The 57,671-nt window shown below is 41.4% G+C and carries 55 protein-coding genes and 1 pseudogene (2 of these 56 cut by a window edge); 22 read left to right on the top strand and 34 right to left on the bottom strand.

The genetic code is table 11. The annotated features are described in order from the left end of the window. A protein-coding gene (gene cotG / locus MHH26_RS19220; RefSeq protein WP_400559102.1) for a spore coat protein CotG crosses the window boundary here: on the bottom strand, nt 1-532 show its 5' portion. 29 nt of this gene lie to the left of the window's left edge; the window shows 532 of its 561 coding nt (coding positions 1-532); it begins with the start codon at nt 530-532; its stop codon lies off the left edge, out of view. Nucleotides 533-737: 205 nt separating this feature from the next. On the opposite strand from cotG, the gene MHH26_RS03185 reads away from it, so the two are divergent. From MHH26_RS03185 to MHH26_RS03150, 8 genes are all read left to right on the top strand, one after another. Next, the gene (locus MHH26_RS03185; protein ID WP_340972302.1) at nt 738-1,832 is read left to right on the top strand and encodes a CotH kinase family protein; all 1,095 of its coding nucleotides are present in this window, start codon (nt 738-740) and stop codon (nt 1,830-1,832) included. 122 nt (nt 1,833-1,954) lie between these two features. Beyond that, entirely contained in the window at nt 1,955-2,116 is a 162-nt protein-coding gene (locus MHH26_RS03180) for an aspartyl-phosphate phosphatase Spo0E family protein (protein WP_012009503.1), read from the top strand. 127 nt (nt 2,117-2,243) lie between these two features. After that, nucleotides 2,244-2,465 carry a spore germination protein gene (locus tag MHH26_RS03175; protein ID WP_003211745.1) on the top strand — a complete coding sequence of 74 codons (222 nt, stop codon included), beginning with the start codon at nt 2,244-2,246 and terminating at the stop codon, nt 2,463-2,465. Nucleotides 2,466-2,479: 14 nt separating this feature from the next. Continuing rightward, nucleotides 2,480-2,713 (top strand): spore germination protein GerPB, encoded by a 234-nt coding sequence (locus tag MHH26_RS03170; RefSeq protein WP_034663458.1) that lies wholly within the window; start codon nt 2,480-2,482, stop codon nt 2,711-2,713. Nucleotides 2,714-2,744: 31 nt separating this feature from the next. Continuing rightward, nucleotides 2,745-3,359 carry a spore germination protein GerPC gene (locus MHH26_RS03165; protein ID WP_095284995.1) on the top strand — a complete coding sequence of 205 codons (615 nt, stop codon included), beginning with the start codon at nt 2,745-2,747 and terminating at the stop codon, nt 3,357-3,359. Continuing rightward, complete coding sequence (locus MHH26_RS03160; protein ID WP_003210893.1) at nt 3,356-3,532, top strand: germination protein GerPD; 177 nt, start codon at nt 3,356-3,358, stop codon at nt 3,530-3,532. The genes MHH26_RS03165 and MHH26_RS03160 overlap by 4 nt, the downstream gene beginning before the upstream one ends. Next, nucleotides 3,532-3,963, top strand: a complete 432-nt coding sequence (locus MHH26_RS03155; RefSeq protein WP_106041519.1) for a spore germination protein GerPE — start codon at nt 3,532-3,534, stop codon at nt 3,961-3,963. Before MHH26_RS03160 ends, MHH26_RS03155 begins: the two co-directional genes overlap by 1 nt. A 22-nt stretch (nt 3,964-3,985) precedes the next feature. After that, complete coding sequence (locus MHH26_RS03150; protein WP_003211468.1) at nt 3,986-4,204, top strand: spore germination protein; 219 nt, start codon at nt 3,986-3,988, stop codon at nt 4,202-4,204. 46 nt (nt 4,205-4,250) lie between these two features. On the opposite strand, the gene MHH26_RS03145 is transcribed toward MHH26_RS03150, so the two are convergent. The 5 genes from MHH26_RS03145 to addB are packed head-to-tail and all read right to left on the bottom strand — an operon-like array spanning nt 4,251 to nt 16,355. Next, entirely contained in the window at nt 4,251-4,550 is a 300-nt protein-coding gene (locus MHH26_RS03145; RefSeq protein WP_334748553.1) for an HNH endonuclease, read from the bottom strand. 19 nt (nt 4,551-4,569) lie between these two features. After that, nucleotides 4,570-7,965 carry an exonuclease subunit SbcC gene (gene sbcC / locus MHH26_RS03140; RefSeq protein ID WP_340972298.1) on the bottom strand — a complete coding sequence of 1,132 codons (3,396 nt, stop codon included), beginning with the start codon at nt 7,963-7,965 and terminating at the stop codon, nt 4,570-4,572. Beyond that, nucleotides 7,962-9,137 carry an exonuclease subunit SbcD gene (gene sbcD, locus MHH26_RS03135; RefSeq protein ID WP_340972296.1) on the bottom strand — a complete coding sequence of 392 codons (1,176 nt, stop codon included), beginning with the start codon at nt 9,135-9,137 and terminating at the stop codon, nt 7,962-7,964. The genes sbcC and sbcD overlap by 4 nt, the downstream gene beginning before the upstream one ends. Nucleotides 9,138-9,163: 26 nt before the next feature. Continuing rightward, complete coding sequence (addA, locus tag MHH26_RS03130) at nt 9,164-12,868, bottom strand: helicase-exonuclease AddAB subunit AddA (protein WP_340972293.1); 3,705 nt, start codon at nt 12,866-12,868, stop codon at nt 9,164-9,166. Next, entirely contained in the window at nt 12,846-16,355 is a 3,510-nt protein-coding gene (gene addB, locus MHH26_RS03125) for a helicase-exonuclease AddAB subunit AddB (RefSeq protein WP_334748548.1), read from the bottom strand. The genes addA and addB overlap by 23 nt, the downstream gene beginning before the upstream one ends. Nucleotides 16,356-16,522: 167 nt before the next feature. On the opposite strand from addB, the gene MHH26_RS03120 reads away from it, so the two are divergent. Continuing rightward, nucleotides 16,523-16,969: a ferritin-like domain-containing protein gene (locus MHH26_RS03120; RefSeq protein ID WP_034663474.1), complete on the top strand. Its 447-nt coding sequence runs from the start codon at nt 16,523-16,525 to the stop codon at nt 16,967-16,969. A gap of 197 nt (nt 16,970-17,166) precedes the next feature. Here the strand turns inward: MHH26_RS03120 and MHH26_RS03115 are convergent, their stop codons facing one another. From MHH26_RS03115 to MHH26_RS03105, 3 genes are read right to left on the bottom strand one after another with little or no spacing between them, the layout of a single operon-like run. Next, entirely contained in the window at nt 17,167-17,577 is a 411-nt protein-coding gene (locus MHH26_RS03115; protein ID WP_034663477.1) for a DoxX family protein, read from the bottom strand. Nucleotides 17,578-17,634: 57 nt separating this feature from the next. After that, nucleotides 17,635-18,474 carry a M56 family metallopeptidase gene (locus tag MHH26_RS03110; RefSeq protein WP_340972290.1) on the bottom strand — a complete coding sequence of 280 codons (840 nt, stop codon included), beginning with the start codon at nt 18,472-18,474 and terminating at the stop codon, nt 17,635-17,637. Then, the gene (locus MHH26_RS03105) at nt 18,467-18,889 is read right to left on the bottom strand and encodes a BlaI/MecI/CopY family transcriptional regulator (RefSeq protein ID WP_024425495.1); all 423 of its coding nucleotides are present in this window, start codon (nt 18,887-18,889) and stop codon (nt 18,467-18,469) included. The genes MHH26_RS03110 and MHH26_RS03105 overlap by 8 nt, the downstream gene beginning before the upstream one ends. Before the next feature lie 266 nt (nt 18,890-19,155). Between MHH26_RS03105 and MHH26_RS03100 the strand changes: the two genes are divergently transcribed. Beyond that, on the top strand, nt 19,156-20,301 hold the full coding sequence (locus tag MHH26_RS03100) for an AbrB family transcriptional regulator (protein ID WP_334750255.1): 1,146 nt from the start codon (nt 19,156-19,158) through the stop codon (nt 20,299-20,301). 34 nt (nt 20,302-20,335) lie between these two features. Here the strand turns inward: MHH26_RS03100 and lepB are convergent, their stop codons facing one another. Continuing rightward, a complete protein-coding gene (lepB, locus tag MHH26_RS03095) occupies nt 20,336-20,848 on the bottom strand; it encodes a signal peptidase I (protein WP_034663490.1) in 513 nt (170 codons plus the stop codon). After that, nucleotides 20,848-21,465 (bottom strand): TVP38/TMEM64 family protein, encoded by a 618-nt coding sequence (locus MHH26_RS03090; RefSeq protein WP_034663493.1) that lies wholly within the window; start codon nt 21,463-21,465, stop codon nt 20,848-20,850. The genes lepB and MHH26_RS03090 overlap by 1 nt, the downstream gene beginning before the upstream one ends. A gap of 158 nt (nt 21,466-21,623) precedes the next feature. Between MHH26_RS03090 and MHH26_RS03085 the strand changes: the two genes are divergently transcribed. Further along, on the top strand, nt 21,624-21,986 hold the full coding sequence (locus tag MHH26_RS03085) for a hypothetical protein (protein ID WP_060595947.1): 363 nt from the start codon (nt 21,624-21,626) through the stop codon (nt 21,984-21,986). A gap of 68 nt (nt 21,987-22,054) precedes the next feature. On the opposite strand, the gene MHH26_RS03080 is transcribed toward MHH26_RS03085, so the two are convergent. The 7 genes from MHH26_RS03080 to MHH26_RS03050 all read right to left on the bottom strand — a co-directional run bounded on the left by MHH26_RS03080 (nt 22,055) and on the right by MHH26_RS03050 (nt 28,434). Continuing rightward, nucleotides 22,055-23,011, bottom strand: a complete 957-nt coding sequence (locus MHH26_RS03080; protein WP_106031443.1) for an LCP family protein — start codon at nt 23,009-23,011, stop codon at nt 22,055-22,057. Nucleotides 23,012-23,151: 140 nt separating this feature from the next. Beyond that, nucleotides 23,152-24,096: a siderophore ABC transporter substrate-binding protein gene (locus MHH26_RS03075; RefSeq protein ID WP_095284990.1), complete on the bottom strand. Its 945-nt coding sequence runs from the start codon at nt 24,094-24,096 to the stop codon at nt 23,152-23,154. 22 nt (nt 24,097-24,118) lie between these two features. Next, the gene (locus MHH26_RS03070; protein WP_095284989.1) at nt 24,119-24,877 is read right to left on the bottom strand and encodes an iron ABC transporter ATP-binding protein; all 759 of its coding nucleotides are present in this window, start codon (nt 24,875-24,877) and stop codon (nt 24,119-24,121) included. Continuing rightward, on the bottom strand, nt 24,868-25,818 hold the full coding sequence (locus MHH26_RS03065; protein WP_044140714.1) for an iron chelate uptake ABC transporter family permease subunit: 951 nt from the start codon (nt 25,816-25,818) through the stop codon (nt 24,868-24,870). Before MHH26_RS03065 ends, MHH26_RS03070 begins: the two co-directional genes overlap by 10 nt. Continuing rightward, complete coding sequence (locus tag MHH26_RS03060; RefSeq protein ID WP_340972285.1) at nt 25,811-26,761, bottom strand: ABC transporter permease; 951 nt, start codon at nt 26,759-26,761, stop codon at nt 25,811-25,813. Before MHH26_RS03060 ends, MHH26_RS03065 begins: the two co-directional genes overlap by 8 nt. A gap of 163 nt (nt 26,762-26,924) precedes the next feature. After that, complete coding sequence (locus MHH26_RS03055) at nt 26,925-27,200, bottom strand: barstar family protein (RefSeq protein ID WP_060595943.1); 276 nt, start codon at nt 27,198-27,200, stop codon at nt 26,925-26,927. Between the two features lie 64 nt (nt 27,201-27,264). Then, the gene (locus tag MHH26_RS03050) at nt 27,265-28,434 is read right to left on the bottom strand and encodes an MFS transporter (protein ID WP_340972282.1); all 1,170 of its coding nucleotides are present in this window, start codon (nt 28,432-28,434) and stop codon (nt 27,265-27,267) included. A gap of 144 nt (nt 28,435-28,578) precedes the next feature. Between MHH26_RS03050 and pdxR the strand changes: the two genes are divergently transcribed. Next, nucleotides 28,579-30,018, top strand: a complete 1,440-nt coding sequence (gene pdxR / locus MHH26_RS03045; protein WP_340972280.1) for a MocR-like pyridoxine biosynthesis transcription factor PdxR — start codon at nt 28,579-28,581, stop codon at nt 30,016-30,018. Between the two features lie 32 nt (nt 30,019-30,050). Here pdxR and MHH26_RS03040 read toward each other — a convergent pair whose 3' ends face one another. From MHH26_RS03040 to MHH26_RS03030, 3 genes are all read right to left on the bottom strand, one after another. Further along, entirely contained in the window at nt 30,051-30,533 is a 483-nt protein-coding gene (locus MHH26_RS03040; protein WP_060595940.1) for a hypothetical protein, read from the bottom strand. A gap of 354 nt (nt 30,534-30,887) precedes the next feature. Beyond that, on the bottom strand, nt 30,888-31,994 hold the full coding sequence (locus tag MHH26_RS03035) for a D-TA family PLP-dependent enzyme (RefSeq protein WP_334748533.1): 1,107 nt from the start codon (nt 31,992-31,994) through the stop codon (nt 30,888-30,890). Between the two features lie 168 nt (nt 31,995-32,162). After that, complete coding sequence (locus tag MHH26_RS03030; RefSeq protein WP_340972273.1) at nt 32,163-32,741, bottom strand: competence protein ComK; 579 nt, start codon at nt 32,739-32,741, stop codon at nt 32,163-32,165. Nucleotides 32,742-33,030: 289 nt separating this feature from the next. Here MHH26_RS03030 and MHH26_RS03025 point away from each other — a divergent pair, with 289 nt between their 5' ends. Beyond that, nucleotides 33,031-33,267 carry an IDEAL domain-containing protein gene (locus tag MHH26_RS03025; RefSeq protein WP_008348804.1) on the top strand — a complete coding sequence of 79 codons (237 nt, stop codon included), beginning with the start codon at nt 33,031-33,033 and terminating at the stop codon, nt 33,265-33,267. A gap of 56 nt (nt 33,268-33,323) precedes the next feature. On the opposite strand, the gene MHH26_RS03020 is transcribed toward MHH26_RS03025, so the two are convergent. Further along, nucleotides 33,324-34,184: an SDR family oxidoreductase gene (locus tag MHH26_RS03020; RefSeq protein WP_060595936.1), complete on the bottom strand. Its 861-nt coding sequence runs from the start codon at nt 34,182-34,184 to the stop codon at nt 33,324-33,326. A 145-nt stretch (nt 34,185-34,329) separates the two neighbouring features. Between MHH26_RS03020 and MHH26_RS03015 the strand changes: the two genes are divergently transcribed. The 5 genes and pseudogenes from MHH26_RS03015 (at nt 34,330) to MHH26_RS03000 (ending at nt 39,427) form a co-directional block, all read left to right on the top strand. Then, nucleotides 34,330-35,862: an FAD-dependent oxidoreductase gene (locus tag MHH26_RS03015; RefSeq protein WP_340972271.1), complete on the top strand. Its 1,533-nt coding sequence runs from the start codon at nt 34,330-34,332 to the stop codon at nt 35,860-35,862. A 91-nt stretch (nt 35,863-35,953) separates the two neighbouring features. Further along, nucleotides 35,954-36,493 (top strand): annotated as a pseudogene (locus MHH26_RS19215) (protoglobin family protein); the annotation flags it as partial. A gap of 144 nt (nt 36,494-36,637) precedes the next feature. Then, on the top strand, nt 36,638-37,249 hold the full coding sequence (locus tag MHH26_RS19210) for a methyl-accepting chemotaxis protein (RefSeq protein WP_404841025.1): 612 nt from the start codon (nt 36,638-36,640) through the stop codon (nt 37,247-37,249). Between the two features lie 61 nt (nt 37,250-37,310). Beyond that, entirely contained in the window at nt 37,311-37,895 is a 585-nt protein-coding gene (locus MHH26_RS03005) for a histidine phosphatase family protein (protein ID WP_307499411.1), read from the top strand. A 386-nt stretch (nt 37,896-38,281) separates the two neighbouring features. After that, the gene (locus tag MHH26_RS03000; protein WP_060595933.1) at nt 38,282-39,427 is read left to right on the top strand and encodes a serine alkaline protease SapB; all 1,146 of its coding nucleotides are present in this window, start codon (nt 38,282-38,284) and stop codon (nt 39,425-39,427) included. Between the two features lie 45 nt (nt 39,428-39,472). On the opposite strand, the gene MHH26_RS02995 is transcribed toward MHH26_RS03000, so the two are convergent. Next, entirely contained in the window at nt 39,473-40,756 is a 1,284-nt protein-coding gene (locus MHH26_RS02995) for a M48 family metallopeptidase (RefSeq protein WP_340972267.1), read from the bottom strand. Nucleotides 40,757-40,933: 177 nt separating this feature from the next. On the opposite strand from MHH26_RS02995, the gene MHH26_RS02990 reads away from it, so the two are divergent. Further along, nucleotides 40,934-41,341 carry a sporulation protein gene (locus MHH26_RS02990; protein ID WP_340972264.1) on the top strand — a complete coding sequence of 136 codons (408 nt, stop codon included), beginning with the start codon at nt 40,934-40,936 and terminating at the stop codon, nt 41,339-41,341. Nucleotides 41,342-41,459: 118 nt separating this feature from the next. Here the strand turns inward: MHH26_RS02990 and MHH26_RS02985 are convergent, their stop codons facing one another. The 3 genes from MHH26_RS02985 to MHH26_RS02975 form a co-directional block, all read right to left on the bottom strand. Continuing rightward, on the bottom strand, nt 41,460-43,013 hold the full coding sequence (locus MHH26_RS02985) for a fatty acid--CoA ligase family protein (RefSeq protein ID WP_340972263.1): 1,554 nt from the start codon (nt 43,011-43,013) through the stop codon (nt 41,460-41,462). A 171-nt stretch (nt 43,014-43,184) separates the two neighbouring features. Continuing rightward, nucleotides 43,185-44,174, bottom strand: coding sequence for a lipoate--protein ligase (locus MHH26_RS02980; RefSeq protein ID WP_307499408.1), 990 nt, complete (start codon nt 44,172-44,174; stop codon nt 43,185-43,187). Between the two features lie 2 nt (nt 44,175-44,176). After that, entirely contained in the window at nt 44,177-44,920 is a 744-nt protein-coding gene (locus MHH26_RS02975) for an MBL fold metallo-hydrolase (RefSeq protein ID WP_307500655.1), read from the bottom strand. Between the two features lie 156 nt (nt 44,921-45,076). Here MHH26_RS02975 and yhfH point away from each other — a divergent pair, with 156 nt between their 5' ends. Both yhfH and MHH26_RS02965 read left to right on the top strand, forming a co-directional pair. Beyond that, a complete protein-coding gene (yhfH, locus tag MHH26_RS02970) occupies nt 45,077-45,214 on the top strand; it encodes a protein YhfH (protein ID WP_008359029.1) in 138 nt (45 codons plus the stop codon). 339 nt (nt 45,215-45,553) lie between these two features. Next, nucleotides 45,554-46,843: a cation:dicarboxylate symporter family transporter gene (locus MHH26_RS02965; protein ID WP_034663550.1), complete on the top strand. Its 1,290-nt coding sequence runs from the start codon at nt 45,554-45,556 to the stop codon at nt 46,841-46,843. A 33-nt stretch (nt 46,844-46,876) separates the two neighbouring features. Here the strand turns inward: MHH26_RS02965 and MHH26_RS02960 are convergent, their stop codons facing one another. The 7 genes from MHH26_RS02960 to MHH26_RS02930 form a co-directional block, all read right to left on the bottom strand. After that, nucleotides 46,877-47,926, bottom strand: coding sequence for a M42 family metallopeptidase (locus MHH26_RS02960; protein ID WP_034663552.1), 1,050 nt, complete (start codon nt 47,924-47,926; stop codon nt 46,877-46,879). Between the two features lie 143 nt (nt 47,927-48,069). Beyond that, nucleotides 48,070-50,379: a YhgE/Pip domain-containing protein gene (locus MHH26_RS02955; protein ID WP_340972258.1), complete on the bottom strand. Its 2,310-nt coding sequence runs from the start codon at nt 50,377-50,379 to the stop codon at nt 48,070-48,072. 64 nt (nt 50,380-50,443) lie between these two features. Then, complete coding sequence (locus MHH26_RS02950; RefSeq protein WP_034620016.1) at nt 50,444-51,022, bottom strand: TetR/AcrR family transcriptional regulator; 579 nt, start codon at nt 51,020-51,022, stop codon at nt 50,444-50,446. A gap of 174 nt (nt 51,023-51,196) precedes the next feature. Continuing rightward, complete coding sequence (hemY, locus tag MHH26_RS02945) at nt 51,197-52,609, bottom strand: protoporphyrinogen oxidase (protein WP_334748504.1); 1,413 nt, start codon at nt 52,607-52,609, stop codon at nt 51,197-51,199. 22 nt (nt 52,610-52,631) lie between these two features. Beyond that, the gene (hemH, locus tag MHH26_RS02940) at nt 52,632-53,570 is read right to left on the bottom strand and encodes a ferrochelatase (protein WP_340972256.1); all 939 of its coding nucleotides are present in this window, start codon (nt 53,568-53,570) and stop codon (nt 52,632-52,634) included. A 32-nt stretch (nt 53,571-53,602) separates the two neighbouring features. Next, nucleotides 53,603-54,661 (bottom strand): uroporphyrinogen decarboxylase, encoded by a 1,059-nt coding sequence (gene hemE, locus MHH26_RS02935; RefSeq protein WP_340972253.1) that lies wholly within the window; start codon nt 54,659-54,661, stop codon nt 53,603-53,605. Between the two features lie 124 nt (nt 54,662-54,785). Next, nucleotides 54,786-56,921: a transglycosylase domain-containing protein gene (locus MHH26_RS02930; RefSeq protein WP_340972250.1), complete on the bottom strand. Its 2,136-nt coding sequence runs from the start codon at nt 56,919-56,921 to the stop codon at nt 54,786-54,788. 127 nt (nt 56,922-57,048) lie between these two features. Here MHH26_RS02930 and MHH26_RS02925 point away from each other — a divergent pair, with 127 nt between their 5' ends. Next, nucleotides 57,049-57,534, top strand: coding sequence for an antibiotic biosynthesis monooxygenase family protein (locus tag MHH26_RS02925; protein WP_034663569.1), 486 nt, complete (start codon nt 57,049-57,051; stop codon nt 57,532-57,534). Between the two features lie 59 nt (nt 57,535-57,593). Here MHH26_RS02925 and MHH26_RS02920 read toward each other — a convergent pair whose 3' ends face one another. Beyond that, on the bottom strand, nt 57,594-57,671 hold the 3' end of the coding sequence (locus tag MHH26_RS02920; protein WP_334748498.1) for a hypothetical protein. Its footprint extends 78 nt past the window's final position; only the last 78 of its 156 coding nucleotides appear in the window; its start codon lies beyond the right edge, outside the window; it ends in the stop codon at nt 57,594-57,596.

Genomic DNA, 57,671 nt, shown 5'->3' with positions numbered 1-57,671 from the left:
TCCCTTGGTCCCATTTGCGATCAACATTTCCTCTGCTGTGGGAATGATGCTTTTTCTTTCCACATCTTTTGCAAGAGCGGCTGCGTTTATGGTGATGAGAACGTTTAGATCGATGGCAGCTTCTATGGTGATGAGATCGTTTAGATCGATGGCTGCGATGTGACTTGCGGCAGCTTTTCTTATGATGGGATCTGTGTTTGCTGCGGCATGATTTTTTCGGTTCACTCTTTTTACTTCTGCAAGATTTCTTGCTTTTGCACGACTTTTTACTTTTGCATGGTTTCTCACTTTTCACGCTTTTCTTTGAACAGCGACTTTTTTTCGAACGATAGCTCTTGTAGCTTTTTTTACTGCGGTGTGATTTACGGCATCCGCCTCCACCAAAGAACCAATGACGGCGTTTTGAATGGCGAGAACGTGCTGACTTGTGCGATCGTCTCGATTCTGGTTCACGATCTAAGTGATGATCACGTCCTTCACTTCGAAGTGAATCCACTGCATGTTCAATATGTGAATGATCAAATGTGCTCACGAACGATTCCCCTCCCAGTCTATACTTTGACAAAACAAACAGATCAAGCTGTTTATCTTCTCTGCTTTATGTTACGAGACTTGGTAGACAAGTGTTCTTGGCGGATGCCCCTTTCTTTTAAAACTCCATGAATACCTAACAAGCGGGTACAGGACATTCCTTCACTTTCATATCGTAAAGAAGAGCATAGGAGGCTGATGAACGCATGACCACAGAACCTTTAAAGCAAATAGATATTTGGATTCATCCAAAGGACTTGATTGAATTAAGAAAAGACATATGGAACGATGAACCTGTTGAGGCCATTTTGAAAACCGGCCAGACCAAATCACACATTTATGCTTCATACCGCGGGTCTCACATTAGAAAGCTGAAAAAAAAGTCCTATCAAATTGAATATCGAAAGCCAAAGCAAAGACAAGGCGAATCTATCTTTCATTTAAATGCAGAATACAATGACCCCTCGTTTATCCGAAACAGACTGTCCTTTTATTTCTTCGAGCAGATAGGGGTGCTAAGCCCTGCTGCTTCTCATGTGTTTCTCACTATAAACGGAAGAAAAGAAGGCATTTATTTAAAAATAGAATCTGTTGATGAGCACTTTTTTCAGAAAAGGCAGCTTTCAGGAGGCGGCATTTATTATGCAGTCGATGACGATGCCAACTTCTCCCTTTTGAGTTCGTTTGATAAAAAGCCCAAAAAACACCTCCTCCTCGGGTACGAGAAAAAAACGGGGACTTCTCAACACGATCAGCAGCTGAGTGAATTTATTTACTTTCTCAACACAGCAAAAGATGACATATTTGCAGAAAAAATTGAGCAATACCTAGATGTAACACAGTATTTCCGCTGGCTCATTGGTGTAGTGTGCACACAAAACTTTGATGGCTTTGTCCATAACTACGCTCTTTATGTGAATGAACAAGGAAAATTTCAAGTACTTCCTTGGGATTATGATGCGACATGGGGCCGTGACATTCATGGAGAAGAAATGGCATTTGATTATATTCCAGTAAACGGCTTTAATACTTTAACTGCTAGGTTACTAGATATCCCTTCTTTTAAGAGATCCTATTACACGCTTTTTCAGCATGTACTCGATACACATTTTTTAGAAGACCGGCTTTGTCCAATCATCGAGAAATGGCATGCCTCTATCGAGAACCGAATTGGAGATGATCCTTATACAAGAGATCGAAAAGACATCCTACAATCAGAACGAGAGGTCATCCGGCAGTATATCAACAAAAGACGACGTTATTTACAGGCTGAAATAAGAAAAGAGATATATGGCAAGTAAGGACGCTTTCGAATTTTGTCACTTTATTACTCATATTGACGAAACAGCTTTTTTTATAGAAAAATAGGGTATACTAACCATATCCTTCTATTATATAAAAAATGTGAGAGTTGGCGTCCGTTATGATCAATTATGAAATTGAACAAAAAAGATTACATTTAATTGAGACAGCAAAAAAATTCGGGATGAATGCCGAAGAAACCATCAGGTGCAGTCAAGAGCTTGATACACTCTTAAATAAAGGCATCAAATACACCTCGAATGAATGCTCTAAAAAAGGGTAAACCATACACCTAATTCCTCTCATCAAAAGCTTTCAAAAAGACAATCACACATTAAAAGACCCATCATAAGCTATGGTGAAACGCCCAAAAACAAAGTGCCTTATTTTTATAAAGGATGTGCACCGCTATGCCGGCTATTGTTGGAGCCTTTAAAGTAAATGCCGTCGGAACGAGCGGAGTCGTTCATGTTGGAGACTGCATCACCATTTCTCCAAATAGTCAGGTTAAAACGTTTGCTGGCGCAGGCAGTTTTAACACTGGTGATCAATTGCGCATTAGCAACTATAAAAGTGTGACAAATACGTACGACAGTGATGTCATTGATCAACCGCTTGTTGGTAACTTGTAAGGAGTGAGAATCCGTTGAACTTCTATATTAATCAAGCGATACAAATTAATTATTTGCGTGTAGAGTCTGTAAGTAACTCCTCTGTGCTGCAAATTGGGAGCGCTGGTTCAATTAAAGCTCTTTCTAATCTGTATAACACGGGCAGCTACGTAGAAGCAGCACCTGCCGCAGCAGGCACACAAGGAATTGAAGAATCCCAAGGCGCAAGCACAACACCTTTTGTACCGCTTCAGTCACCAACAACTTAAGTTCATCTGCAATCCCCGGAGGTGTATGTCAATGTATGATTATCAAAGCAACGCTTCACAGGTGCATGGCATCATTCAAAAGCAAACACAAAAAATTATGATGCTTGAAAAAAGGCTTAACGAGCTTCAGCAGGAAATGCAAATGATCAAAGATAAACCGACAACGACGATTGAACGGATTGATTATCAATTTGATCAACTGAAAATCGAGCGGCTTGAAGGCACACTGAACATCGGCCTCAATCCATCTGATCCAAACAGTGTTCAAAACTTTGAAGTGGGCCAAACAACAACCCCGGGCATTGGAATGATGCAGCAAGAAATGGCTGATCAATTTTTCAATCAAACACGCCAGCTTGTCGACGCATTCTTAAACGAAGAAGCGCCAGAACTTCTTGAAGAGCTAGAGCAGCGATATGAAGGGTCTCTTGATGAGAGCAACAAACACCACATCATTGAGGACATTCGCAAGCAAATTGACAGCAGAATCAAATACTATGCAGGACAGCTCCCGCACCGGGAAGATATGACCCCGCTGCAGCGTTCAGAGCAAATTGCTGAATATGTAAAGCATGATGTCAAACGGGCGATTGAGCACTTCTTAGCCCATATTCCAAATGAAACGAAAGGAGAGGAAAACGGATGAATTTCACAGTCGTCAACCGCAACATCGAGACCGGAAGCATTAAAGTAGTTGGGGTTTCGTCCTCTTCCCTATTTATCATCGGGGACACAGATCATGTACAATTATCTTCCATTTTTGATACACCGCCAGAATCTCTTATCATTGGCCCGTTTGTTCCTCTGGCACCTCGATAATGATAAAGCGCACATCTCAAGTGAAGTTCACGAAGGTGAATTCTGTCGGGATTTCAAGTGTTGTTCAAATCGGTGATACACAGGAGCTATGCCCGAAGGTCAAGGTGTTAGCTGTTCAACGAACCATTAGTTTGTTTTATGGCAATGAAGCAGAAAACTTAGATGCGAAAGAATTTGAAGTGTATTATGAGCCTATTCCATTGATGCTGCCGGAACGATTCGTCAGAACAGCTTTTTACCATGAAAAGCCTGTGATTAAAGTGTCTTCCGTCATTGTCGAAGGGGTTTCGTCCTCTTCTATTTATCAAATTGGCTCTACGTGTGGAGTGAATGGCGTTGCAAGAGTGAAGCATATTCGAGAGTTATTTAGCAACGACGAAAGTCCGCCAAACTCACAAATGGACCTACCTACGCATATGATGGTGATATGACTTCGAATAAAGGATGTCGATTATGCCAGCAATTGTCGGACCCATTTACATTAACTCTATTTCTGGAGGCGTCGTAAACGTCGGTGACTCATTCTACCTGTCGCCTAAAAGTTCGTCAAAATCTGCTTTAGGCTCTGGAGCGGGAAATACCGGAGATTTCTTGATATTAAATAATGGCATTAGCGCCACCAACTATGTGGATCCTGACTTAAATGATCAGAATATGGTAGGCAATGCATAAAGCAGCTCCTCTACAGTCATTTCATTTAGAGGAGCGCTTTTTATGCTTATTTTTTTCTGCGTTGTCTCGATTTTTTTGTTTTAACCAGCTTGCTTGCCGGCTGTTTTCGAATCCATTTGATGTACGAAGCAAGCTTTTCATCCTGCCTTAGTGCATCAAGTGTGTTCAAGCGTGCGGCAAGCTCCTGGTTTGTAAAGAGTGCATGCACTTGTTTATGGCAGGGGATACACAGGAAGGCAGTCGGTAAAAAAGCCCCACCTTCTTCTCTTGGTGTTAAGTGGTGTTCTGTGAGCATGACATTTTGTCTTCCGCACAGCTCACATAATCCAATGGTTTGCTTTGCCACCCTGTCATCACCTCAACATTTACATTAATTCCATTGAGACCGTTGTCCCTTTCCCGCTTGGATCTGCTGGATGGACAATCAGTTTTTTCGGCAGTCTCATTTTCAATTCTTCCACGTGGCTAATCACACCAACTGCTAAATTGTGAGACTGCAGTTTCTCTAATGCGGTAATGACCGTATCAAGCAAGTCTTGATCGAGCGTACCGAATCCTTCATCAAGGAAAAAGAATTGCAGCGGGAATTCACCTCTCAGCTGAATTTGTGCAGAAAGAGCAAGGGCAAGCGCCAGCGATGTCAGGAAGGTTTCCCCGCCGGACAAGCTGGACACAGGACGCCTGACACCACCATTTGCATCATCACGCATAACAAAGCCGCCTTCTGAGTCGACCTCAATCGCATATCTTTGTCTCGTCAACATACCCAAGCGGGCGGATGCATCACGACTGACACTTTCCAGCTGTTCTTCTGCTAAAAATTCAACAAACGTATTCCCTTTAAAAACGGTTTGCAGTTTATCGAGGCGATCAATTTCTTGCTGCAGTGCTTCCAAGCGTTCGTGAATACTTGCAAAGCGGCAATGATTTTCTTCAATCACACGCAGGTGTTCATGTGCGGACCCACTCATTGCTGTCGCTTCTTCCAATGCTTTTTCAGCTGCATCTTTTCTGTGCTGAATGTCAGTCCACTGCTTTTCATCCAGCGACTCTTCTTTCAGTAATTCAGAAATTCGCTTTAAGTTTGCTGCACATTCCTTTCTTTTATCCTCAAATTCCTCCATTTCCTGTTTGACCGATTGACGTACTGCCTGTTCCATTGAAGCAGACTCAATTTCCTGCGGCATATGAAAAGGAGAGGATTCTGTTTCTTTTTCCCATGCTGCTTCTGCTTCTTGTTTTCGCCGGTTCGCCTCTTGAAGCTGACGCTCACTGCTTGAAAAATGGCTTTGCGCCTCACTAAACAACTGCTGCGCGTGCTGCAATTGCTTGTACGATTGCTGTTCTTTTTCATTAAGAAGAGCAAGAGAATGCTCAACCTCAATAAGTTCATCAGAAATAGAGGCAGCTTTTAATGGATATCGGCCTAAATCTGTTTCATATTGATGGATAAGCTGATGCTGACTTTCTAGCTGATGCGCTAGTTTATCAAGTTCTTTCTCGACATTGTATATCGCTGTCTGCAGCTGCTCTTTTGCTAGCTGTTTTTCTTCCAAAAACGAAATGCTTTTCTCAATACGTTCTTTATAGCCTTCCGCTTGTTGGTCCTTTTCTTCGATTTGCTTTTGCAGCTCTTGTACTTGATTCAATGTAAAATGAGGGAAGGCCTGTTCAAATTGAGTCGTTTGCTCTGAAAGCTCAGATTGAAGCTCTTTGATCAGCACCTCTAATTCTTCGATGCGCTGCTGTTCAAAAGTCATTTGCTCTTTCATCTTGCTCATCTCTGCTGCTTGATTATGCGTTTCATCCATTAAACGAGCTCGTTTACGTTCAACTTCTTGAATATCCTGCTTTATGCCTTTCCATTCTTGCATCAAATCCTGCAAAGACTGCGGATTTTGTACGGTTTCTACTGCTGCAGCTACTTCCGCTCCCGGGGCTTTCTGAGATAAGAAAGCAAATTGTTTCACTAATTGATTGGCATTCGTTTCGAGGAGCTGCTTTGCGGCATACATGTCTCTCGCATACTCCTCTGCCTGCTTGAGCTCTTTGTCCATCCGTTGAATGACTTCATCGACTTGTGCCACGGTTTCTTCATGGTCATTGGATTCCAAAGCCTTTGAATCATGATGAATTGATCCACAAACCGGACATGGCTCACCATCTACTAGCTCTGCCGCTAATTCTTTTCTTAATTCAGCCGCCCTTACAACATCACGCTGTTTTAATTTTTCGAGCTTCTGATGTTGTTCTTTTTTACTCCATTCTGTTAGAGCTCGTTCGAATTCACATACATAAAAATAGAGGTGTTCAATTGCTTGAAACGATTGGTCTATTTTTTCATGATGGTCGTTTTGCTGTTTTTGAAGCTTTTCATATGCTTCTGAAGTCTGTGAGGCTCGCTTTTTGAGCTCCTCCAGCTTTTGCTTTTCTTTTTGAATGCTGCGGTTTATTCTTTCAACATTTTCACTTAAACGTAAAGCATCCTGTACACTTTTCCGTTCTTTTACTGAAACTTGTAACTGCTCCAGCTCATGCTTCAGCTGTGTTTGTTTCGTCAGTGCACGCTCTAATAGAGATTGAAGATTGTCCGCTTCTTTTTTCTTTTGTATGAATTGCTGCGTTTTTTCATTTTTTTGCTGTTCTATTCCTGTCTTTTCCTGAAGAGCTGTCTCTTTTTTTCTTTCAATTTCCTTTAGATGAATCAGCTGCTCTTTCTTTTGGAGAAGTTCTGGCTCAGTCTCTATTTTCTTTTGCCGGGCTTGCTCATACTCCTGCGTCATTTGATCATAGATCGTTCGTTGATGCAGCAGCTGCTTTTCTGCTTCCTGCTTCTCCTTTGATGCTTGAGAAAGCTGTTTTTCAGCCTTTGTTAATGCATCCGCATAGGGCTTTAGCGCCTCTGCCTGCTCTGCGATATTGAGCTTGGCCTTTTTCTCTTCCATTGATGGTGCCAGTAGATTCAGTTTGTTTTGTTCAGTCTCATAAGCTTCTTGTTCCTTTTGATACTGCCAGATCGCTTGCGCCTTTGTAAAAGCAGTGAACGCTTCGTCCCGCGCTTGTTTTTTCTCATGAAAAATGGCTTTTGCCTGCTCTGCTGCTTCCTTTGCTTTTGCCAGCGCCTCTGGGCCAGCTTCCCCTAAACCATTCAGTTCAGCCAGCAGTTCATTTTTTTGCCCATATTGATTCTGAGCTTTTGCACGCAAACGCTTGACGAGCTGGTCCCCATACTTTTCCAAGTTAAACAACCGCTGAAGCATTTGACGTCTGTCTGCCCCTTTTAGGGAGAGAAATTCTGCAAATTTCCCTTGAGGTAAGACAACCGCTCGCGTAAAATCATCAATGGTTAATCCGAGTAATTCTTCTACTTTACGATTGACCTCACTCGCTTTATCTGCGAGAACGGTCTGCGTATCACCGATTTCAATCAGGCGGCATAATGTCGTTCTGACTTTCATTTCATCCGCTCGTTTGAAAGCACGTTCCACTTTATAAGAAATATGGTGTTCCTTTTGCAAAGCAAATGTAAAGGAAACCGACAGCTTTTCTTCCGCTTGGTTCAAAATACCATGTGTATTATTTAACGCACGTTCCACTTTGCCATAGAGTGCCAGGGTCATGGCGTCTAATATGGACGACTTTCCACTTCCTGTCGGTCCAAATATGCCAAACACACCTGCATCACATAATGAGCTAAAGTCAATTGTTTGTTCTTCTCTGAAGCTATGAAGTCCTTTAATGGTCAGCGTAATCGGCTTCAAGTCGCTTCCTCCTCTTGCATTTCATTGGCTAGCTCTAAAAACAGTTTGACTGTTTTTTCATCGGGTAAACCGCCACCTGTCTGGCGCTCATAAAATTTCACGAACCGCTCTTCGATCGAGAGCTTTTCCACTTGCTTTTGCTCTTCTATTTGCTGTAGTTCTTTGAACTTTGGTCGAATGTGTACAAACCCACTATGCTGCTTACGGAGCTGATGAATCTCTTCAATAGAGAGCTGGTCTGTTAAATGAATCTCTAAATCAATCCACGCCTGAAGATCACGTTTTTCATCCAGCCACTCGTGCACTTGACTCAGTCCCTCAGTCGCCTTCCATTTCACAAGTGGTTTTCCGCTTGATAAAAACACTTCTTTCCAGCTTGCCTTTTCATTAGGTTTTGCCTCTACAATTGTGACTGATTTGGCATAGCCTGATTCAGAAAAGCTATAAGCAAGAGGTGATCCAGAATACCGGGCAATCGTTTTGGCACGTTTGATCGTTTGCGGGCGGTGCAAATGACCAAGTGCAACATAGCAAGCTGCTTCTGGCAGGCTTTCAGCCGCAACGGTATATGCGCCGCCTACTTCAATCGGTCTTTCTGAATCTGTTTGACTTCCTCCTGCCACATAAATGTGGCTTGTTGCAATATTAACTGTATCCGGCTGGAATTGAGTACTTAAATGTTGAAACGCTTGTTGAATTTTTAAATTGTAATGATCACGAAGCACTTTCTCTTCAAATGTTTCAGCCAGCACCTCATTTAGTCTCGCCTCAGACGGATAAGCGAGTGCTGCAATGGATAAATGTTCACTCGAAGAAGGAACATCGACACGGATGATGTCATTTGTCGGATATCCAATTAAATGAATCCCCTGATCATTTGTTAAAGGAGATGCGGCTGATAAGCGATCCGGATTATCGTGGTTGCCTGAGATGACCACTACCTGCCGTTTTCCTTTATCAGATAAGGCAGATAGACTTTCATAAAAAAGCTGCTCTGCTCTAGCAGGCGGATTCACTGTATCAAAGGCATCACCGGCCATCACAATGACATCAATGTGTTCGTCTTTCACGATTTGATACAGTTCATCTAAAAACTGTGCTTGCTCATCAAGCCGGCTTCGACCTTCAAGGGTTTTCCCTAAATGCCAATCCGCTGTATGCAGAATCCTCATGTGATTCACCTCTCATTCCGATACATTTATAAAGAGATTTCTAAATTCCCATCGAAGAAATAGAGAATTTTCTCCTCTAATGTTCTGTTTGTCAAACGCTCTACTGCTTTTGCATATAACGCTATTTGGGTTTCATAGCGCTTTTTCAAGATAGGTTCAGCAGCGTCAAGTCCGCCTGTATATCTGCCTTGCACTCTATCCGTTTTATAATCTAGTAAATATAGCTTTCCATCTGTTTCAAATAAACAGTCAATCATTCCTTGAATCAGAACAGGCTCTCCCTCAGTATCAATATGACTGTATACCTCTTTAACAGGTAACACCATACTAAATGATACTTCTCGTTTTACCCAGTCCGCTTTCAGCAGTTTTTGGCCAATTGAAGTAGAGAAGAAAGCAGCAATTCCTTCTTGATCAATTGACCGGACTTGCTCATCTGTTAGCAAGTCTCGCTGCTGTAAGGATTCGAGCAGGTGCCTTATACGTGATTCATCATAGGGCTCCTCAGAAGGAAGCGTGATATGCTGCATGACTGTATGCATTGCGGTGCCTTGTTCTGCGGCAGTGAGTGTTTTTTTCTTCATGAAAGCCGGCCGGTCATACAATGTTGCACGAGCTTTTCGAATAGAAGAAGGAACACTGTACTCATCCTGTATTTCTTTCATCCTTTTTATCTCGGAAACAGACTGCTTTGTGCCGACTTGCGAGGCCGCTAGATATGGATATTTCCATGAAAGTCTCTCTGCCACCTTCTCATCAGCATCACCATATCCTTCAACAGGCAGACCATCCATCAATGCTTGTACTACCTCGTCTTGCTGCTTCTTTTCAAGTGACATATCTTCCTTTAGAAGATCAGAAGCTTGAGTAAATGAGATGGTGAATGTGGACGGATGCGAAAGAACAACATCGCCTGTTTCTTCTAAAATAGATGACATCGCTTGATGACGGATGAGAGCAGGACCAATAAAATCTAAGTATGTTTTCGATTGATAACGTTCAAAATCAGGGAGCAGCCACTCTTCTCCAGTCGCGGCATTTTGCCATTTGCTTAATGCTTTCACCTGATTTTTGACAGAGCCGACCAGAAATAATTTTTCCTTAGCCCTTGTGAGCGCCACATATAGGACCCTCAGCTCTTCAGATAATAACTCTTTTCTCATCTTTTTTTTCATCGCCACAAGCGGTAATGTCGCATAACTAATTCTCAGCTCAGGATGGATATACTTGCTTCCAAAGCCTAGCTCTTTATCAAGTAAGTAGGACTGGTTTAAGTCCATCATATTAAAGTTCCTGCCGAGTCCTGCAGTAAAGACGACTGGAAATTCTAATCCTTTACTGCTGTGGATCGTCATCATGCGCACAACGTCCTCTGTTTCACTGAACGTTTTTGCCGCACCAAGATCATCTCCACGCTCCTGCATTCTTTCAATAAAACGAAGGAATCGAAATAGCCCTCTAAAGGCAGCTTTTTCATATTGCTTGGCTCGATCATAAAGGGCACGAAGATTCGCCTGCCGCTGCTTACCTCCAGGCATCCCGCCAACATAATCAAGATACTGCGTATCTCGGTAGACTTCCCAAATTAATTCTGCCACCGAATGATTGATGGAGAAATCACGCCACTTATGCAGCAATTGGAAAAATCGCTCTAATTTTTTGCATGTAGGGTGATCTGAATGCGTCACACTCATGAATGCCTTTACAGCATCATAATAAGTGCCTTTTTTATCACTCGTTCGAATAAGTGCCATTTCATTTTCATCTAAATGAACAATAGGTGATCTTAAAACAGCTGCAAGCGGAATATCCTGATACGGATTATCGATGACTTTTAACAAAGAAAGAATGACAGACACCTCTGTTGCTTCAAAATAACCAGAGGAAAGATTCGCATATACAGGGATTCCCTGCTTCTTTAATTCTTCCATCATTTGCGGAGCCCACGGCATAGACCGAAGCAAAATGACAATGTCACGATACTGCAAGTTACGGGTCATTTGCTGTTTTGCATCGTACACTTGAAATGGCTGCTCCACCAATTCTCTTATTTTTTTAGCAATGATTCTCGCTTCAAATTGGACGGTCTCAAGTTCTTCTCGCTCTTCGTCGCTTTCCGCTTCCTGCTGATCTAAGTGGACAAGGAGCATTTCTGTCGTTGTATCTTTGCTTTCTGGATAACTCGCTCCAAGCTTTAATTCAGCTTGTTCATCATATTCAATTTCTCCAACTGTTTCCCCCATCAGTTGCTTGAACAAAAAGTTCGTACTATCTAAAACATCTGAACGGCTTCGGAAGTTTTTATTTAAATCAATTCTCTTCCCTGTTTCTTTGCCGTCTGGTTGAAAGTGTTTATATTTGTTTAAAAAGAGCATGGGCTCAGCCAGTCTAAAACGATAAATGGACTGCTTTACATCACCAACCATAAACAGATTGCCCTCTGCAGAATGTTCCCCTTTAGACACAAGCTTTAAAATCGTTTCTTGTACGAGGTTTGTATCCTGGTATTCATCAACGAGCACTTCTTCAAACTGCTGTTGATAGTACTTAGCAGCTTCTGTTTCGATCAAATGTCCTTCTGCATCCTGCTCCGCTAAAATGCGTAAGCAATAGTGCTCTAAATCCGAAAAGTCGACGATTGACTTTTCCTGCTTCGCTCTTTCGAAACGCTCACCAAATTGGATCACAAGCTCTACAAGCGTCTCCACAACTGGCTTCATTTCAGCTAAGCTTTTTAAATGCTGGGCAGGACTGCGCATAAAGTATTCATCTTTTAGCTTTTCTAGTTGTTTTTTTGCTTGATTACGTGCATCTGTGGCCTTTTCTAACAAAACAGGGTCATATTCATCCCCTTTGCACGTTTTGAGCCTATTAAAATTGACGTTCGGCAAAAGCTCGTAAAGCTCCTCAAAATCATCTTGATGACAGATTAATTCATCGACTTGCTCTAAATCATCTATAAAATTCTCTGCTCTCGGTGCTGGGCCGCCCGGCTCTTTTGATAGCGAAAGAGCTCGTTCAAGCAGCTCCTGGCAGCTCCGGAGAACGAGAGAAAGATCTTCTTTGATATATGGATAAAACGGTAATTCTTCTACTTTTGTTTGTGCATTTACATCATAAAGTGAAAGGAATGCCCTCATCCATTGCTCAGGTAAAGGATGAGACCTAGAAAACTCATAAATTCTCTTCACAAGCCATTGCAAATCTAAGTCATGGCGGTCAGAAGTGTAACGATCAACCAGTTCAAAGAATGATGGCTTTCCAGCCTTATATTCATCCTCGAACAGTTCATCTAACACTTCATCTCCTAATAATTCTCCTTCTGTTTGATCGGCCAAACGAAAGCCTGGATCAAGATCAATTTCATAGTAAAAGGTGCGCAAAACCTGCAAGCAAAAGGAGTGCAAGGTAGAAATATTGGCACGATTCATGAGGGACAGCTGCCTTCTCATATGAAGGGACCCAGGGTTTTTGGCTAATTCTTTTTCAAGTGCTTCTGTAATCCGATGCTTCATCTCTGCCGCAGATGCATTTGTGAAAGTCACAACGAGCAGACGGTCCACATCAACTGGATGTTCAGGCCGGGTCATTTTTCGAATCAGCCGTTCAACCAAAACAGCTGTTTTTCCTGACCCTGCCGCCGCCGCAACCAAGATATCTTGTCCTTCTGAAACGATGGCTTCCCATTGGTCATCCGTCCACGTACTGTTATTCGGTTTTGGTATTTGCATACTGATCCCCTTCTTTTTTGATCCGGTCTATCACAACATCATCTTTCTCAGAGGTGAGCACCCTAAAATCATTATCCTCTATTGATTCATCGAATTGGCAAATAGACTTGAATGAACAAAAGCGGCAAGGTGTTTGATCCTTCAATTTATATGGATTAATTGCGACCTCTCCATTTGTAATTCTTTCGCCTGCTTCTTCAAATGTGCGCCGAACGTGTTGTGTGAGTATATGGAAATGATCTTCACTTAAAACTGCAGAGTCAGAACGGAAAGACCCATCCTTTTTCAAGCCGGCTTGAATGACTTGTGATCTACCTGAATCAAGCGTTTGATCCATGAGCTTTACTGCTTCTACATCTTCAAGCAATAAACCCTTCATTTTAAATTTCTTGAATATTTCCTGCTCAATGTCATCCTCTGCAAGCGGAATAGGTGCTTGAATGAGCGGATCATGGATATGGAAATATAAAATGCCAGCAGGCGTCGCTTCAACCCCGAGCCACTCTTTCGAATACGTAATGGTCAGGTCTAAGTAAGTGAGCATTTGCAAGGCAAGCCCATAGTATACTTCTGCTAAGTCAAGACCTTTCTCACTGGATTTGTAGTCGACTATTCTCAAGAGCAGCCCTTTTGAACCTTCTGCTTTATCTACCCGGTCAATTCTTCCGACAAGCTCCATCGTGCAGCCATTCTTTAATTGAAAAGTAAACGGCGGCAATGGCCCTTGCCCCCCAAATCCTAACTCTAGCCCTACTGGAGAAAATCCACTCACTTTGGCATGTTCACTTAATATAGAAGAGACTCGAATCAAGATTTTCTGGAGCTTTTCTTTAATATAAGCATGCCGATTAGAGCTTAATAGAATTTCCTTTTGAAGACGCGGAGCAAGCTGTTCAATCGCATGTTTTGAATAAGTGACACAATCTTCCTTCGTTAGGTTTTTCCAATCCTTTTTTTGTTCAACAAGCGTATCTGAAATATGTTTTAAAGCCGAGTGAAACAACTGGCCGATATCAGGTGCTTCCAATTTGTAAAATTGTCGATCCTTTAGTTTTAACCCATGGGAAGCAAAATGAGAAAATGCACACGCATTGAATTTCTCCATTCTTGAAACACTGCCCTGAATATGATCACCATAAAGCTCTTTTGTGACATTAGGCTTTAATGGCTTCGCTCGATTTGTAAAAAACAAACTTGACATGATGTTTTTTGATACATCTCGATTAGGAGATGTCATTAAGTAGTTATAGACACTCCACCATACACCACTAATGGGATATTGATTGAGCCATTGCTGCAGCTGTGAGACGGTATACGATAACGAAACATGCTCATTCGCTACAAATTTTAATTGCTCCTCGTCATCCAGTTGTTCTGGATCTAACACATAAAGAGCCTGCTGATGATTTGGCATAAGCTCTTGGCAATACTTGATGAGTGTCGAAGGCAAAAGAGAACGTCCTTCTGCATCAGCAGCCGAATAGGATAGATACAAATGACGTGATGGACTCGATAACGCTTGGTAAATTAAAAATTGCTCATCTAGCAGCCGTTCCTTTCCTGTCTCTGCCAGCTCTGCTCCTGCTCGTTTTAACCATTCACGGTCATCCTCAGACAATACACTCTCATCAGAGGGGCGTGCGGGAATAACGCCATCATTTACACCAACGATAAACGTACACTTCACTTGATACATTCTCGATAAATCCATACTTCCAATAAATACTTGGTCGAGTGAAGGCGGAATCAAAGCGAATTTTAGAGAAGCTAATCCTGTATCCATCATTTGTTGGAATAAAGGAAATGAGAGCTCTTCTTCACCTAGCATTTCAACAAATTCATCCATTAATTGAATAACCGCATCCCATACTTGTCCGTGCTGCATTGCTTCAGCTAATCTACCTGCTTCTTCAGCCTCAAGCCTCTCTTTTTCAAGCTTCTCTGGTACTTGTATCTCTTCTAAAAAGACATAGACAGCCTCTACCATGTCTCTTACCTTTTGCGCTTTTTTGAGCCTTTTCTGCAACTGGTAAAGCGGGGGCACGATCCATTCTTTGACGTCATTTAGCATTTGTTCCATTTCAATTTCTTGATCTGTTTGTCCAAAATCCTCATCTAATGATTGGAAGCGCCTGTAATGAAACCGGGAACCGTTTGTCCAGCGTTCTCCTTTTACACCATAAGCAATACAATAGTTTTCGAGCTGATCTGCCTGCTCTCTCGCTTTGTTCTTAGCGAGTTCAAGCGGAAATAAGAACTCTGTTTTCACGCAGCGAAATACCGCTTCATACCGCCAGTTTCCCTTTATGACATCCAAGCTCGAACGAATCAATTCAATGAGCGGATGATACTGCATCGATTCATTTCCATCAATAAAAAAAGGAATATCGTAATCTCGAAAAACCTCTTTTAACGTATCTTTATAGTCGTCTACATGCCGTGCAACAATTGAGATATCTCTCAATCTAAGTCCTTTTTCTCTCACTAAATCAAGTATATCTCTCGCTACACCCTCAATTTCAGCTCGTTTATTTGCACTTTTAGACACTGTGAGATGAGGGGTGTTTTCCTGATATGGCTGCACTGGTCTCTGCTCATATTGGTGTTCTAAATAAGCAAGATCTGGTGTATAAATGTGCCGGTTATTTCTTTCCAAAAGGTTTTCAGAAATGTCAGCTCCGCACTCTCTAGCAAGCTGATAGAGCTGGAAATACGTTTTCCCTGTCATACGAAATAAATCAAGTTCATTTGGCTGCCTATCATGATAGGAGCGATCCACTGTGAAAGCAGCAGTTATTTTTGCTGCATGCAGCAGGAGCTGTTCAATGACAAGAAGCTGCTGCGGTGTAAATTGATAAAAACCATCTATATAAATGTGTGCTCCTTTTATTTCTTCAGATGAAGGAATTTGCTGCGTGAGAAGTGTCAAATAGTCTTCTGAGTGCACATATTCATCTTGTAAATGCTGCTCCATCTGCTGATAAAGAACATGCAGATCATGCAATTTTTCGGCTGCCCGTCTTTCTTCTGTATACTCTGAATACATGCTCGACATTGAAATTTTTTCAATATCCTCCGGCAACATACAATACCTTTTGAATTCAGCCATCGTCTTTTCAATTTGCTCCACAAATCCCGGCTTATCACTCGCTTTTTTGAATACTTTAAACTTTTCTTTCTGCTCTTCAATCACTTTTCTTAAAAGCATTTGAATTCCTGTGCTTGTCACAAATTGCCGGTTCGCTCCGCCAGTCTGCTGTAAAATAGACCAAGCAAGACGTGTGAAACTAAATACTTTGGCCCTGATCATTCCGCCAGCTTCAGACGTTTTTGCAAGCTCATATTCCATTAAAAATGTCATTTGATCCGGGACTAAAAAAATGATTGGCGGACCCAACGGATCAAGCCGAAGCTGTTCTTTGATTTCCTCTAAGATTGCAGTCGTTTTTCCACTCCCCGATCTGCCTGCTAAAAACTGAATCTCCACGTTCCACAACACCTTTCTTATGTACTCATATTCTAGCGAAAATAAAGGGAAATAGCTATTTTCCTATCACGTTCCCGTTCTCCTATCTGATTGAAATAACATAGGCACCTTTCCTCACTCTTTTCATATCATAAACCATCATGAACAAAAAGGAGGCTGGCAATATCATGTATTACGATTACTATGACTACTCGCCATATGACATGCGCCAAAACACAAGGATCATTTCAGACCTTGAGAAGGCGATCAATGGTGAATATTCTGCGATCCAATGCTACGAAAAACTTGCCCAAAAAGCAAAAAACCCTGAGGCGAAAAAGGTCATTCAAGAAATACGTCAGGATGAAGTCAGACACTATCAACTATTTTCAAAGCTATATTATTCTTTAACAGGTAGAAACCACAAACCAAGCGTAACAGAACCTTGTCCAGAACAATTCAGAGAAGGACTTATGTTTGCCTTTAAAGATGAACAAAAAACGGTCGATTTTTACTTAAGCGTGTCAGACTATGTCCGTGACCAAGGAACAAAAGAGCTAATGAAACGTATCGCTCAAGATGAACAGCAGCATGCTGTATGGTTTTTATACCTTTTAACGCACCATGTGTCTTAGATAGTCCTATTTTAATAGGAGATCGTATGTTCCGTCAAAAAATGAAATCGATTTTTCGTTCCTTCAATATGTCAAAGTTAGCGCTAAATGTAGCAAAGTCTCACATCCCTACCTCATTTTCAAACGAGAAAATGAGAATTTGACCATTAAAAAAACTCCTCTGCCACAAATAGCAGAAGGAGTTTTTTCATGATCTTTTAATGAAATTTTGCTTCATTGCTTTGCTGCTGATGCTTGAGAACCCCATCAATTGACAGCAGCTTACTGCCGCTAAGTGTTAAATAAAGCGCCATGACGAGCAGCGAAAGTTCAAATTCATAACCGCCAACAAATCCTTTAGAAAAACCAACAGTAATAATCGCTACAGCCATAATTGGTACAAATAATGCTGCGAAAATACGTGTTCCTAGACCTAAAATCAAAGCGATACCCCCGACTAGCTCAATTGTCTTGACAATATAGGCCATAAATTCGGGTAAACCGATTTGCCCAAAGAATGCTGCTGTTCCTCCCAGTCCTCCTTGATATGCCTGAAGTCCGTGTAAAAAGAAAATAATACCTAAAATAACGCGTACAAAAAGTGTTCCTATTTCTTGATTCGTTTTCATATAGTGAATTCCTCCTGTTTTTACACTACATAATGTAATGTTAATAAGTAAAAAAAATTAGTAATTTAAGTTGAGCATAATCATTAAGACCACCATCAGAATGGCTGATGTGACAATTGGAATAATTGGTACATTAAAAGGAATATTGTAAGTTGGATTTAAGATTTTTTGTATTCTTAAATTCAATGCCCGATCTCCAAAGGACACCGCAAACTTTGTTTGTTTTTGAAACTGGGTTTTCTTTTTAATCAGTTTCAAAAGGGCCTGCCCTACTCCAATCTCAGTACCTGTCTGCTGAATGGCATAGTCATCTGCAATCACTTCGCGAAAAACAGAGTAGCTTTGTCTCATATGCTTTAACACTGGAATGTACCAAATGACTTTTGTGAGCATTGAGAACATGAAAGCTTTTAAGGGATCATAGCTGTATTTGTGATGCAATTCATGATGAACAACAGCGTCAATCTCCTCTTCATCCAGCATGTCCATGAGAGCTGTTGATAAATAAACCTTTGGGTGAAGCATCCCCATTGCAAAGGCAAGCGGTTCATGACAGTGAAACACAAAGATATCGTTTTGATATTTCTCTGACAGAGATTCGGTTGACTGTTGTTCGACTGCCAACATCATATGTCGTTTGAATTGAATGTACTTGCTGATTTGCTTTGCCATATAGAAAATTGCAAATCCCAATGTGTAGAGGACTAAGGCATCCAGAAAGTATTTTAAAGGAGTGAATCCATAGAATTCGAGCACGGACTGGCATACATGGATCAGGTTATATGCTTGGTTCCAGCCAAAAAAGCTTGAAAGCACGTAATACCCCATCTGATAAAAAATGGCTAAACCAATCAATATACCGCCTAAAAACAGCAGACTCGACTTCATTTTATTCATTTTGCTGCTCCTCTTTTTTAGATGCTAGCCTTGCTTCTAGAACTTTGAGTAATTCAGGATCAGCACTTTCAATCGCATCCACCATATGATTCACTGCCAATGGACCAAAATCGTCCATCAATCCTTGCGTAATCCATTTTGTTTGCTCATTTAGAAATTCTTCTTTTGTTAAAATGGGATTATAAATAGATGAGCGCCCTTTTGTTTTCTTCTCCACAATTCCTTTTTCGGTTAAGCGGTTCAGCACAGTCATCACCGTGTTGAAATTAATCGGCTTTTCATCTGACAGCTTCTGCTGCACCTCTTTAATCGGCATATCCTCACCTTGATAAAGGATCTCCATAATTCTTCCCTCTAAAGGACCAAAAAAACGATTCAATCCTTTTTCATTATATTTAAAAGAAGGAATTTTCATGTTATCACCCCACACTAAGCATTGTAGTGTAAATGAAAATGATAGTCAACTGATAAGATAAATAGGGGAAAATCGTTGTATATTGACTTTGCTTTTGGTAAAAATTATTTCTTTCTTTATAAGAATTTGCTAACCATTTATTGATAAGATAATCTTATGAAAATGGTAAAAAAAATCGTATTTTATTTATAGAGACTTTTGTATTATAGTGAAGATAACAACATTTCACTTACTGAACAAACATATAGGAAGAAGGTTTACATGTGATGAAACAAGGAAACAGCCTTCGAACCGATCTCATTCTGATTGCGATAAGCGGTTTAGGTGGATTTCTTTTGTCTTTAACAGGAATGTCTATTGGCTGGATGGTTGGTACATTAATCACAGCAGCTTTTATTGCCATGCGCCGCCCCACCCTGTTTCAGCGTAAAGGAACCAGCACCTTACGTATTCACAGCAGATGGCTGCTCCTTGGTCAATTCATTCTCGGAATCGAACTCGGACAGAAAATGAATATGAAGGTCCTTCACATTTTCGCTGAAAATTGGCTCCCTGTGAGTTTCATGCTCGTCTTTTCTATTCTACTGGCGATGCTCTCAGGCTTTGCCTTATGGAAGCTGAGCAAAACAGATATGCTGACAAGCTTTGTCGGAACTGCCCCCGGCGGTTTATCCGCTATGCCGGGGATTGCCCAAGAGGTGGGAGCAAATACAGCTGTTGTGAGTCTCGTGCAAACGATACGTGTATTAATGGTTGTACTCACTATCCCTTTTACAGTGTTTTATTTAAATACAAAAAACCAAGCGGATGCGGCTGTAGCTACGCAAGGAAGCGCCTTCTCTTCGGGCGTTTTCACCCTGTCAAACATCTCTTGGACCGCTGCGCTTATTTTAGGTGCCTGGCTCATGTCACGCCTGGCAGTTCGTCTTCATTTCCCTGCCCCTTGGCTGATCGGCAGCATGCTAGGCGTCGCAGCTCTTCAAGTTGGTGCGGGCGCACTCATAGGTTATGATTTGATTCCTTATTGGCCGGCACAAGCGAACATTGCGTCTCAAGTATTTCTAGGTGCAACCATCGGTTCAAAAATGAATAAACAGATGTTTGTCGGACTAAAAAACACTCTCATTGTGGCTGTCGTCAGCTCAGCTGGGCTAATTGCTGCGACTGTCCTCAGCTCTATTGCCATTGCTGAGATCACAGGCATTTCTGTCATTACAGCCATTCTTGCCTTTTCGCCTGGCGGTATTGCAGAGATGGCAACAACAGCGGTCACACTTCACGAGGATTCTACCTTTGTTGTGGCTGTACAAGTCGTCAGAATTATTCTCGTCATTGCAATGCTGCCACCGTTTTTCCGGTTCTTACATCATGTCTGGGCAAAAAGGCAGCCTGATTATAAAGCCGCAAAATAAAAAAAAGACGCTTTGCATATGCAGAGCGCCTTTTTTATTCGCTGGTATTCCTTTTGACACCGACGACTTGATCCTTTGAAATGGTGCCAAAATGCCGGCTGTCAAAGCTATGTATTCGGTTATCTCCAACCACAAAGTAATGATTATTTTTGATTTTATCGTCTCCTGTGATGGCTTTCAGCTGAAAATCCCCTGTCAGGACGTTCCCCATTTTATGTTTTTTCTGCTCTTTTAAATAAGGTTCCTTCTTTTTTTCACCATCGACAAATAACTGATCATCTTCATACTTGATCGTTTCTCCTGGGAGTCCAATGACCCGTTTGATCAAGATTTGATTTTTAGGTCCGTGAAATAACACATAATCAAACCGGCTAATTTTCGTGAGTTTTGGCGAGAACTTATTGATTAATAATTCTGTTCCATCTGTAAAAGTTGGGTCCATACTAACCCCTTCTACTTTGTACGTGACAAACATGAAATTCTTTACTTGGAACAATAAGACGATGCCTGTAATAATCATCAACCATAGCAATGGCTTCTTTTTCATTAAGAGCCTCCTTTGTCCTCACGCTTGCTCATTCGAATGTTCAACCTATTTTCTACTCTCTTTCCAACATACCATAATAACGCGATAACTAGAACCGCAAAAACACTTCTTAACGGATTCTTAACTAAAGCAGAAAGATCATAGCCAATAAAACTAATGATAAAAAGCATGACACACTTGCCAGATAAAGCAGCTAATGAGAATTGCCAAAAGCTAATTCTTGATAAACCCGCTACAACATTGACGGCAGCAGAGGGCGTGAAAGGAAAGCAAAGTAAAATAAATAACGGACCAAACCCCCGCTTCTCCACCCAAAGCATCAATTTTTTAATGGAAGGATGCCTACTGATAAAGTTGAGCATTCTCATCTGTCCAAATTTTCTGATCAGCAAAAAGACAAGAATAGACCCTGCACTTGCGCCAATCCAGGTCAATAAAAAGCCTTCCCAAAGGCCGAATGCATTTGCATTCGCTACAGCAAACGCAACGAGTGGTAAAAACGGAAGAAATGCTTCTATTAAGGGTAGCAATATGGCCACAATCGGTCCAAAGGCCTTGTAGCTTTCAAAAAATGATGTGATATTTTCATGAGTAAATAGGGAAAGAAATGATGTCAACTTCTTTGACTCCTTCAAGGTTTGTCTACTTTTCATTTTACATGGAAAACATAAAAATATACAAATGAATCCCCCCTGCCCCCTTGAGATTGTTTGACTCATTCGATATAATAAATAAGAACAAGTGTTCTATATATATAAAGAAAGCAGGCTTGGACATGACGAGACTATCAAGAATACAGCTTCAGATGATGGAACAGGCCATCTTTCTTCCAATGGTCATCTCCATCCTCAATCGTGATTTGACTCACTTAAAACAACATCAAACATTTAAACTAAATGAACCATACATTCAGCTTGTGACCTCTGCCTTAAAGGAAGCACAGAAAGCACTTTATGAACTGAAGCAGCATTTACGTAAAGAAAAAATGAAGGTACAGCAAATTGAACACGATGAAGGATTTACAACTTATCTATTTATCATAGATGGCTATGAAGAAAAGCATAAATACTTTAATCCACGTATACGCCACCGGGTAGAGGAACTGCTGACTCAGTATTTTCTTCATCAAGCGAACTGAATTTGCTTCATTGTCGCGCTTACCCATTCAAAGCAAAAAGCCTGCCACAGCGGCAGGCTCCTACTTATTTATGATAATTCAAGCTGTTCTCTCAGCTCTGTTCTCACTTCTTCTAATCCAGCACCATCTAACTCAAAGTAATACACATTCCCAGGCTGATAATCATGGCCCTTCAGCTGAATGGTATCCACTGATTTCAATGAGCTCAATAACGGGAAAAGACCGATAAACTGCTTCATGGACAGATTGGTTGAAACATTATCACCAAGTGTATCAATGATGTTGTCATATGACGGGATCGAAGAAATAGATTTAGATTTTTCAAAGATGGCTTGAAGTGCTTCCATTTGGCGCTTTCCGCGCATGAGGTCACTGTCTGCCTTTCTCGTTCTCACAAAGGCTAATGCTTCTTCACCATTTAATGTATGGGCGCCTGTCTGCACATGAACTTTTCCCTTTGAATCCTTTTCCATTTGTTTTGCGATACCTTCATCTTCAATCGTGACGTCAATTCCATTTAACTCATCCACAATGTCTTGAAATGCCTTAAAGTTCCCTGAAATCACATAATCTACAGGAATGTTCAGCAGGTTTTCGACCGTTTTGACTGACAAATCTGCACTCCCAAACGCATGGGCGTGGGCGATTTTATCATATCCTCTTCCCGGTATATCAACATAAGAATCACGAGGAATACTGAGGAGCTTGATGGTTTTCTCTGTTCGGTTCACCGCCGCCAGTAAGACCGCATCACTTCTTGCTTCGTCTACCGTTTCACCTGGACGGCTGTCAATTCCAAGCAAGAGCACCGAGAAGCTGTCTTTTCCTGGATCAAAAGCTTTCACACGCTTTTGCGAGGTGTCTCCTCTTTCTAATGACACTTGCGCCTTATCCGACGCTTTTGAAATTTTATAGTAAGCATATCCTGTCACGGACACTGCCATCACCATGACAAAAGCCATGATAAACAGCACGGCTTTCACCCAAGGTCTCAGCCTTCTTTTTGATCTTGTTTTTTCCTTCATCCTTTCCGAACCCTCACTCTATCTTAGTCTATCAATGTAGGTTCCACTATAACATATTTTGATGAAAGTTTCCTGCATGCAACATATTTTTATGAATCCACAATAAAAAAAGCCGCTCAGTACGAGCAGCTTTTCTTCCATTATTTTTGGTCAATTCCTTGTTTTACTTCATCAATCATGGCAGTCAATGATTCAAGGCCGCCGCCAGATAAATACCACATGTCAGAGTTCAAATACACCACATGGTTGTTTTTGACCGCTTTGACTGATTTCACATAATCATTTTCAACAAGCTGTTTCGCAGAAGTTTCTTCTCCGATCGCTGCGCCTCGATCAATGACAAATAAGTAATCCGGATTCGTTTTGACCATGTACTCATATGAAATGCTTTGTCCGTGTTTGTCAGATGGCTCAAGCTTTTGATCTGCCGGCGTGATACCAAACACATCATGGATGAGTCCGTATCTTGACTTAGCACCAAAGGCTGTCATTTTACTGTCGTTGGCCATGATCATTAAACCATTCTGTTTCAACTCTTTTGCCTGTTTCTTTAATGCATCTACTTTTTGATCAATGGCTGCTAATTCTTTTTTGACTTCGTCTTCCTTATCAAAAATTTCCCCTAACGTCGTGGCATTCTTTTTAAATGATTCCATATAGTTGGCAGTGTCTACATCCATCAAAATCGTAGGAGCAATTTTAGAAAATTCATCGAATGCATCTGATTGACGGTTCTGGATAATGATCAAATCAGGATCTAACTCTGCAATTTTTTCAAAGTTCGGCTCTTTTAAACCGCCGACATTCTCATATTTGTCACCTTCATATTTGGATAAATATTTAGGCACGACTTGTTTTGGTAAAGCTGTCACATCCACACCTAGTTTGTCCAGCGTATCAAGACTTCCCATATCAAACACGACGACTTTTTTCGGGTTTTTCTTGATCTTCACGCCATCTTTATTCAGCATGTCTTTTACCGTGACGGTTTCCTCTTTTGTTCCTTCTGTTTTTCCTTGGTTCCCGCAGGCAGCGAGTACAACAATCGCTGTTAATACAGTCATCATCCAAATCCATTTTTTCATACTTGATCACCTCTTCATTTTTTTAAGAAAAATATAAGCAAATACGCTCACCGTGAATGACTTCAATCGGTATGCGCATGTCATAAATTTGTTCAAGTGCATCTGTTTGAATCACTTCTTCTACTCCGCCTTCTTTGATCACCTGTCCATCTTTTAAAGCGACGATATGATCGGAATACACAGATGCAAAGTTAATATCATGGAGAACCACAACAATTGTTTTCCCAAGATCTTTGACGAGCTGCTTAAATAGCTTCATCATCTCAACAGAATGATTCATATCCAAATTGTTTAAAGGCTCATCTAAGAAAATATAATCCGTATCCTGAGCCAGCACCATCGCAATAAAGGCTCTTTGCCTTTGTCCGCCGCTCAGTTCATCTACATATTGATGCTGGATATCGGCAAGCCTCATGTATTGAAGAGACACATCGATCATCTTCTCATCTTCTTTTGTCAGATGACCCTGTGAGTAAGGAAAACGGCCAAAGCTGACAAGCTCCCGTACGGTCAGGCGCACACTCATGTGATTGGCCTGCTTTAAAATGCTCATCTTTTTCGCTAGCTCCTGCGGAGGATACGCGCTATATGGTTTGTCCTGTAAATAAGCTGCACCTGTGTCTGGCTGAATCAGGCGGCTCATGATGGACAAAAGCGTGCTCTTACCCGCACCATTTGGACCAATGAGAGAGGTCAGCTGTCCTTTTTTCACACTGACAGTTGTTTCGTGAAGCACTGTTTTTCCGTTATATGTCTTACTGACTCCCTTCATCACGACCATGAACGACTCTCCTTTAAAAGTAAGTAAATAAAATACAATCCGCCTACTAAATCAATCAGGACACTCAGCGGCGTTTGAAAAGTAAATACCTTTTCGACAAGAAACTCCCCGCCTACAAGGGCAATCACACTGATGAAAAAAGAGCCTAGCAGCAAGTATGTATGCCGGTACGTCCGAAAGAGCTCTCGTGCGACATTTACGACGAGTAAGCCAAGGAACGTAATCGGTCCGACAAGTGCTGTTGCGATGGACACAAGAACGGCTATCACGATCAGCATCTTTTTTGTGATGCTGTCATAGTCAATTCCCAGATTCACCGCATGCTCCTTCCCAAGTGACATGACATCTAATTTGGAGCGGAATGTCCAAATGTAAAGGCACAGCGCCGCAAATAAAACAGAAGCAATGAGTAAGATATCTGTGTTCATGTGATTAAAGCTTGCAAAGGATTTATCTTGTACGACCTGGTATTCATTTGGATCAATCAGCATTTCCATAAAAGAAGAAAGGCTTTTGAACAATGTCCCAAAGACAATACCAACAAGCAGAAGCAAGAAAATGTGTTTATTTTTGCGTTTGAACATCACCGTATATAACAGCACAGAAAATAGAATCATCAGCCCAACGCAAAGGAAAAAATTCAGGTTTTTATTGACGATCATAAAATTGGTCGAGCCAAACAGATAAATAATCGCTGTTTGCAAAAACAAGTACAGTGCGTCTAAACCTAGTATGCTCGGCGTTAAGATTCGATTGTTGGTCAAGGTTTGGAAGACAACAGATGAAAAGGCAATCGCGCCTCCCGTCAATGTCATCGCCAGCACTTTCTTTAAACGACTTGGCACTGTGTACGGCCAGTACCCCATTTGAAAGGTAATGAAAATCACGATCAGCACGGCTGCAATGGCTGCAATCAGGCATAATGTACGTTTCTTATGCATAGCGTTTCCTCCTTAATAACATGTACAGGAAGATCGCACTTCCGACGATGCCTACCATGAGCCCAACTGAAATTTCATATGGATAAATGATCACCCTTCCGAGCACATCACAAATCAGAACAAAAATGGCTCCTAGTAAGGCTGTATGCGGAAGGCTCTTTTTCAAGTGATCGCCGCAGTAGATCGATACAATATTCGGAATGATTAAGCCTAGGAATGGCAACATTCCGACAGTTAATATGGTGACAGATGTAATCATCGAAACGATCACCAAACCAACCGCCATCACACGTTTATACGTTAAACCTAAGTTGATGGCAAAGCTCTCACCCATACCCGCCACTGTAAAGCGGTCAGCATATAAATACGCGATGATCAATAGTGGAACACTCACATAGAGCAGTTCATAACGCCCCTGAACAATAAGAGAAAAATCCCCTTGAAGCCATGCAGATACGTTTTGGATCAGATCATATTTATAGGCTATAAACGTAGATATTGAACTGACAATCCCGCCAAACATTAAGCCGACTAACGGTACATAGATCGTATCGTTCACCTTAATATGCCGCAGGATTTTTAAGAAAAGAAGATTCCCAGCTAAAGTAAATAGAAACGCGATTCCCATTTTCATGAGCGGGCTCGCATGTGTAAAAACAAGCATTGCTGCTAAAATACCAAGCTTCGCCCAATCCATCGTTCCTGCAGTGGTTGGTGAAACAAATTTATTCCTCGTCATGCTTTGCATAATAAAGCCGCATAAACTAAGGCTCATGCCAGCAAGCACAATACTCATGAGACGCGGGATGCGACTTGAAACTAACGTATGTAATTGTTCATCTGTTAAATGAAACATCTGTAAAATGGACAGATCCTGTACACCGACAAACAGTGATACACATGCCAAACATACAAATAATAAACTTAATTGATACAACTTCATACTGGTTTCTCTCTTTCTATCAAGCTCTTTCCGCTAAAAATGATTATCATTATCAATTGAGCGACAGTTCATATATTATCATATCTAGTAAAATATTCAATAGCAGATTGAGAAAGACGGAAACTCATAAAAAAACAGCCTGCAGCGGCTGCTTTTTTCACCATTATTGAATGCTCACTTGAAATTGTCCTTTCAATTCCTCTTCTGCTTCTTGAAATAACTGCCTTACGCTTTCTGCATACTCGCCAAGAGCGTCTTTGCTCGTTTCAAAATTTACCCATGTCAGCTCTATTGGAAGATTTACTTCTCCTGTCAAACAGTCCCATAGGGCATCAAGATTTTTCCCGTAATAGTCAGGAAGGTGTAAAACTGTTTTTAGTTGGTCATGAAGCTCTTCTTGCGACCTGCACGATGCGCCGTCCAGCTGCACTTTTTTCATGTCATCTTCCCCTCTCATGCCTTTATTTTAAACGAACAGAAGGAAAAAGAGAAAGCGGGACTCCTCACTTCTGTTTCTGTCTGACACTTGAGATCAAAAGGATGAGACAAGCAGCCAAAACGACCAAGAAAAAGACGGTTAACACCATCTGGGTCCCGTACAGATCAGCAAAAAGACCGATAAAAACACTCGGAATACCCAGGCCTAAATAGGCAAACAAGTAAAACCCTGCAACGGCTCTAGCTGCCTCCTTTTTCCCCCGTTCGACAATAAGCTGAAGACCACCTAAATAAGTAAATCCATAGCAGGCAGTACCCGCAAGCATCGTTCCGGCAAGCACAAGAAGGATGGACCCGCTATTTGCTCCAAATAGCAAAAGGCCGTATCCGCATGGAAGACAGATAAACCCGGCAAAGAGCGCTACTGTGCTATTCATCTTGCGAACAAAAGGCTGCATCAGGACACCTGCCATATTAATCAAAAAGAGTGCCGGCCCTACCCATAATTCATATCCATTCAATTTAAGCTGTGCTGGCAAAACCGAAATGACGAGGCCGCACACCGACCACGCGATGGCAATCGCTGCATTCGCCGGCATTGTTCCTTTTGGAAATGTTGGCAGGTTCATCATCGGTTTACCTGAATCTCCTTGTACAGGCGGAACGAAAAAGAAGACACCCACGATGGCTAGGATTAAAAGGCCCAGCACAATCCAATAGCTAAGAGGCGCAAGCGACATACGCTGAAAAGAAAGCAGTGCCGTAAAAAGAGCACCGCCCCCAAAGCCAACCGAACTGCATAACGCAATAAAAGTTGGAATCCAGCTTGATTTTTCTGGATATAAAGCAATCAAATAAGCGGTGCATGTGCCAACACTCAGACCAAGCCCCACCCCTTGCAGCAGCCGGGCTGCAAAGAGCATTTGTATGGTAGGGTGCACAATCATCAATAGGGTAGCACATAACGAAAAGCTTAGCGCGACCAATAAAACCGGTTTGCGTCCAGCCCGATCAGATATGCCGCCAAGAAAAAGCAAGACTTGAACCAGTCCGAAGACATATGCAGCAAATACAAGTGCAGTAGCCGCCTTTCCGTACCCTGCTTGTTCGGCATACAACGTATAAAGGGGCACTTGCAGATTCACTGCGGTCGTAATCATAAATAGACCAAATAAAACGAATATAAATGGAATGATGGATAGGTGTGCTGTTTCTTCTTTAGATGCAGGGATCATTTGACTCTCTCCTCTAGTCATAAGCATATGAGAACAGTGTACACACCTTTTGGCTTACTTCCTATATCCAAAAATGATGCTATTGACCACTCCATAATTCCGTGTCATCATCATGTTATATGTGACAATGAGAGAAGGTGTCCGATGTATATTTATTTAGACCGCTCAAGTACAACCCCGCTCTGGCAGCAAATCGTGACTGGGATCATTCAACAAATTCATTCACAAAAACTGAATCCTGACGATCAGTTAACACCAACACGGGTATTAGCACAGGAGCTCAATGTATCAAGATCAACTATACAGCTTGCCTATGATGAACTGCTGGCAAGAGGATATGTCAGCACATCTAGAAGAGGCGGTACAAAGGTCATTTCGAGTGACCACTATGCAGCCTCCACTCCCCATCAAAGTGAGCCGCCTTTCCCTCTTCCGGTAAGACCACACTTTCAAGAGGCGGAGAAACAAATGGACCACTGGCTGTCGGCCAATCAATTTCATGAGAAACTCGATATTGATTTTCGACATCAGGAGCCAGCCATCGATGAACATTTTCAAAATATATGGAAACGGTCGCTTACGAAAGCATTACAGCGATTAGATATGAAAGATTGGGGCTATTCCTCCCCGCACGGATTATGGGAAGTACGTTCAGAAATACGCCAATACTTATCTGTAGAACGCGGAATCGATGTAGAAGAAGATCAAATGGTGTTAACAGGTGGCACGCAGCAAGCCATTGATTTGATTTCACAGGTATTGCTTAAAAAAGGCGATACAGTAGCTGTTGAAGATCCAGGCTTTCCTGGGGCAAGGCTTTCATTTATGCATCGTGAAATGAACATTTATCCCGCACCCGTCGATGAAGAAGGAATCATGGTGAATACAGTGCCACGGCAAACAAAGCTGATTGCGGTGACGCCCTCCCATCAGCGTCCAACCGGTGTATGTATGAGTGTCAACAGAAGGCAGCAGCTGCTGAAATTTGCTGTCAGCCATCAGTCTTATATACTAGAGGATGATTTTGATGGAGACTATCGTTATCATGGCGGACCGCTTCCTTCATTATTTTCAGAAGCACCCGACCATGTGATTTACATCTTAAGCTTCTCCAAGGTGCTGACACCCGGCATCCGCCTTGCTGCCATTATCGGCTCCAAAGCGGTCATAAAAGAACTCGCTTCCCTGCAATCACTCATTCAAAGACAGCTGCCTATTATGGAACAGATCACACTCGCTTCTTTTTTCAGAGAAGGAGAATTCACGCGATATGTCAGGCGAATGAGACAGCTGTATAAAAAAAGACAGGCTGCCATGATGGATGCCCTTTTGACACAACACTTTGACAAGCACTTTCATATCTATGGAACCGATACGGGTCTTCATGTCTTTTTAGAAGGAGCGCCAGACTTTGACGAAAAAGGCAGTATTGAAGCAGCCAAAGCAGCGGGCGTTGGCATTTATCCATTAAGTCCTTACTGTTTTGAGAGCAACCGAAAGGGATTACTGCTAGGCTTCGCCTGTACGGACGAAAACATGATTCAAGAGGGTGTCCGCCGCTTAAAGCAAATACTTTATATGTAAAAAAAGCCTGGAAGTCCGCCTTCCAAGCTTTTTTACGTTGATTGCTGAATGCGGCCTACTTCTTCAATAAATGCAGCTGTCTGCTGCAATCCATCTTGCAGATGATGGGTAGCGGAAATAAACAGCTTTTCTTGACCTGGGTGCTTTAATAGCTGCTCCACCTGACCGATTCCTTTTTCAAATGAATGAAGACCTGTCTTTAATTGTTGATCCGCCTTTTGATAAGCGGCTGGAACTTCTTGATGAGCAAGCCCCTTTTGAATCACACGATCAAAGGCTTTCGTCGCTTTTTTCAATTTTTTATTTACTTGGATCTTTCCATGTCCATCTGAAATAAATTGGTCGGTCATGTTTTCATAAGCTTCATTTAACTCATCCATATAACGCTGAACCCATTGTTCATACGCAGCTTCTTTTGTGTCTTGTTTTGAAGGCGATTGACCTGCTTGCTGACAGGCTGCTAGTAATGTCACTGTCAATGTGAATAGCAGCATCAATTGCGATTGTTTTTTCATACAGAGCCTCCATTTCTTATTCCCATTCGTTCATATCGGTCAAAATGGGAGTATCCTTTACCACATACGAACACTTTGCAAGAAATGATTTCTTTTATTGTAACAGACGGCTCGTGTCACTTCTGCGATTTATGAGTAAATGGATGAAAATACGTCTAAGGATCCACATTTTCCTGTCATTTGGTTGACAGTCTACCGATACACTTAATAGACGACTGGATATATGGATTTGGTTTCAATAAGTTCATGGTGGATGTTTTCTAATGAAAAGAAATACTTCGTTCGTGTCATCATGATGATGCCAAACGAAGTCGCCTTGTATTTTCCAAGTCTTAAATTATACATCCTGTTGATTTATTGAAGTTTACCTTTACAAGCAATCTCAAGCTCTTCGACTACTTCACCATCTTGAATGAGATATGCTTTTTCATGGAGATTGACAGCGGGACAAATATGATTTGGAATGATTTGCACCTTCTCACCGATCTGGACAGTCTGACGGAAGCCTTCGTGATAGATGATGGCATGCTCATCAAATACACTTGAAACAAATACATCATCATAGTCTTTTACTTTGCCTAGTCCTTTTGTTTTCGTCAGCCCTTTTGTACGGGTTTGAGCCGTGAGCCCTTTGGCTCCAACATCTGTAATGACACGGGCCTTTGTTGGCTTACTGATCACCGTCGTCAGCACAGCTGCCGCACAATGTGAAAAAGTGCCGATCACATTGGATTGAGAGGCATCCATGAAGATGTAAGTGCCTGGTCTGATTTCGGTGACTCCCTTTGGAATATCAAATTGAAATAAGAACGGCGGTGTTGATCCAATGCTCACTACCTCTAGCAGCATGCCTGCTTCTTTCGCAATCTGTGCAAACTGAAGCGTGCGATTCACAGCGTCTTCGTATAATGTCTGACAATGCGCTTTACTTTCCGCCTTATATGTATGTCCATCATGAGAAAAAATCCCCCTTAAATGAACGAAGTCACATGTTTGAATCGCCTGCAAGATTTGACGGAAATCACTCTCTTCAATGACACCAGATCTTTCTTCTCCAACTTCTATCTCAATTAGAACCTCCGCTTTTTTTTCTGCTCCACGAAAGACATGTTCAATTTGATACACATGCTCTACACAATCTATTCCAAATGAAATTTGTATCGACTCTGCCAGCTTTCGAATTCGCTTGAGCTTTGTCTCGCCTACAATTTGATTGGCGATAAAGATATCTGTCAGCCCATGCGCCGCCATTACTTCCGCTTCTCCTACTTTCGCTACAGTTAAGCCAGATGCGCCCATCTCCTCCTGCACCTTCGCAAGACTAGGTGTTTTATGTGTTTTCGTATGAGGACGCAGTTTGACTTGCTGACGATCCGCATATTGCTGCATAGCAGCTAAATTCTCCATCATTACCCGTTTATCAATTAATAGCGCCGGTGTATCTAGTTCATCATAAGTCATTATCATATCCCCTTTCACTGCTGCTCGTTATATAAAATTTTATACGTTATAGTTAAATAATATAATTTTTTATATAATTATCAATGTTTTTTTCTTCGAGAAAGAAAGACGATATGCTAAACCCTCGCTTCATAAGGAGTCCAGCGGCTGTCCTGCCGCTGGTTTTAGTTAATATTTGTTCCGAAGCTCCCTTAATATAAAATCGTATACAAGGTTGAGCTGTTGTTCCTTTGGATACAGCATAAATTCTTGTTTTTTAGGAAGACCTCCATCAAGGCGATCTTGAAATTTCGTTCGGAGATACGCTGTTCTGTGCACCTGACTCTCAAATGATTTATATGAGACATCGAGTTTGACGGTTTGCTCATTTGTAAAGATGACCACCGTGTCTCCGAGGGATGATTCCTGGAAGGTATGAATGTATTTGTGGGAGATCCAGCCGCACTGAGGACGGTTGGATGAATAGGTTGGGAAGAAATACAAATGATTGGATGAGTCAATCACAATTGGAGGCTTGTGAGATATTCCTGTTACTTCATATGTTCCCGCTTTTCTGCCCGCATAGCTTGAGCCGAAGAATCTGCAGCTCCGTTCAATAATTTGCAGGGGCTTTAATTCAACGTAAAAGCTTGTCTCTCTTTCTATGACTTTTGAATATACTCTTTTTCCTTCTTCAACCGGAAGGACCGCCATTGTTGTTTGATTAATGACGTATGAATCTAAAGGTGTTTCACTAATTCCTGACACTTCGTTTCCTCCTGTGTTAATTTTTGGTTATTTTAGATACTATTAATCTATCACCAACATATAAGAAACGACAGGATTTTTTCAAAATTTATTAAAAATCATCTTTTTATCGTATTTTTTAGTCCATTCGATCTATCGAAAAGCCTTTTTTAATGATATATCACATCCTGTCGATCGGACAAGAGATGTCGATTTCGCTCAAAAATAAATTGTCTAAAAATTATAAATTCTTGTTGATTTTTTCTCCGCCAATCCATATACTATAAAAAAGGCATCGGGGGGATTCTTTATGAAAGAGAAAAAAACGTATGCTGAGCTCATGAAGTCCCGCAACACCCAAAAAACCGAAGAAAATGGCGTCACTATTTTAGACATCTATATTCAAATGGTTTTAGATGAGGCGCTTTATAAACAGCGCTTAACCTTCCTTAGAGAAGAGATTGATAAGGCACTGGATCAGCGTGATGAAAAGCGATTCAACGACCTGTCAGCTCAATATGCAGAACACTGCTTACATCAATCATGATGATTTTACTTGCGGCAAAGAGACAGCAACTCGTCTCTTTACCGCAAGTTTTTTGTTTATCCATTTAAAATGGTTCCGCCATTTACATGCAGGATTTGTCCATTCATATAAGAGGAGTCTTCGCTCGCTAAAAATAAATAGCTCGGCGCAAGCTCTACTGGCTCACCAGGACGTTCCATTGGAACATCTCCGCCAAATTCTGAGACTTCCTTTTCCGTAAAGGTCGATGGAATGAGCGGTGTCCAAATAGGCCCTGGGGCTACCCCATTCACTCTAATCCCCTGTTTAATGAGCGATAAAGATAATGATCTCGTAAATGTCACGACTGCCCCTTTTGTAGATGAATAGTCGATCAAGGTTTCATGCCCTTTATAGGCTGTAACAGATGTGGTATTAATGATACTGCTTCCTTTCTTTAAATGAGGAAGAACCGCTTTTGTTAAATAAAACATGGCAAAAATATTCGTTTGAAATGTTCGAAGAAGCTGATGCGAGGTAATCTGTTCAATGCTTTTTTGCGGATGCTGTTCCCCGGCGTTGTTCACCAAAATATCGATGGAACCGAAAGCATCTTTCGTTTTTTTGACCACCTCGTTTGAAAACGCCTCATCTCCTAAATCACCTGCAATTAAAATGGCGCGGCCTCCCGCCTTTTCAATATAGTCCTTCGTTTCCTCTGCATCGCGGTGTTCACTCAAGTAAACAATGGCGACATTGGCTCCTTCCTTCGCAAACAAGACCGAAACTGCTCTTCCGATCCCGCTGTCTCCACCTGTCACAATGGCTGTTTTCCCTGCTAACTTTTTATCCGGCACCTCTCGATCAAAAACAGGTCTAGGGTTCATTTTATATTCCAGACCTGGACGTTCATTTTGATGCTGAGGCGGCAATGTTTTCTTCGGCTGCTTTGTTGACACGTCTGTCCACTCCTTCCTTTTATCTTGTTTATTTTTATGTGTTGGCTATTTTTTTATGTATGTCAAACTAGTTTCCTTACGAATGTATGATTTTCATCATTGTGGAAAAATTATACACAACAAGTCACTAACTGGAGGCGACAACATGAAACAAGAACATAAAGGATCGGAACAGGCAAAATCGTTATGGATAGCAGAAAGTCAGAAGCATTCTTTTCCTGCTGTACATGAGGATCTCACAGCAGATGTCATCATTGTTGGCGGCGGTATTACCGGTATCGCTACTGCGTTTGAAATGATAGAGCGCGGGCTGGATGTCATCCTCATTGATGCCGATCAACTGCTGCAAGGTACGACCGGACATACGACAGCTAAGATTACCTCACAGCACGATGTGTACTACCATGAGCTGATTCAGCAAATTGGCATGCCCAAAGCTCGATTGTATGTAGAAGCAAACGAGAAAGCAAAAGAGCTGATTCAAACTCGTGTCAAAGAGTACGACATCGATTGTCAGCTAGAAGTCAAAGATGCGTACCTTTATACAAAGGAAGAAAGCGGTGTAAAAAAGTTAAAGAAGGAATTAGATGCCTACAAACAGCTTGGAATTGACCGAGAATGGAAAACAGCGCTTCCTTTTGATGCTGGCATCAAAGCTGCCCTAGCAATGACGCAGCAGGCACAGTTTCATCCCCTTCATTATCTAAATGCACTAATCGACCAGCTCCTAGAGCGAGGTGTACGTATTTTTGAACAGACTACCGCTGTTGACGTGAAAGAAGGAAACCGCCCTGCTGTCGTCACAAAAGACGGCCATCACCTGACAGGACGCTATATCATTTCCTGTTCGCACTTTCCTTTTTATGATGGGAAAGGTCTTTATTTCACGCGAATTCACCCAGAGCAATCTTATGTGGTAGCAGCCAAAACAACGAAGCCGCTCCCAGACGGGATGTATTTAGGAATCGACCAGCCTGCTCATTCTTTAAGAACCGCAGAATGGCATGGTGAGGAAGTGGTTCTCATCGGAGGAGAAGGCCATAAAACTGGACAAGGCGGGGATGAATCTGCTCACTATGAAGGATTAGAAAGGTTTGGAGACGCCACCCTTGGAATTGAAGAGGTGCTGTATCGCTGGTCGACACACGATATGGTCACAATGGATCAAATCCCTTACATTGGCCGCCTGACCAAACACCACCAAAATATCTTCGTTGCGACCGGTTTTAGAAAATGGGGCATGACGACAAGCCATGTCGCAGCCACTCTTATCGGTGATTTAATTGAGGGAAAATCGAATCCATACGAATCGATTTTTACGCCATCAAGACCTGTTTCTGACTCTTTCGTCAAAGATTTTATTAAAGAAAACAGCAATGTCGCTGCCAAGCTGATCAGTGGTAAATTAAAACGAACCGATCAAACAATTGATGATTTAAAGCCAGGCGAAGGCGGCATTGTATCTTACGAACATAAAAAATGCGGCGCCTTTAAATCAGAGGACGGGAATATCTTTCTTGTGGATACAACGTGTACTCACCTAGGCTGTGAAGTCGCTTGGAATAATAGCGACCGCACTTGGGATTGCCCGTGTCACGGTTCACGTTTTTCCATTACTGGAGAGGTAGTAGAAGGCCCAGCAAAGAAACCACTAAAAAGGTCTTATAAAGAACAGTAAAATTTTACTGTTTCCCTTTAAAAAATCCAATATTATCCGATAAATAATATAAAGTCTGATAATTTGTGATAATTATGGGGGGACCAAAACATTGTTATTTAAAAAAGAGACGAAAAGAAAAAACACTGCTTTTTTCACACAGCAGGATGATGGGATAAAACGAATCAACTTTTTAAACAATACGGATATCGCGAAACAAATCAAAATGATAGACCTGACGCAGCATGACCTCTTTATTCTAAAACAGCTCAATCCAATTGTTCAGGAGGATATTGCACATATCGTTGATAAATTTTATAAAAATTTAGAAGTCGAATCTTCCTTGATGCATATCATTCAAGATAATAGTTCTGTTGAACGTTTGAAAAAAACACTCCGCATTCATATTAGTGAAATGTTTGCAGGTGTGGTTGATGAAGCCTATGTGGCAAAACGAATTAAAATTGCGCAAGTTCATTTACGGATTGGCCTCCAGCCTAAATGGTATATGGCAGCATTCCAGGATCTTCTGCTATCGATTATGGATTTATTTGCTCAGCATATCCAAGATTTCAAAGAATATCAGACAGCAGTCAAAGCGACGACGAAAATCTTAAATTTAGAGCAGCAGCTTGTCCTGGATACATTCCAAAATGAATATTCTAAAATTCGTGATGAAGCAGAACAGCAGCAGCAGGAGCTTCATACAAAAATCACAGAAACATCAAATTCGCTTGCTTCTCTCTTCTCAAACACAACAAATGCAGTGGACAAGCTTGTATCAAAATCTGATGAGATGGCGGACATGTCGCAAGCTGGAACGCAAATTTCAGCACAGGTCGAGGAAAAATCGATCGGCGGTAAAAAAGAATTAGAAATTCAACAAACACAAATGAACCAAATTGATGGCAGCATGACAAAGATTGAAACAGAAATTAAGCGTTTAGAAGAAATCGCCAAACAGATTGAACAAATCTTTGGGATTGTCACAGGCATTGCAGAGCAGACGAATTTGTTATCTTTAAATGCCTCAATCGAATCTGCACGAGCTGGTGAACATGGTAAAGGCTTTGCTGTCGTCGCAAACGAGGTTCGTAAATTGTCAGAGGACACAAAGAAAACGGTTTCAACCGTGTCTGAACTCGTCAACAATACCAATTCACAAATCTCCATTGTGTCTCAGCACATTGGGGACGTGAATTTACTCGTGACAGACAGTAAAGAAAAAATGACTCAAATCAATTCGCTCTTCGATGATATCGTCAGCAGCATGAACTTAAGTAAAAACCAAAATGGAAAAATTGAAATCGACCTTCAAACATTCCTTAACGAATTGAAGGAAGTCAAACAAACGGTGTCCCAAGTTGCCAGCTCAGTCGAATCCTTAACAAGTCTCACAAATCGCTGATCCAGTCTTTTTTCTTCTGCTTTAGTATAATAGAAGAAAAGATAGAAAAGGCGGGATTTGCTTGACAACAATTTGCCTAGTCAGACACGGGGAAACAGATTGGAATGCAGCGAAACGAATTCAAGGGCGAACAGATATCCCTTTAAACGACACTGGTAAATGGCAGGCTGAACAAACGGGACTTTACTTAAAGAATGCCCATTGGGATGTTGTCATTTCCAGTCCACTCACAAGGGCAAAAGAAACGGCTCACTTGATTTTAAAACATGTAGATGCGCCTCTTGTCATCATGGATGATTTCATTGAACGTGATTATGGTGACGCTGAAGGCATGTCGTTTGAGGAGCGCCAAAAGCTGTTTCCAGATAAACAGTATCCAAACATGGAGCCGCTTGAGGCGATTCAAGATCGAATGGTAGAAGGCATTGAGAAAGTCAGAGCAGCCTATCCAAATCAACAAGTCCTGATCGTGGCACACGGCGCTGCTATCCATGCTTTACTTACCACCTTAGCGGATGAACATCTGGGTCTAGAGAACACGAGACTTGTCAATGCTTGCTTAAATTATATGGAATGGAAAGATGGTGAATGGAAGGTCCTTGATTACAACGTGGTCAGCCATTTAACTCAATACTCCCCTTCTTAAAGAACCTGTTATTGTAACAGGTTCTTTTTAAATGACAAAAACAAAAAAAATAATATTTTTTTATATCGAAATTCGAAATAGATGCTAGACGCTTCTACCTATTTTAAGGCTTTTCGGGTATCGAATATTTGTCCGAAAATGGATCATAAGAAAAAAAGCACACTTCCTTTCTAATAGATAACCGCTGAAACAGTAGAACAAACATATTTTCCCAACGTTTCCAAGTGACTTAATTCCCCAATTTTCGCTAGGACTTTCACAAAAATTCGGGTCTACTCTTATTTGCCTACTTCCCTTAAACTGAATATACAGAATAATCAAACGAATCATTCTTATAGACTACGAATGATTATTCTGAAATAAGAAAAAAGGGATGTGGATTGTGCGTGAAAAAGAAAAATGTAATGACAAGTGTTTTATTGGCTGTCCCTCTTCTGTTTTCAGCAGGGTTTGGAGGCTCCATGGCAAATGCCGAGACGGTCTCAAAGTCAGATAGTGAAAAGAGCTATATTGTTGGCTTTAAAGCCTCTGCCACCACAAACAGCTCTAAGAAACAAGCCGTCACTCAAAATGGCGGAAAACTAGAAAAGCAATATCGTCTTATTAATGCCGCACAAGTAAAGATGTCCGAACAAGCCGCAAAAAAACTTGAACATGACCCTAGCATTGCTTACGTAGAAGAAGACCACAAAGCAGAAGCATATGCACAAACCGTCCCTTATGGAATCCCTCAAATCAAAGCTCCAGCTGTACACGCTCAAGGTTATAAAGGTGCTAATGTCAAAGTAGCTGTCCTTGATACTGGAATCCACGCTGCACATCCTGACTTAAATGTTGCAGGCGGTGCCAGCTTCGTCCCTTCAGAGCCAAATGCCACCCAAGACTTTCAATCACATGGAACTCACGTAGCCGGAACCATTGCTGCCCTTGATAACACAATTGGTGTTCTTGGGGTCGCTCCAAGTGCTTCCCTATATGCTGTTAAAGTATTAGACCGCAATGGCGACGGACAATACAGCTGGATCATTAGCGGTATTGAATGGGCTGTAGCCAATAACATGGATGTCATCAATATGAGCTTAGGTGGACCAAACGGTTCAACAGCGCTTAAAAATGCCGTTGATACAGCAAATAACCGCGGAGTCGTTGTTGTGGCGGCCGCAGGTAATTCAGGTTCCACTGGCTCTACAAGTACAGTTGGCTATCCAGCAAAATATGATTCTACAATTGCCGTTGCCAATGTAAACAGCAGCAATGTCAGAAACTCGTCTTCCAGCGCAGGTCCTGAATTAGATGTTTCTGCACCTGGTACTTCTATTTTAAGTACAGTACCAAGCAGTGGATACACATCTTATACTGGAACTTCTATGGCGTCTCCTCATGTAGCAGGAGCAGCAGCGCTTATTCTTTCTAAAAATCCGAACCTATCAAATTCACAGGTTCGCCAGCGCTTAGAAAACACGGCAACACCGCTTGGTAACTCCTTCTATTACGGAAAAGGGTTAATCAACGCTCAAGCGGCTTCTAACTAAACAAGCGCGAATAAAATCCGGCTGATCCAGCCGGATTTTATTTGTTTATTGCTTCCTCGACGTTTCCTCTTTTTCCGCTGCATTTTCCATCTCCATGATTCTCTCCATCATGGTTGGGTGTCCATAGCGGAAGACCTTCACTAAAAGCGGTGGATTCACCTGAGACAGCCCTGATTTTGCAAGCTTTTGAAAAGACGTCACCCCTGCCTCTCCGTCTTTTGTCAGGTTTACCGCATATTCGTCAGCTGCTCGTTCTTGATGTCTTGAAACTGCATTTGTAAAAGGTGAAGCTGCAAATGACAGCATCGATACGATAATGAGAAGAAGCGGAAGAGCAGCGATGTCGTTTGACAGCCTCAGCCGAAATGGAAATGCTCCCTTTTGATAAAAATAAAAATAGAGACGGTCGATCGCAAAAAATCCGGCAAGTGACAGCACTAGATATCCTGCTAATCCTATATAGACATGCTTCATGACGTAATGTCCCATTTCATGTGCCATAATAAATAAAATTTCGCGATCTTTCAGCTTTTGCAGTGTCGTATCCCATAACACAATACGCTTATTTTCACCAATCCCTGTGACGTAAGCATTCATTGTATTCGTTTTCTCAGACATATTGACCTCATATACATGATCTGCTGGGATATGTGCTTTGTCTGCAAGCGTTAAGATCTTGTTCTCAAGAGCTTGATCCTTTAGTGGATAAAAATTGTTATATAACGGATCAATGACGACCGGCTGTATAAAGAAGAGAAATAGCGTGAAGGGGACTGTCAAACACCAAGCATACAGCCACCAACGCTTTCTTCTTTTTTGAATGAGCCAAAAGAATACAATAGCACATAGAGCAAGAAGTGGATATTGAATCCAGAAATCCAGTATTTGATCTTTAAACCAGCTTGCCGTACTTTGAGCAGATACTCCGTAGTGCAAAGACAGCTGATAGCCAATCCACTTAATGGGCAATGAAATCAGCATTGTCAAAAGCGACAGCACAAACACATATACAAGTTTGCTTAAAAATGTGAAACGAGCTGCTGCCAGGCTCCAGTCTGCTATTTTTCGTGAAAACCCTGAAATGAGCAGAAGAAAAAAAACATACCAATCTAATGGAATTGTCATGAAATACAGCAAATTACGTATGTTCGAGAAATTCTCGCTGATGGCAAGTTCATGGCTTGTCATAAAGGTATGCGGATCTGCACTTGTTCCTTTTACACTTTCAGGAACCGATGAATCCCCAAATAGAAACAAATAAGAATAAATAAAAAGACCGTACAATATGTAAGCTACCGTTGCAAGAGCTACCCATTTACGTACTCGCACTGGTCAGCCTCCTTTCCATCCCTCTCTCTATTCTAATCAACCATTTTTTTGTTTAGAACCTGTCTCATGTGGCTCCATCATAGCATGCCCCATCTGAAAAAGCTTTCGCGAAAAAAATGATTATGCTACTCGAAAATCGGAGATGCTACATATAAAGCAGAGAGTTGGAGGATTAAAATGAAGAAAATCCTTGCAGGAGTTGTGATCTTTGGACTTTTACTCATTACCTTCTTTTATGTGTTCAGCCGGACGAGCGAAATCTTTGATGAGAATCGAGCAGAAAAATTGCTGCTTTCACCTGCAAACGAGTCCATATCTTATGAAATAGATGATAAGGACACAGTAGAAGATTTAATAGAAGAATTAAACAAAGGCAAACAAACAAGCAATCATCTTAAGAAAAATTTAAAGGAACCAGATTATATCGCCAAGGTGATGTACGGCCGAACAAACGGCACCACCTTTCAGCTCTGGACGAGCCGTTCACAGGTCGTTTTTTTAGTAGATGGCACTTATTATGAACTGAATCAAAAACAGTCTAATTCTTTTCAGAAACAGTTAAAAGAAGCGATTCAAAAGAGCTAAAATGATCTTTATTTTAGCCCTTTGTCTTCTTTTCAGCGCGATAGAAAACCTTTTCAGACCTGAATGCGAGGGTTTGTCTACACGCTGAGGGAGCCTCCTCATAAGAGACTCCCTTTTTTTATTTACTTTCCTCTGCTTGATACTTTTCCTTTAGTGCTCTTCTTAAAATTTTACCTGTTGTGTTCTTTGGAATATCATCTATGAAATGGATCGTTTGGGGCTGCTTATATTTCGCTAAAAAGCGTGAACAATGTGTGATGATGTCTTCTTGATCGATGTGAGCATGTTTCTTAGGGGAAATGTAACAGACGACAGCTTCTCCGGTGTTCGGATCTGGCACACCGATGACGACGGCTTCTGCTACAGCTTCATGTTGATAAAGCACTTCTTCTACTTCTCTTGGATAAACATTATACCCGCCAACGAGAATCATATCCTTTTTCCGGTCGACAATATAAATGTATCCTTCTTCATCTCTTCTCGCTAAATCACCGGTATACAGCCAGCCGCCTCTTAGTGTAGCTTCAGTATCTTCTGGCATTTGATAGTAGCCTTTCATAATGTTTGGTCCTTTTGCTATCAGCTCTCCGACTTCATTTGGACCGACTTCTTCTCCCAGTTCATTCACGATCTTATTCTTCACATTCATAATGTCGGTCCCAACTGAACCGGGTTTTCTTTTTCCATCAAGAGGATTGAATGCAGTTACTGGGGAAGCCTCTGATAATCCGTAGCCCTCCAGCACCGTGACACCAAATTTTTTCTCAAAACCGTGAAGTAAGGCAACAGGCATTGAGGCACCGCCAGATATACAAATCCTAACTGAGGACATCGCTTCCTCGTGCCCTTCCTGGCGGTACAAATAGTTATACATAGTCGGAACACCAACAAATAACGTTGGCTTCTCTTTTTCCATCATACGCAAAAGCTCCGATGGGCTGAAATGCGGCATGACATAAATGGTCGCGCCATGAATCAATGGTGCATTCATACAAACCGTTAAACAAAATACGTGGAACATCGGCAAAGCGGCAATGACCTTGTCCTTTTCATCAATGGATAGGTACTCAGCGACGTCTCTGGCATTTGAATAAAGGTTGAAATGAGTCAGCATCGCACCCTTTGGTTTTCCTGTCGTGCCAGATGTAAATAGAATAACTGCCGTATCGTCCTGATGAATAGAAGGATGCACGTTCTCTTTCGCATGACCAGACACAAGCTTTCCAAAGAAGACAAGACGATCAGATACTTCCTTAAAACTTGATCTGCATGCAGATTCATTTTCTGCACAAATAATCACTCGTTCAATAGACGGAAGCTGTTCGTACACCTGCTCGTACACTGGCAGCAGCTGTTCAGGGGCAACAATCCCTTTTACATCACCTGTAATCAGCATATAGCCAATTTCACTAGGTGTGTATGTTGGATTGACTGGTACTACGACAAGTCCTGCCTTTAAGGCACCAAAAAAAGAAATGACAAAATGCGGTGAATTTCCTAAAATAAGCGCGATATGATCCCCAGCTTGAAACCCTTCGTTGACCATTCCATCTGCAAATCGCTCGATACTTGTCATCAGCTCTCGATAGGTCCACTTATTTCCTTCAAAGATCAATGCGATATTTTCTCCTTTCGTCATCGCCGTCTGTTCTAGATTTTTGATCAAATCCATTCTCCCACCCCTTACATGTCATCAATGAATGAATAGCCATTCATTTTATGGCCAAACATTCCTCCTTTCTATTATAATAGACAATCGAAAAAATCCACAAGATCAAATGTGAATCGCTTTCATTTCTTTCAATCAAAAAAGCACCGCTATCTCTAGCCGTGCTTGTCCCTTTTAATAAATCAAATCAAGAAAATCCTCTTTTGATACGTTGCCGAAGTAGTGGCGCATATCCATATCTTCTAATACGCCGCTGATCGTTTTGCGATCATATTGCTGCCCAATGAGTCTTTTTTCAATATCAGCAATATCCCCTACACCAAAGAAATCACCAAAGATTTTGCAGTCTTGGATGATGCCTTTTTTCACTTCTAATCGAAGATCAATGGAGCCTGCTGAGAATCTTTTAGAATGCTGTAAATTAAATTTCGGTGAACGGCCGTAGTTCCATTCCCATTTTTGATATCGATCCCGGGAAATCTCGTGAATCTTTTCCCAATCCTTCTCAGTCAACTGATATTGAGGGACATCCCCATTCGTATCGAAAATGTAGCTTAAAAGAATTTTTCTAAATTCTTCTGTTGTCATCTTTTGATCCATCAATTCACTAATATTGGCAACTCTGCTTCTAATGGATTTAATGCCTTTTGATTCAATCTTTTCTTTTTTCACATTTAAAGCCGAAACGACATGTTCGATTTCTGAATCAAATAGCAGCGTGCCATGGCTGAAAATACGTCCTCTTGTAGCAAACTGGGCATTTCCAGAAATTTTCCGTCCATCTGCCATGATGTCATTTCTCCCGCTTAATTCCGCTTTGACACCAAGCTTTTCAAGCGCTTTGATGACTGGCTCGGTGAACTTTTTGAAGTTATGGAAGCTGTCCCCATCGTCTTTTGTGATAAAGCTGAAGTTTAAGTTTCCTTTGTCATGATAAACTGCGCCACCACCAGACAGGCGGCGGACAATTTTGATGCCGTTGTCTTCCACATACTTCGTATTGATTTCTTCGATTGTATTTTGGTTCTTTCCAATAATAATCGACGGCTGATTGATGTAAAACAGCAAATACGTTTCTTCAGGATCTAAATATTTTAAGCAATACTCTTCTATTGCCAAATTAATCATTGGATCATAATGTTGTTCGTTATCGATAAACAGCATTTCTATCTTCCTTCCTTGTTCCATCTAAGCCCTGAATGGGCAAGCTGTATATTGCCAGTATATAACGCCTGTGCTTCATTGACTAGGTCTTTATGACGGCCAAAATGGGGCAGATGCGTGATGATGAGTTCGCCAACATTTGCTTCCCTTGCAAGCTTGCCCGCCTCTGTACTGTTCATATGTCCTGCACCCGATCCGTCCTGTCCAGCGTAAAAATTGCTTTCAGCAATCAGTAAATCTGCATCCTTGCTAAATGGGATAAATGCGTCCTGATAACTTGAGTCTGCTGTATACACCACCACAGCATCCCCTGCCTGAATTCTCATAGCATAGCATTCTGCCGGATGAACCGTTTTCAAAAAATCAATTTGAAATGGACCAATTTGAATACCCTCTTCTGGCTGATAAGCCTCTGCCTTAGTATGTACATCATCCGCAAGTCGCCCAAATGCTTTTTGATCACCCGTATGTCCATAGATCGGAAGCGGACCGCTGCTTTTTCCTAAATGATATCCCACTAGCTTCGCATATTGGAGTGGTCCGATATCCGCAATATGATCGTGGTGATAATGAGAAAGGAGAACAGCATCTAGTTCTTCTATATCAATGTATTGCTGCAGTTTGGAAAGAACACCGCTCCCGCAGTCTACAAGCAGACGAAAGCCATCTGATTCAAAAAGGTACCCTGACGTCGCTTCACCAGCGGCCGGAAACCCTCCGTAGCATCCAATGACAGTTAATTTCATCGTCATTTTTCCCTCCTTTTCTAAAAATCCCCTTCTTACAATATACCCATTTTTCATGAAAAAAGCATTCTTCTTGCCTATTGTTACAAAACAGATTGACAATTATTAATCTGTTATAATACAATAATAGCAACAAAACGTATAGGAGGATGACAAATGCTAGGAAAAATCACTGAGTTTTTTAGAAATTTGCCCTCAAAGAAATGCACAAAATGTGGAAATGATTTAATGGAACAACACGAGTGTTACGGTAATGAATGTGAGGAATGCTCACAAGTAAGTTATCTTAAATAAGGTAAAAAATTGAATTAAAAAGCACTTTTTTCCTCCATCGTCAGTTGGAGTCAAAAGTGCTTTTTATTTTTTCTGAAAAATAGGTAAAAAGGTAAAACACTTGTCCTAAAAGGGTTTTTTAGTATTTTTATATGATGAGTTTTAGTTCTGAAGACACTTTTTATTGACTTGAATCAATAAAGGAGGTTCTAAATGTTCATTTTTTCAAAAAATTTTGTATTTTCTTAATATAATTTAATCGTGGACGAGCCTCTTTAATTTTAGTTATACTTTAATTCATATATTAAAACTTAATATGATGGGAATATTCCTTTAATGAATATGTTAGGGAGGAAATCTATGAAAAAATTAAAATTTGGATTAGCTACACAAATCCTAATCGGTCTTATTCTCGGTGTCGTTGTTGGGGCAATCTTTTTCGGTAACCCAGGCGTTGAGACTTATTTAAAACCAATTGGAGACTTCTTCTTAAGACTCATTAAGATGATTGTTATACCAATTGTCGTATCTAGCTTAATTTTAGGTGTTGCAGGTGCCGGTGATGGTAAAAAAGTAGGGAAACTTGGTTTTAGAACTATTCTTTATTTTGAAATTATCACAACATTTGCGATTATTCTTGGTCTTGCGCTTGCAAACTTTGTTCAACCTGGTGCAGGCGTTGACTTTGGAAATACGGAAAAACAAGATATTAGCCAGTATGTTGAAACGGAAAAAGAGCAAAGCAGCAAATCAGTTGCTGATACGTTCCTTCATATCGTTCCAACGAACTTCTTCCAATCATTGGCGGAAGGTGATTTGCTTGCGATTATTTTCTTCACTGTGTTATTTGCTCTTGGCGTTTCAGCCATTGGTGAACGCGGCAAACCAGTGCTCGCCTTCTTCGAAGGTGTATCACACGCCATGTTCCATGTCGTCAATGTTGTGATGAAAGCTGCACCATTTGGTGTCTTCGCACTCATTGGTGTGACTGTATCAAAATTTGGTCTTGAATCTCTTATTTCATTAGGTAAGCTTGTAGGTCTTGTTTATTTTGCGCTCGCTCTCTTCCTTATCGTTGTATTCGGAATTATTGGAAAGATGATTGGCGTCAATATTTTCAGATTTCTTGCTTACATGAAAGACGAAATGCTTCTTGCCTTTAGTACATCCAGCTCTGAAACAGTTTTACCAAGAGTCATGGATAAAATGGAGCGCATTGGATGTCCGAAGGGAATTGTTTCTTTCGTTATCCCAATCGGTTATACGTTTAACCTAGACGGCTCCGTACTGTATCAAGCTATTGCGGCGCTTTTCCTTGCACAGGTATATGGCATTGACCTCACGATCGTCCAGCAGCTCACACTTGTTCTTGTACTGATGGTGACATCTAAAGGAATGGCTGCCGTTCCTGGCACTTCCTTTGTTGTATTACTCGCAACATTAGGAACGATCGGTGTACCTGCTGAAGGTCTTGCATTTATTGCAGGTGTGGATCGTATCATGGATATGGCGCGAACAGTTGTTAACTTAACAGGAAATGCACTTGCAGCTGTTGTGATGTCTAAATGGGAAGGACAATATGACCCTGAAAAAGGACATCGCGTGATGACTGGACAAGAAGTACCTGAACCGACACAGCTTTCAAGCTAACGAAAAAGAACCCCATCTATCGGGGTTCTTTTTTTATGCCGTGATTAATTCTGATTGAACATAGTGATAAAGGAGATTCGCTGTATGGACGAGAGAATCTTCATGTGTTCGTTCAAATGCATGCGAGGAATCTATGCCAGGACCAATCAGTCCATGAATGATATCATACCCTGCTCTAATGGCTGCTGATGCATCAGAGCCGTAATAAGGGTAAATATCTAGACGGTAATCAATATTGTTCTCCTCTGCTAATGCGGCTAAATGCTTGCGTAATCCATAATGATAAGGACCGCTTGAGTCCTTCACACAAATAGACACACTGTATTCATCTGTTGATTGACCATCGCCGATAGCTCCCATATCGACAGCGAGGTATTCCACCGTTTCTTCTGGAATATTGGAATTTCCACCGTAGCCAATCTCTTCATTATTGGAAATTAAGAAGTGCGTCGTATGCGGCAATGTGATGTTTTCCTTTTGAATGCGGTGGATGAGTCGCAGCAAGAGCGCCACACTTGCCTTGTCATCAAGGTGTCTTGATTTAATAAAACCTGAAGACGTCACTTCCACTCTAGGATCAAATGAGATAAAGTCCCCTACTTGAATGCCAAGTGCTTTGACATCGTCTGCATTTTGCACCTTTTCATCGAGTCGGATCTCCATATTCTCTTGGTTTCGTTTTGCTTTTCCCGCATCCGCATAGACATGAACTGACGTTTGATGCATAAGAATGGTTCCTGTGTATGTATGGCCTGAAGCGGTTTCAATTTCACAGTATTCACCTTCGATTGAGTTATACTGAAAGCCTCCAATGAGTGCAAGACGAAGCCGTCCATTTGATTTAATCTCCTTTACCATCGCACCAAGCGTATCGACATGTGCTGTCAGCATGCGGTGTTCCTTATCATCGGTTCCTTTAATAGTGGCAATTAAGCCGCCCTTTCGATTTCGTTTTGTCTCAATATTTACATCCTGTAAAAAGCGTTCAACAAAGCCAATCACCTTTTCTGTATTCCCTGACGGACTTGGGATCGATACGAGCTTTTGAATCAGCTGAACGGTTTCGTTTACTTCAGTTGTCATTCGGCATTTCCTCCTTTGTCTGAAAGCAATTCCTTCCATGTATGCCTTTTATAGCATCTCTTCTTAAAATATATCGCTTCGGGTTCAAGAAGTCTAATTTCAAATCAAAAATCCTTCCTCTATCAAGAGAAAGGATTCATTGATTAAGCTTCGTCTTGTTTCATTTTTCTTACGTTCCAAGCAAAGTATGCGGTTGTTGCCGCCATCATGATGATCGCAACTGTTCCAAGAATCGCTGCTTGGTGCCATAAATAGCTGTCATCACCGCTTGCAATGATCGTTCTAAATCCATTGATTGTATATGTCATTGGAAGCAGACTATGAATGACTTGGAAGAATTTCGGCACAAGCTCAAGCGGGAATGTACCAGCACTTGCTGCGAGCTGAAGAACTAAGATAATGACGGCAATGAAGCGTCCTGGGTTCCCCATTGTTGTGGCTAGCAGCTGAATAATCGCTAAGAATGTCAGACTGACGACGATCGCAAAGAGATAGAAGCGCCAGAGACTTTCCACCTCAAGACCAAGCCCAAAGATGAGCATAGTACTTGCAATGACTGCTTGCAGGATACCGACAAGCAAAAGCACGCTATATTTGCTGACAAACCATTCAAACGCATTTCTAGGGCGTCCAGCAGGGTCTTTCATTGGGAATACAACGGTGAGCATTAGAGCCCCAACAAAGAGTCCCATGGATAAAATATAAGGCGTGAGCCCTGTTCCATAATTATCAATCTTTTTCGCTGTATCGTTTTCTGTTTTAACAGGGCTTGCAATCATATTGTAATTGTCTTGATTTGCATCAATTTCACCTGTTTCATCAGCAGCGCTTTTCAATTTATTGGACAGTTTACCTGTACCGCTCTTTAAATCTCCCAATCCTTTATCAAGCGATTTTGAGCCTTCGGCAAGCTTAGATGTATTGCTTTGGATATTTGTTGAACCACTTTCTAGCTTATTTAACGCTGCGCTAAGCTGACTTGATCCACTTGCAAGCTTATCCGCTCCGCTTTTCGCCGTATCAAGCTTTCCATTTGCTGTTTGCAGGCCATCTTGTAATTGGCCTTGACCTGTTTGAAGCTTCAATGCACCTTGATACAATTTATTCGTACCAGATGTCATTTGGTCGATCGCATTTTGTATCGCGACTGTAGACGTGTACAGCTGTTCTGTTTTCTTTGGCAGCTGTTTGACTTGCTGCAGCTGAGCTTTTGCAGATGCAACCGCAGACTGTACCTCACTTGCATCAGGCAGTTCCTGCAAGGCCGCTAAGCTTTGTTCGAGTCCAGACAGATCAGGCAGTTCGATTTTAGGCAGACTGTTCAGCTGATCCATTGCCGCCTTTTTCTCTTCATCTGTCATGGAGCTGTTTTGGATAATGCTTTTTACTTTAGCATCTCGATTTGATAATGCTTCTTTTAATGAAGCAAGTTTTGTACTGAACGTTTTTGCGTCTTTTTTCACCTGATCGAGTTTAGGCGCCATCTTTTCAAGATTCGCTAATTCTGGTGACGATAAGACTTTTTCTACTGCTGTAATTTTTTCTGAAAAGGATTGTGCTTTATTGTTTAGCTGCTCAATGCCCGCTGTGAATTGCGGCATTTTAGAAGCGAGCTGCTGATGTCCTTCACGGCTTGTGTTTAATCCTTCGGTTAATGTATCAATTCCTGTACCAAGATCTCCAAATTTCTGATCAATGGTTTGATAGCCTGTTAAGAGCTGACCGAGCCCACTGTCTAGAGACTGTATGCCTGTGTTCAGTTCACCCATTTTCCCTGCGAACTGATGAACACCTTCGCTATAGGTTAACGTACCTTCAGCCAATTTGGCTAAGTTGTCTTTTAACTTTGTACTGCCATCTTTTGCGCTTTTTGTTCCGTCATCAATTTTCTTCGCGCCATCGCTTGCTTGATCTAATCCTTTTGCAATCGTTTTGAAGTTATCAAAGATGACCTCGGCGTAATTTTTTGTGACTTCCTTTGAAACCGAATCTTTTAATTTGATAATGGCATTATTCGCAATTTGTGACGCCGCATAGTTTGCGCCTGGATTCGTATAATATTTCAGATTCGATTTTTTCGGATGTTTATCTAACACTGTACTTGCATTTTTCGAGAAGTCTTTTGGTATTTCCACAACGAGATAATAATCCTCGTTATTTAATCCCTTTACGGCCTTCTCTTCACTATCGACAAAATTCCATTTGAAATTATCGTTTTTCTTTAATTCCTTCACTAAATCATCGCCGACATGAAGGGTTTTCCCGTCATAATGACTGCCTTCATCCAAGTTAACAACCGCTACAGGCAGTTGATCAACTGTACCATATGGATCCCAATATGCTTTTAAAAATACACCACTGTAAATCAGCGGAATAAATAAGACAGCTAAAATCGGGATCAGTAGTTTTTTGCTCGTTACAATGTCTTTCCATTGATTCCGAATTAAATTCATTGCTGTTTTCCTCCCATAGATGAATGACTAAATATAAAATTTGGTCATATGAACTCAAAAAAAATTATGTTGTTGCAGATAGTCCTTTTAAGACATAAAGCTCCAGCGATTCGGCTACCTCTTCTTTTGTTAAAGGCTCGTATCGCTTTTCCCAATCAAAAATCAGTGCAATATATAATTTCACCATCACAAATGCAGTCAATTCAGGATCACAAGGCTTAATGTCGCCTTTATCCATCGCTTCTTGTACTTTCATTTTGATATAGCGAATGATCATCTGCTCCATCTTTTCGATCATTTCCTTGACCGCTGACGTGCCAAGCTCCGCATTTTCCTGAAAAATCTTAATTGTGAGCTGGTGGTTTTTTCGAAATTCTAAAATTGCAAAGAGTGCTAAGTGAAGGTTTTCAGAGAAACTATTCTTCTCATCAATCGCCTCATCCGCAATTTTCCTCATCTCTAGTAAAAGGGATGTGAAAATTTCATCGAACAACTCTTCTTTGTTTTTGAAAAATGTATAAATGGTACCTTTCCCGACGTTGGCAAGCTTCGCCACGAGGTCCATTGTGGTCGCTTTATACCCGAATTGAGTAAATGCCTTCGTCGCACCATCTAAAATCATTTGTCTCCTATCAACACTCATGATCTCACTCCCGAAATGACTATTTGAACGTTTTGGTCATTAAGTACAGAAAGTAATATACCATATCCTTTTCCCCGGATGCAACAACTTTGTTCACATTTATGATTCCCAACTCTTTTCGAATGATTCGAACATGAAAAACTCCCTTTCCATGACAGAAAAGGGAGTTGTTTTTTATGAAAATAGATACGATACAGCTTCTGAGATGGCGGCTTTTCCTTGATCAATACAATCAGGGATTCCAACACCTTCAAAAGCAGCACCTGTGATATAAACACCAGGATATGATTGCTTAAACGTTTCTCGCATGTTCGAAATAGCTTTTTGATGACCGACGTGATATTGCGGCATACTGGTCTTCCAGCGAGTCACTGTCGTCAATTCTGGATCTGCTTTAATATCCATGATTCTCTTTAAATCTTCAAGCACGATGCTGACGATTTGACTGTCTGACTGCTCGACAATCGATTCGTCGCCAGCTTTTCCGACGTACGCACGCAATAGCGTTTTTCCTTTCGGAGCTGTATGCGGCCATTTTTTGTTTGTCCATGTACAGGCCGTAATAGAGAAATCACTGTTTCTTGAGATGACAAAACCAGTGCCGTCATATTCATTATGAACATCCTCTTCTTTAAAACCGAGTGCTACCGTTGCAACAGAAGTAGAGGTCATGTCATGCAAATACTCAAGCCCTGCTTCTTGAGGAAACATGGAATAGATCGATTGATGCGGAGTCGTGACAATGGCTGAATCGGCAAAAAGCGTTTGACCGCTGTCTAATTGCACACCATAGCCTCCCTCTGTTTTTTCAATCTGCTTCACTTTTGTCCCTTTATACACCGTTGTCAGCTTGAGCTTACTTTCTACTGCTTCCACAAGCGACTGCAGTCCTTGATTGATCGTTTGGAACTGTCCTTGTTTTTTCGCAGTCACTTGCTGTGCTTTCGCATGCTGCTGTGATTTTTTCATCCCAAGAATCAAACTGCGATGCTGCTGTTCTGTTTGATAAAATTGCGGGAAGGTGGACATTAAGCTCAGGCGGTCAATATCCCCTGCGTAAATGCCTGATAGAAGCGGCTCGATTAAATTCTCAACGACCTCATCACCCACACGTCTTCTAAAAAATTCACCAAGCGACTGATCTTCGGTCTGCTTGCTTTTTGGCAACACGAAATCCATCGCTGCTCTCGCTTTTCCCGCAACTGAAAAAAGACCAGTTGTAATAAATGGGCTGATTTGAGTTGGAATACCCATCACAGCACCCTTTGGCATCGGATGAAGGGTTTCGTTGACTAGTACATACGCTTGCCCAGTTTCATTATTGACGAGCTGATCGGACAAACCAACATCCTTAGCCAGCTGCGGTCCACTGACCTTTCTTTCTAAAAATGAATCAGGTCCACGTTCGATGATGTAGCCGTCTTTATATAATGTTTGTATTTTTCCACCTAGCCTAGGGCTCGCTTCAATAAGAGATATTTGAATCGGAAGACCTTTTTCTTCGACTTCCTTTTCCAAATAGAAGGCGGCGGCTAAACCAGTGATGCCACCGCCAATGATGACAAGGTGTTTTTGATTGTCATGCATAGGATCGCCTTCTTTTATATGATTACTTGCTTTCGTCAAGCTTCTTTAATACGACTGTTGCCAGAGCATCAATAAATGCTGGTTTCGCATTTGGCATTTCTGGACGATAGTAGGCTGCACCAATTTCATCTGTCACGACTTTACATTCATAATCGTTGTCGTATAACACTTCAAGATGATCAGCGACAAAACCAACAGGCACATACACGAATGTTTGATAGCCTTTTTGTTCAAATAAATCCCGCGTTAAGTCTTGCACGTCTGGTCCAAGCCATGGATCCGGCGTGTTGCCTTCACTTTGCCAGCCAATTTCATAGTGTTCAATTCCCGCACCTTCCGCAATCATTTTGGCCGATTGTGCGAGCTGATCAGGATATGGATCTCCTGCTGCAATAATTTTTTCAGGCAGACTGTGAGCAGACACAATAAGTATCGCGGAATCTCGTTCCTCTTGACTCATTGATGCATACGTATCCTTCACTTGTTTCACCCAATAGTCCACAAACTTCGGCTCATCGTACCAGCTTTCAACAGACGTAATCTGTAAATTGCCCAGCTTGTCTGCCTCATCTTGTGCACGTTTGTTATACGATTTCACACTAAAGGTTGAGAAATGCGGCGCAAGAACGATACTCACAGCTTCTGTAATGCCGTCCTTGTGCATTTCAGCAACTGCATCCTCAATGAAAGGCTCGATATGTTTTAAGCCAATGTAGACATGAAATTCAATGTCGTCTTGAATGTCATTCAAGTGCTCACACAAACCATTTGCCTGCTGCTCTGTAATTTTTGATAAAGGAGAAATACCGCCGATTGCCTTGTAGCGATCCTTTAAATCTTGCAGCATTTCTGGCTCCGGCTTTCTGCCTCTACGAATATGTGTATAATAACGCTCAATGTCTTCTTCTTTATATGGGGTGCCATATGCCATGACAAGAAGCCCCATTTTCTTTTTCTCCACAACCAACACTCCTTCAGATCATTTGAAATAGTTTAGATGGATGTTTTTTTATGTTTAGCTGAATAGTCGTGAATAAAATCGGTCAGCTTCTTTAACGTATCTGGTGAAACATCTGGAAATACCCCATGACCTAAGTTAAAGATGAAGTGATCTGATTTCATCCCTTGATCTAAAATATCTTTTGCTCTCTCTTCAATGACTTCCCAAGGAGAAAGTAAGATCGTTGGATCAAGATTCCCTTGTAACGTTTTTGCGAGCCCTTCTTTTCGAGCTTCGTCTACACTCATACGCCAATCCAGTCCAACGACATCTAGCGGCAGGTCATGCCAATCTTTCACCAGATGGCTTGCCCCAACTCCGTACATGATCATTGGTACATTTTCACTCTTCAACTCTGTAAAAATTCGCTGCATGACAGGTTTAATGAATGTCCGGTAATCTGCTGCATTTAAAGCACCAACCCATGAGTCAAAGATTTGAAACGCACTGATCCCTGCTTTTACCTGCGCACGTATGTACGTGATCGTCATATCAGCTAATTTGTTCATGAGCAGCATCCATGTCTCAGGCTCACTGTACATCAGCGCTTTTGTTTTATGATAGTTTTTAGATGGGCCGCCTTCAATCATATAGCTTGCCATCGTAAATGGTGCACCGGCAAAACCAATGAGCGGTACATTCAGCTGCTCCTTCGTTAAAAGCTGAATGGTATCAAGCACATATGGCAGGTCTTCTTCAGGATGAAGTTCCCCAAGACGTTCAATATCTGCTTTTGTCCGAATCGGTGAATCAATCACAGGTCCAATTCCATTTTTAATTTCAACGTCCACTCCAATAGCCGGAAGCGGGGTCATAATATCTTTATATAAAATAGCGGCATCTACACCATATTGTTCTACAGGAAGTCTTGTTACATAAGCACATAACTCTGGCTGATGCGTAATTTCAAATAGCCCATATTTTTCTTTAAGGGCACGATATTCAGGCTGTGAGCGTCCTGCCTGTCTCATATACCAAACTGGTACATGGTCTGTTTTTTCCCCTTTGCACGCCTTTAAGAACGTGTCATTAAAAGCCTTCGTTTTTCCCATTACCTTTCATTCCACCTTTCGCCTTACACGCTCTTTGTATAAGGCTCAAACACTGCTTTTACTATACCGCTTTTTCAAGGCACGGTATACTAAAGCGGCTCAATGTTCAAAAAATCGCCGAATATTAACGTCCAAAAGCCTCTGGCTTGACATACGGACTGCCTTCTCCCTCTTCTTGCGTTTGGGTATTATATGGAACCACCTTATACTCCGCATCTGAAAACACATTGGCATACGGCATTGTGTAGCTGCCCACGCCTGTCACTGAATCGATCATCGTCTCGTTTCCATTTCTCTTTTCATAAATACGGTATTCAACCCGTTTATCCTCCTGCTTGTCCCAAGACAGCTCTAATGTAAACAACCCTTTGATTTTAAACGCATAGCGGGCTTCAAATCCTGAAAGTCCCTCTAAATGGATTGGCGATTGAAGTTCTTTAATACCCTCTGGTTTTTCAAACGTTTCATTGGTGATTTGGGCTGTCGTTAAAATATCTTTAAACAGCTGCACTGGGTATTGACTGCCGCCAGTTAAATAGTGACTGTTATCGGTTTTGTCATACCCCATCCAGATCGCACCCGTTGTACTAGGCGTATAGCCGGCAAACCAAGCATCTTTTGTTGCACCTTTCACACCTGAATATGTGGTCGTGCCTGTTTTACCTGCTAAATCTCCAGCATATGAACCGCTCTGGGCTGTTCCGCCTTTGACGACTTGCTGCAGCATTCTTGTCATATTCCAAGCATTCTGCACGCTAAACACTCGTTCTGGCTTACTGCGATTCTTCTCTACCGTTTCTCCTTCATCATTGGTGATTTTTTGAATGAAGAAAGGCTTTTTATATACGCCTTCATTTGCAAATGTGTGGAAGGCTCCAGCGATTTGAAGTGGAGAAACCCCTTTTTCTAAGCCGCCAAGTGCCATGGCAAGTCCTTTATCCGAAATCTCCATTCCCATTTTCTCGAGATATGATTTCGAGGTATCAATACCAAGCTCGCTTAATGTCCACACCGCAGCTGTATTCTTACTTTTCATGAGGGCCTCCACCATCGTGACCCTGCCTTCATACTGCCCATCATAATTCTTTGGTGAATAGCCGTCATAGCTTTTTTCTTTGTCTTCAAGCAGGGAATAAGGCCGGAATTTTTTCTCCTGCAGAGCAGGTCCATATACCGCGATCGGCTTGAAAACAGATCCAGGCTGTCTAACAGCGGTAACCCTGTTATAGCCCCTTGCTTGATATTCTCGTCCTCCAATCGCTGCTTTTACTCCGCCAGACTCGTTATCAATAAAGACGGCGCTGCTTTCAGGAGAACCGCTTTTTCCCGGGAAATAACGGTTGTTTTTCATCGCATCGTAGGCGACCTTTTGCAGATTCATATCGATTGGAACTGTAATGGTATAACCGCCTTGAAGCAATTGTTCATGTGAAATGGCATACTCTGACTCTGCTTCCTTAATGATGAGATCGACATAGCTGTCCACCCAAGGCGTTTCTGATTTCTTTTTCAAATGAATGCCTAGTGTTCTCCCTTTTGCTTCCACTGTTTCTGATGAAGATAAATATCCTTGCTCATTCATTAAATTAAGGATGGTGTCCCGCCTTTGTTTATTTTTATCAGGGTGAAAAACAGGCGAGTAAGTAGACGGCGCTTTTGGCATCGCAGCGAGTGTAGCCCCTTCGCTGACAGTTAAATCTTTCACATCTTTACTAAAGTAATAATTGGCTGCTGCCTGAATACCGTAGACGCCATGACCGAAGTAAAGCTGATTCAGATACATCTCGAGCAGTTTATCCTTTGAATAATCTCTTTCTAAATTAATGGCAATAATGACTTCTTTTGTTTTACGAAGAAAGGTTTTGTCATTTGTGAGAAAAATATTTTTTGCGAGCTGCTGAGTGATTGTACTGCCGCCCTCTACCTTTCCTCCTGCTAATATATCTCGATAAACCGCCCTTGAAATTGACTGTGCATCAATTCCATGATGCTCATAAAATCGTTTGTCCTCGACAGCCACAAAAGCTTTCGCTACTTTATCAGGTACCTCCTTTAATGAGACAGGGTCCCGATTTTCTGAATACATACTTGTAAGTTCTTTTCCATTCTGATCAATGATTTGGGATGAAGCATGAAAAACAAGCTTCTTTTCATCTATGACATAATGTCCTAAAAATAAAATGGTCAGATAGCCAATAAATGAAAGTACGATGGTACTTCCTGCAATGACTAATGGAATGATTATCTTCTTTTTCTTCAAATTAGGTCACCTCATTCCTTTATACGGATAGTATGGGATGTATTGCTTCATAATATGTTTTATGGATTGACTACCAAAGAATTATATATCATTCTTTTGTTATACTATCAAGCAGGAGGCGGTTTAGATGAATGTCTATATCACATATGGAACAGCAGATTTCTTGCATAAAATCGCAAAGAAACACGATCAGGAGAATCTGCTTTATATGGTCGGAAAAGAACAAGCAGCTCTTTTCCATGAGACGGAGGGCGAGACTGTTTTTAAAGCCCCTCATGCCTATGATGTGATTTATGCGAAAGGTGAGCTAGTCCAATCTGGCTTCGTCACCTTGAATCATATCCCTGTGAAGCTTGAAAGCAGAGCACTTTTTGAATCTACTTTTCAGAAGAAGACGAACATCTCAGAACATCAGCGGGGCTTCCAGGCTCTTCGAGTGTTAAGACCGAAAAAAGATGAAGAAGTGTATTTGATTATGACACTTTGGGAATCAGAGGACTTATTTGAAGACTTTCAAGAATCAGAAGCGTTCTTTCAGCCAAATGAGGATACTGGCTCCATCTTCTCTCGTCCTGCTTTTCTCACATCCTATCATGCCGTTACAGACAATTAAGGAAGTGCTGCTTTCAGCACTTCTTTTTTTCATGAAAAAAAGCCCAATAGCTGGGCTTTTCATTTTATTCGTGATGTCAGCTCGTACCGATGAATGATCGGCTGAAGCACATAGAAATTCAATAGTATCCATCCTAA

Origin of the sequence: Bacillus sp. FSL K6-2839, from assembly GCF_038003365.1 — a bacterium.
GTDB lineage: Bacteria > Bacillota > Bacilli > Bacillales > Bacillaceae > Bacillus.
This window is presented reverse-complemented; position numbering and strand designations above follow the sequence as displayed.

Excerpts from the sequence above, each read along its gene's own strand:
- MHH26_RS03040 (WP_060595940.1), bottom strand. The coding sequence starts at position 30,533 with ATGAAAAAACAATCGCAATTGATGCTGCTATTCACATTGACAGTGACA.
- MHH26_RS02985 (WP_340972263.1), bottom strand. The coding sequence starts at position 43,013 with ATGGATTTGATCAAAAATCTAGAACAGACGGCGATGACGAAAGGAGAA.
- MHH26_RS03035 (WP_334748533.1), bottom strand. The coding sequence starts at position 31,994 with ATGACTTATGATGAACTAGATACACCGGCGCTATTAATTGATAAACGG.
- MHH26_RS03070 (WP_095284989.1), bottom strand. The coding sequence starts at position 24,877 with ATGGTCGTGATGAAGGGAGTCAGTAAGACATATAACGGAAAAACAGTG.
- MHH26_RS03120 (WP_034663474.1), top strand. The coding sequence starts at position 16,523 with ATGTATTACGATTACTATGACTACTCGCCATATGACATGCGCCAAAAC.
- MHH26_RS03165 (WP_095284995.1), top strand. The coding sequence starts at position 2,745 with ATGTATGATTATCAAAGCAACGCTTCACAGGTGCATGGCATCATTCAA.
- MHH26_RS02960 (WP_034663552.1), bottom strand. The coding sequence starts at position 47,926 with ATGACAACTGAAGTAAACGAAACCGTTCAGCTGATTCAAAAGCTCGTA.
- MHH26_RS02990 (WP_340972264.1), top strand. The coding sequence starts at position 40,934 with ATGAAGAAAATCCTTGCAGGAGTTGTGATCTTTGGACTTTTACTCATT.
- MHH26_RS02955 (WP_340972258.1), bottom strand. The coding sequence starts at position 50,379 with ATGAATTTAATTCGGAATCAATGGAAAGACATTGTAACGAGCAAAAAA.
- MHH26_RS03185 (WP_340972302.1), top strand. The coding sequence starts at position 738 with ATGACCACAGAACCTTTAAAGCAAATAGATATTTGGATTCATCCAAAG.
- MHH26_RS03075 (WP_095284990.1), bottom strand. The coding sequence starts at position 24,096 with ATGAAAAAATGGATTTGGATGATGACTGTATTAACAGCGATTGTTGTA.
- MHH26_RS03080 (WP_106031443.1), bottom strand. The coding sequence starts at position 23,011 with ATGAAGGAAAAAACAAGATCAAAAAGAAGGCTGAGACCTTGGGTGAAA.
- MHH26_RS02925 (WP_034663569.1), top strand. The coding sequence starts at position 57,049 with ATGAATGTCTATATCACATATGGAACAGCAGATTTCTTGCATAAAATC.
- sbcD (WP_340972296.1), bottom strand. The coding sequence starts at position 9,137 with ATGAGGATTCTGCATACAGCGGATTGGCATTTAGGGAAAACCCTTGAA.
- MHH26_RS03015 (WP_340972271.1), top strand. The coding sequence starts at position 34,330 with ATGAAACAAGAACATAAAGGATCGGAACAGGCAAAATCGTTATGGATA.
- MHH26_RS03175 (WP_003211745.1), top strand. The coding sequence starts at position 2,244 with ATGCCGGCTATTGTTGGAGCCTTTAAAGTAAATGCCGTCGGAACGAGC.
- yhfH (WP_008359029.1), top strand. The coding sequence starts at position 45,077 with ATGCTAGGAAAAATCACTGAGTTTTTTAGAAATTTGCCCTCAAAGAAA.
- MHH26_RS03155 (WP_106041519.1), top strand. The coding sequence starts at position 3,532 with ATGATAAAGCGCACATCTCAAGTGAAGTTCACGAAGGTGAATTCTGTC.
- lepB (WP_034663490.1), bottom strand. The coding sequence starts at position 20,848 with ATGAAAAAGAAGCCATTGCTATGGTTGATGATTATTACAGGCATCGTC.
- MHH26_RS03110 (WP_340972290.1), bottom strand. The coding sequence starts at position 18,474 with ATGAATAAAATGAAGTCGAGTCTGCTGTTTTTAGGCGGTATATTGATT.
- MHH26_RS19210 (WP_404841025.1), top strand. The coding sequence starts at position 36,638 with ATGGCGGACATGTCGCAAGCTGGAACGCAAATTTCAGCACAGGTCGAG.
- MHH26_RS02975 (WP_307500655.1), bottom strand. The coding sequence starts at position 44,920 with ATGAAATTAACTGTCATTGGATGCTACGGAGGGTTTCCGGCCGCTGGT.
- MHH26_RS03100 (WP_334750255.1), top strand. The coding sequence starts at position 19,156 with ATGAAACAAGGAAACAGCCTTCGAACCGATCTCATTCTGATTGCGATA.
- MHH26_RS03060 (WP_340972285.1), bottom strand. The coding sequence starts at position 26,761 with ATGAAGTTGTATCAATTAAGTTTATTATTTGTATGTTTGGCATGTGTA.
- MHH26_RS03160 (WP_003210893.1), top strand. The coding sequence starts at position 3,356 with ATGAATTTCACAGTCGTCAACCGCAACATCGAGACCGGAAGCATTAAA.
- MHH26_RS03105 (WP_024425495.1), bottom strand. The coding sequence starts at position 18,889 with ATGAAAATTCCTTCTTTTAAATATAATGAAAAAGGATTGAATCGTTTT.
- pdxR (WP_340972280.1), top strand. The coding sequence starts at position 28,579 with ATGTATATTTATTTAGACCGCTCAAGTACAACCCCGCTCTGGCAGCAA.
- MHH26_RS02950 (WP_034620016.1), bottom strand. The coding sequence starts at position 51,022 with ATGAGTGTTGATAGGAGACAAATGATTTTAGATGGTGCGACGAAGGCA.
- hemE (WP_340972253.1), bottom strand. The coding sequence starts at position 54,661 with ATGGGAAAAACGAAGGCTTTTAATGACACGTTCTTAAAGGCGTGCAAA.
- MHH26_RS03065 (WP_044140714.1), bottom strand. The coding sequence starts at position 25,818 with ATGCATAAGAAACGTACATTATGCCTGATTGCAGCCATTGCAGCCGTG.
- hemY (WP_334748504.1), bottom strand. The coding sequence starts at position 52,609 with ATGCATGACAATCAAAAACACCTTGTCATCATTGGCGGTGGCATCACT.
- MHH26_RS02980 (WP_307499408.1), bottom strand. The coding sequence starts at position 44,174 with ATGCTGTTTATCGATAACGAACAACATTATGATCCAATGATTAATTTG.
- MHH26_RS03150 (WP_003211468.1), top strand. The coding sequence starts at position 3,986 with ATGCCAGCAATTGTCGGACCCATTTACATTAACTCTATTTCTGGAGGC.
- addA (WP_340972293.1), bottom strand. The coding sequence starts at position 12,868 with ATGCAAATACCAAAACCGAATAACAGTACGTGGACGGATGACCAATGG.
- MHH26_RS03115 (WP_034663477.1), bottom strand. The coding sequence starts at position 17,577 with ATGAAAACGAATCAAGAAATAGGAACACTTTTTGTACGCGTTATTTTA.
- MHH26_RS02965 (WP_034663550.1), top strand. The coding sequence starts at position 45,554 with ATGAAAAAATTAAAATTTGGATTAGCTACACAAATCCTAATCGGTCTT.
- MHH26_RS03050 (WP_340972282.1), bottom strand. The coding sequence starts at position 28,434 with ATGATCCCTGCATCTAAAGAAGAAACAGCACACCTATCCATCATTCCA.
- MHH26_RS03085 (WP_060595947.1), top strand. The coding sequence starts at position 21,624 with ATGACGAGACTATCAAGAATACAGCTTCAGATGATGGAACAGGCCATC.
- MHH26_RS03025 (WP_008348804.1), top strand. The coding sequence starts at position 33,031 with ATGAAAGAGAAAAAAACGTATGCTGAGCTCATGAAGTCCCGCAACACC.
- MHH26_RS03180 (WP_012009503.1), top strand. The coding sequence starts at position 1,955 with ATGATCAATTATGAAATTGAACAAAAAAGATTACATTTAATTGAGACA.
- MHH26_RS03055 (WP_060595943.1), bottom strand. The coding sequence starts at position 27,200 with ATGAAAAAAGTGCAGCTGGACGGCGCATCGTGCAGGTCGCAAGAAGAG.